This window comes from Nitrobacter sp., assembly GCF_051535235.1.
Taxonomy (GTDB): Bacteria; Pseudomonadota; Alphaproteobacteria; order Rhizobiales; family Xanthobacteraceae; genus Nitrobacter.
Window position 1 is genome coordinate 1 of record NZ_JBPPLZ010000013.1, and the last position, 56,174, is coordinate 56,174.

Genomic DNA, 56,174 nt, shown 5'->3' on the forward strand with positions numbered 1-56,174 from the left:
GAATTCATGATTTTGACAGAGTTTTCGCGTTGCCAAGGCCGCGCGATTAAGCGAGTGTCCGCCGTCCCAAAACCCCTCCTCCTGGAGATCAAGGACTTCCCATGACCACCTCAATGCCCGCAACGAAACACAGCCTGCGCGTTCGCCTGGCCTCGTCCGCCCTCGGCGGCTGCCTGGCCGTGGCCCTGCTCGCCGCTGTCCCGGCCCGCGCAGCCGATTCGAATCCCGTGCTGGCGAAGGTTAACGGCTCCGAGATCCGCCAGAGCGACGTCAATGTCGCCGAAGAGGAATTGGGTCCGAGCCTGGCGCAGATGGACCCGGCGGCCAGGCAGGACAACGTGTTGTCGTTCCTGATCGACATGAAGATCATCGCCAAGGCCGCCGAGGACAAGAAGATCGAAAACAGCGACGACTTCAAGAAACGGCTCGCCTTCGCCCGCGACCGTCTTTTGATGGACAAGCTGCTGGCGTCCGAAGGCAAGGCGGCGCTCACCCCCGACGCCATGAAGACGGTCTATGACGACGCCTCCAAGCAGATCACCAGCGAACAGGAAGTGCACGCCCGTCACATCCTGGTGCCGACAGAGGAAGAAGCCAAGAAGATCGAGGACCAGTTGAAGAAGGGCGCGGACTTCGCCGAACTGGCCAAGAAGGAATCCAAGGATCCCGGCGCATCCGACGGCGGCGACCTCGGCTTCTTCACCAAGGAGCAGATGGTGCCGGAATTTTCCAAGGTCGCCTTCGAGTTGGAGCCCGGCAAGATTTCCGATCCGGTCAAGACCCAGTTCGGCTGGCACATCATCAAGGTCGAGGAGAAGCGCGCCCGCAAGGCCCCCGACTTCGATCAGGTGAAGCCGCAGATCGAGCAGTATGTGACGCGCAAGGCGCAGGCCGACTACGTCGCCAAGCTGCGCGAGACCGCCAAGGTCGAACGGATGGACAAGCCGGCGGCTGCGGCAGGCGGAGACAAGGCCAGCGTCGCGAAGCCCGCCGACGGCAAGATGGCGCCCGCGCCCGCGAAGAAGTAGATCGACGACAGATTTCGATCATGACGGGGCGGGATGCACATCATCCCGCCCCGTTTCGTATCTGGTGTCCGCATCCGGCTCTTTTCTTCCCTCTCCCCTTGTGGGAGAGGGTGGCGTGAATGAGCGAAGCGAATTTGCGTCGGGTCGGGGGTCACCGCATCGTCGTGTCGGTGGTCGACCCCTCACCCGCTTTCGCGGCCTCGCCGCTCAGCACCCTCTCCCACAAGGGGAGAGGGGCAAACCGCCGAAGGCACGCCCGATGTCCACCGCCATTTCTCCCCTCGCCCCATCAGATGTCCCGGACATGCCTGTGATCGCGGGCGTTCGTCTCGCGACCGCCGAGGCCGGCATCCGCTACACGGGCCGCACCGACGTGCTGCTGGCGCTGCTGGACAAGGGCACCACGGTGGGCGGCGTGTTCACCAGATCGAAGTGCCCGTCGGCGCCGGTGGAGTGGTGCCGCGCCCGACTGAAAGACGGTATATCCTCCAGAGGCGGGCTGGCGCTGGTGGTGAATTCCGGCAATGCCAACGCCTTCACCGGAAAGACCGGACGCCAGTCGACCAGACTGACCGCCGACATCGCGGCGAAGGCCGCGGGCTGCAAGGCAAGCGACGTCTATCTGGCATCGACCGGCGTGATCGGCGAGCCGCTCGACGCGACGAAATTCAACGGCGTACTGGAAACGCTGGCGCGCGACGCGGCGCCCGATCGCTGGATGGACGCAGCCCGCGCCATCATGACCACCGACACCTTTCCCAAGGTCGCGACCGCGCGCGTGAAACTCGGCAAGGCCACCGTCACCATCAACGGCATCGCCAAGGGCGCAGGCATGATCGCGCCCGACATGGCGACCATGCTGTCGTTCGTGTTCACCGACGCGCCGGTTTCGGGGACGGTGTTGCAATCGCTGTTGAAGAGCGGCGTCGAGGACACCTTCAACGCCGTGACCATCGATAGCGACACATCCACCTCCGACACGCTGCTGGCCTTCGCGACCGGAGCAGCGAGCGCCCAAGGCGCGCCGAAAATTTCCCGCGCGGGCGATCCGCGCCTGAAAGCCTTCGCCAAAGCGTTCAACGGCGTGCTGGCCGATCTCGCCGAACAGGTGGCGCGCGACGGCGAAGGCGCGCGCAAGCTGGTCGAAGTCATCGTCGAGGGCGCGACCTCGAAACTGTCCGCGCGCAGAATCGCCAAGTCGATCGCCAATTCACCGCTGGTGAAGACCGCGATTGCCGGGGAGGACGCCAACTGGGGCCGTGTGGTGATGGCGGTCGGCAAGGCCGGCGAACCGGCCGACCGCGACAAGCTCTCGATTTCGTTCAACGGCATCCGCGTCGCCACCCGCGGCGCGCGCGATCCGTCCTATGATGAAGCGGAGGTCTCGGCGGCGATGAAAAGCCCGACCATCCGGATCACCGTGGCGCTCGGCCTCGGCAAGGGCCGCGATCGGGTGCTGACCTGCGATCTCACCAAGGAGTATGTCGCCATCAATGGCGATTACCGGTCGTGAGAATTCCAGTTCTCGTGGCTTCATCATGGCCGGGCAAAAGCGCGAAGCGCGTCGCCGCGCTGACGTCCCGGCCATCCACGTCTCTCTCGCTGAATTGCCGTCAAGACGTGGATGCCCGCGACAAGCGCGGGCGTAACGCCGTTATATACGGCGCCCGCTTCACCGCCAATGGAGCGCATTCGGCATGAAACTCACCCTCGTCGTCGCCTGCGCGCTGATCGACGCCGACAACCGCGTGCTGATCGCGCAGCGGCCCGAAGGCAAGCAGCTTGCCGGCCTGTGGGAATTCCCCGGCGGCAAGTTCGAGCCCGGCGAACGCCCCGAAGAGGCGCTGATTCGCGAATTGCGCGAGGAGCTGGGCATCGTGACGCAGGAAGCCTGCCTCGCGCCGCTGACCTTCGCCAGCCACGCCTACGAGAGTTTCCACCTGTTGATGCCGCTCTACGTCTGCCGGCGCTGGCAGGGCGATGTAGCGTCGAAAGAAGGACAGGCGCTGAAGTGGGTTCGCGCCAACAAATTGCGCGACTATCCGATGCCGCCGGCGGACATCCCGCTGATCCCACCGCTGATCGATCTGCTGATGTAGAAACCCTTGCCCCGGACGTCGCAGCGCGAAGCGATGGTGCGCAGAGCCGGGCCGTTGCAAGGGTAGCGTTCTCGGGCGGTCCCGGTTCTGCGGAGCGGCATCGGGAATGCCGCACCGCGCCCGGGACGCGATCATTCCGGCTTGCATTCGGTCTTGCCGCGTCTCTTCACCGCGTCCTCCAGGCTCGCCTTAGCCGATCCCGGCTGCAACGGCTTCTGCTGGCTCTCATGTGGCGCCCAGCCCGACAGCCAGACGATATCGAAGGTGGCGCGGATGCGGCCGTCCGGATCGGCGAAGCGCTCATGATAGATTTGCGCCATCCGCAACAGCGTCGCGCGGCGCAACGGCGTCCGCCGCCGCTCGGTCATGAGATTGGCCGCGCCCATGCGGCGGAGATCGTGCATCAGCGCGAAAGCATCGGCGTAGCGCACCACGACGCGATCGACGTCCGTCACAGGCAGTGCGAAGCCGGCGCGTTGCAGCAGCGCACCGGCGTCGCGCACATCGGCGAACGGCGCGACTCGCGGCGAGATGCCTCCCTCAAGCTCGGACTCGGCGGCGGCGAACGCCTGGCGCAATTCGGTCAGCGTCTCGCCGCCGACTGTGGCCGCGAGCAGAAACCCGTCCGGCCTCAGCGCGCGGCGAATCTGCGCCAAAACGCCCGGCAGATCGTCGACAAACTGAAATGCGAGTCCTGAGACGGCCAGATCGATCGATTCCGGCGCCAGCCCCAGGGCTTCGCTCTCGTCGGCGGGAAGATCGATGCTCGATAACTCCGCGACCTGCGCCGCCAGCGCGCCGCGCACCTGATCGCCCGGCGTGCCGACATCCACCCCATGCTGAAAGGTGCGCAACACGGCCCGCAAGCGCTCCGCCATATCTTCCGCGACGCGATCGAGCAGGAACGTCGCGGCTCCTATTCTGGCCGCGCGACCCCGCCGCACGCGCAGCAAGGCGCGGTCGAACAGAACAGGCGGGGATGGCGGGTTCGGGGCCATGTGGCTTGGTACGCCGTTCATCCCGTCGCTGGCAATCCGCGGCAACGCGATTGTGTCCCGGGCAAGAGGACTCGTTCTGTCCGGCTTGAGCATCGTCAAATCGCGGGCTAGCCTTTCACCCATGGACGCCTCGCCGGACAGCCAGGTTTCGCCGCCCCGAGCCGATCGGTTGCGCGGCGCGTGGCAGGCGTGTTCCGGCATATTGTCCCGTGCGGCGCGAACGGCGCTCGATATCGCGCTGCCGACGCTCTGCGTCGCCTGCCGCGAGCCGGTCGCGGGCGTCGGCGTCTGCGCGGCGTGCTGGACGCAACTGTCGTTCATCGAGCGCCCCTATTGTCCCCGCCTCGGCATCCCGTTCGTTTACGATCCGGGTTCCGGCATGCTGTCGATGGAGGCGATCGCCAATCCCCCGGCCTATCAGCGCGCCCGCGCCGCCGTGCGCTACGACGATGTCGCCAAAGTGCTGGTCCATGCGCTGAAATATCAGGACCGCACCGACCTCGCACCCGCGATGGGACGCTGGATGGCGCGCGCAGGCACCGAACTGCTCGAGGCTGCCGACGTTCTGATTCCGGTGCCGCTGCACTGGCGGCGCGGCTGGAGCCGCCGCTACAACCAGTCCGGCGCGCTGGCGCGCGTGATCGCTGCACAATCCGGCGTTCCGGTGGCGCCGGATGCGCTGAGGCGAGTCCGCCCGACCCGGCAACAGGTCGGATTGTCGCGGAATGACCGCGCCCGCAATGTGCAGGGCGCGTTCAAGGTCGCGACCGACCGCACGGACCAGATCCAGGGTCGTCGGATCGTCCTGATCGACGATGTCCTGACATCGGGCGCGACGGTGGACGCCTGCGCGCGCGTGCTGCTGCGCGCCAAAGCCGCGCAGGTGGACGTGCTGGTGTTCGCCCGGGTTGTCGACACCATGAAAGCTCCCATATAAATTGAGCTTCGAACCCGGAGCTCATTCCTGTTCGGGCGAAAGGCAACGACATGAGCACCGAGACCACGTTCGTCGCGGCGATGATCCAGATGCGTAGCGGTCTGTTGCCGAAGCCGAATCTCGAGCAGGGCGCCAGGCTGATCCGCGAGGCGGCGGCACAGGGCGCAAGCTTCATTCAGACTCCCGAAGTCAGCAACATGATGCAGACCGATCGCATTGCGCTGTTCGAAAATCTGCAAAACGAGGACGATGACCGCTCGCTGGCCGCTTACCGTGATCTGGCGCGCGAACTGAGGATCCATCTCAATGTCGGCTCGCTGGCGTTGCAGGCTACGCCCGACAGAGCCGTCAACCGCTCGTTCCTGATCGGACCGTCCGGCGATATCCTCGCACGCTACGACAAGATTCACATGTTCGATATCGATCTCGGCGGCGGCGAAAGCTACCGGGAATCCGCCAACTATCAGCCAGGTGAAACTGCCGTCCTGGCGGAACTGCCCTGGGGCAAGCTCGGCATGACGATCTGTTACGACCTCCGCTTTCCGGCGCTGTACCGCGCGCTGGCCGAAGCGGGCGCGTCGTTTCTCACAGTGCCCTCGGCTTTCACCAGAAAGACCGGCGAGGCGCACTGGCACACGCTGCTGCGTGCCCGCGCCATCGAGAACGGCTGCTTCGTGTTTGCCGCAGCGCAAGCGGGTTTGCACGAGAACAGGCGCGAAACGTTCGGCCATTCGCTGATTGTCGATCCCTGGGGCACCGTGCTGGCGGAAGGCGGCGGTGCCGAACCCGGCATCGTGCTGGCGACGATCGATCCGGCCAAGGTCGCAGCCGCGCGCAAGACCGTGCCCTCGCTGCAGCACGGGCGGCGCTTCTCCCTGATCACCCATTCCGCGACCAATCACCTGCATCTCGTGCGAGGCTCGGCATGATCCGCTATAACCTGCGCTGCGACCGCGGCCACACCTTCGAAAGCTGGTTCCAGAGTTCCGCGTCTTACGACTCGCAGGTCAAACGCAAGCTCGTGACCTGTGCGGTCTGCGGCTCGGCGAAGGTCGAGAAGGCGATCATGGCGCCGCGGCTCGGCGGCAGCAAGAAGAAGGGCCCACGACGGATCGCGGCCGCTCCCGCATTCACGATCGACCCTCCTGAGGGAGGTTCGGCATGATCCGCTACAACCTGCGCTGCGAGCGCGGTCACAGCTTCGAAAGCTGGTTCCAGAGTTCGTCGGCCTACGATTCGCAGCTCAAGCGCAAACTCGTGACCTGCGCGGTCTGCGGCTCGGCGAAGGTCGAGAAGGCGATCATGGCGCCACGGATTGTCGGCGCCAGAAAGCGCGGATCGCAAGCGCCTGCTGACCCATCCATGTCGGCAACGATGGCGGAGGAGCGCGAGCTGCGCGCCGAACTCAAGCAGTTGCACGACCATCTGGTCAAGAACGCCGACGACGTCGGCGCGCGATTTCCCAACGAAGCCCGCAAAATGCATTACGGCGATATCGAGCCTCGCCCGATCTACGGCGAGGCGTCGCCGGAGGACGCGAAATCGCTGATCGAGGAAGGCGTCGCGGTCGGATCGCTGCCGGTGCTGCGGGACGACCGGAACTGACGAGTAATGGCGCTGGATACGCTTCCGTCCTGGCTGTTCTGGGCACTGCTGTCGGCGGCATTCGCAGCGCTGACTGCCATTTTTGCCAAGGTCGGCGTCGAAGACATCAGTTCCGATCTCGCGACTTGGATCCGCACCATCGTCGTGCTGGTCAGCCTGAGCGCGATCCTGTTTGCAACGGGGCAGTTCAGCCGACCCGGCTCGATCCCGACCCGCAGTTGGATTTTCCTGGTGTTGTCCGGGCTCGGCACCGGCGCGTCGTGGATCTGCTATTTCCGCGCGCTGAAGCTCGGTCCGGCGGCACTGGTTGCGCCGATCGACAAGCTGAGCGTGGTGCTGGTGGCGTTGTTCGGCGTCGCCTTCCTTGGCGAACGGCCGTCGCTCAACGGCTGGCTCGGCATCGCGCTGATCGCCGGGGGCGCGGTGCTGATTGCATTCAAACGCTGACCAGCAGCCCAACGCCGATCACGATCAGCACGATCCCGCAAGCTTCACGTAACGTGAGCGGCTGCTTGAACGAATAATACGACACCGCCTGCGCGAACAGCACCTCGACCAGCGCCAGCGTGCGGACGTTGGCTGCGGCGGTGAGCGCGAACGCCAGGAACCAGAATTGGGAGGCGAACGCACCCATAAAGCCCGCGAACATCGATGGCCGCCACAGGCCGAGAATTCTTTTCGGCACGTCCGGCGCGCGCAGCAATAGATATGCCGTCAGCACCGCCGTCTGCACCAGCAGCCCGAGCGCCAGCGTGTAGGACGCCGCGGTGACGAACGATACACCGGGCACCGCGATGATGGCGCCACGAAAGCCGACCGCGGACAGGGCGAAGCAGGCGGCTGCGACCAATCCCAACATTGTCGGCTTGAGGTCGGCAAAGCCCCTGGAACCCGCCGGCCGCAGCGCGGTCATGACGACGCCGAGGGTTGCGATCAGAATCGCGATCACTTTCAGCAATGTGAGATGATCGCCGAGAAAAACAAATCCGAAGATCGCGGTCTGGATGGCTTCGGTCTTGAGATATGCCGTCGTCACCACGAATGAGTTGTCGTTCATCGCAAGCAGCATCAGGCCGGTGCCGACGATCTGCGTGAGCGCGCCGAGCAGCAGCCACAGCCAGAAGACCGCGGGCGGCCACGGGACCGGATCGCCGGTGAACGCGATCACCAAAGCGAAGAAAATCAGCGAGAACGGAAGACCGAACAGGAAACGGATGTTGGTCGCGCCCCAGGTGCCGAGCGGACCGGTCAGCGAGCGCTGCATCGCGTTGCGCGCGACCTGCCCGAGCGCAGCCGTGACCGTGAAAGGTATCCAGAGCGAGGCGACGGTGAACATGAAAGATAACTTCTACCCCAGGTTCGTCCCTGCGCATGCAGGGCCTATAGCCCCTGCTGGAGACGCCCCTCAGTGCGAAAAGCCGGGCCGTACGGTTCCTGCATTCGCAAGTACGACGGACAGCGTTCGATCGCCTCTTATCCCACCGCCTCCGCTACCACCATGTAGTTGACATCCATGTCCGACGACAGGCTCCACTTGTCCGCGAAGGGACTGTAGACCACGCCGCTCTGCTCGGTGATGCCGAGCCGGTTGCGCTCGAGATGACGCGCGAGTTCATCGGGAGTGACGAACTTGTCCCACTGGTGGGTGCCGCGCGGCAGCCAGCGCAGCACGTATTCCGCAGCAACGATGCCGAGCGCAAAGCTTTTCCAGTTGCGGTTGAGGGTTGAGGCCACCATCATGCCGCCCGGTTTCAGCATCGCGGCGCAACGATCGATGAACAGGCCGACGTCGGCGACATGCTCCACCACTTCCATCGCGAGGATGATGTCGAAACGCTCGCGCACATCCATGTCTTCCACGGTCGTGCAGCGATAATCGATCGACAGGTGCGCTTTCTCGGCGTGCAGCTTCGCCGCGGCGATGTTGGACGCGGACGGGTCGACCCCGATCACCTCGGCGCCGAGCCGCGTGAAGGGTTCGCAGAGAAGGCCCGCACCGCAACCGATATCGAGCAGCCTCAGGTCCGCCAGGCAGTTCAGGCTGCGCGCGCTACGCTCGAACTTGCGGCAGGCGGCGTCGCGGATGAACTGGAGCCGCAGCGGGTTGATCTTGTGCAACGGCGCCATCTTGCCGTTTGGATCCCACCACTCCTGCGACAGTTTGGAGAACTTCGCGATCTCGGCCGGATCGACTGTCGATCCCGACGCGGCCGAAGAATTCGCGGAAGGGTTGACTGGCATGGCCATGGCTGTGCGCGGCTCCTATCGTGCCGTGATGTGGCTGCGGAACGCCAGCGGCGAGGCGATCGTCCTGATCCTCTCGGCCCCTTCGCCGACCCCGCGCACCGTCACGTCTCCGTAGTTGAGAATACGGCCGAGAATGCTCTGATTGACATCGACGCTCTCGACCTTGTCCAGACTCATCTCGAAGGTACGCCGTTTGATGAAGCCGGTCTTGTGCACAACCCGCAAATTGGTCACGTCCGTCTCGGTGGTCCAGCGGTGAAACCACGCCCGCAGCATCCAGTACAGCGCCACCAGCGCTGCGATGATGGCCAGCGACAGGCACAGCAGCACCGAAGCCTGGCTCACGAACGCCTGCGACCCCGCGAAAAGGACGAGCGCCACGATCCAGGCGGCGATGGCCGGCAGATAGAAAATCCAGTGCACGTTGGTCGAATACAACACCTTCTCGCCCGGTTGCAGAATATCATCGATATAGCGTCCCATCGGCCTGCCTCGCGCGCCCTGCCTGGATCATCCGACCGCCCCTTGGGGAAGGCCGGAAGCCGGGTTGCCTGCCCGCAACCGCGCCGTTATGTATACGCGCCTTCTCGCCCGTGCGCCCGCTTTTCGCACGATATTCAACCAGCCTCTATCCGATTAACCCTCAATCCAGATCGCCTTGGGAACGCACCATCCGTCATGAGCCGGCTTGTGATGAAATTCGGCGGCACCTCCGTCGCCAATCTCGACCGCATCCGCAACGTCGCGCGGCATGTCAAACGCGAGGTCGACGCCGGTCACGACGTCGCCGTGGTGGTATCGGCGATGTCGGGCAAGACCAACGAACTGGTGGCCTGGTGCAGTGATGCGTCTGCGATGCACGATGCGCGGGAATACGATGCGGTGGTGGCGTCCGGCGAGCAGGTCACGTCGGGCCTCCTGGCCATCGCATTGCAGGCGATCGGCATTCAGGCGCGCTCCTGGCAGGGCTGGCAGATTCCGATTCACACCTCGGACGCTCACGCCTCGGCGCGCATCCTCGGCATCGACGGTGGCGAACTCGTCAACCGTTTCAGGGAGCGCAAAGAAGTCGCGGTGATCGCCGGCTTCCAGGGCATCAACCCGCAGACCGGCCGCATCACCACGCTCGGCCGCGGCGGCTCCGATACCTCAGCGGTGGCGATCGCCGCCGCCATTCGCGCCGACCGCTGCGACATCTATACCGACGTCGACGGCGTCTATACCACCGATCCGCGCGTGGTTCCAAAGGCCCGCCGGCTCGACAAGATCGCGTTCGAGGACATGCTGGAACTGGCGTCGCAGGGCGCCAAGGTGCTGCAGGTTCGTTCCGTGGAACTCGGCATGACCCAGAACATGCCGATTTTCGTACGCTCCAGTTTCGACAAGCCGGAGGACATCGACCCCCATGGCACGCCGCCGGGTACGCTGATCTGCAGCGAGGAGGAAATCATGGAAAGCCACGTCGTCACCGGCATCGCCTTTTCCAAGGACGAAGCCCAGATTTCGGTGCGTCAGATCGAGGACAAGCCGGGCGTCGCGGCCTCGATCTTCGTCCCGCTCGCAAACGCCAATATCAACGTCGACATGATCGTGCAGAACGTCTCAGAAGACGGCAAGACCACCGACCTGACGTTCACGGTGCCGGCCGCCGACCATGCCCGCGCCCGAGAGACCATCGCCCGGGCCCACGACACGATCGGTTATGCGCGCCTCGACAGCGCCACCGATGTCGCGAAGATATCGGTGATCGGCTCCGGCATGCGCAGCCACGCCGGCGTCGCTGCACAGGCGTTCAAGGCGCTGTCGGACAAGGGCATCAATATCCGCGCCATCACCACGTCCGAAATCAAGTTCTCGGTGCTGATCGATACCGCCTATACCGAACTCGCGGTGCGTACCCTGCACACGCTTTACGGTCTCGATCACGCCTAGGGCCTTTCCGCGTCCGGCGAGGGACGCAGCGGATCGTCCCCTCGCCGGGCCGGCGAAAGACGGGCCGCGGCCTCACCCGGCGCCGGCGTTGCAGATTTTCCAAACCGTCCGCCCCTTCGTGGCAGGCGTTTTGCTTGGCAAACCGGATAGCGATTGGTTATACGGCCCCATGACGCGACCGGTGCGACCGGCGCCGAGGCTTCAGACAATCATTCGGTCGTGAGCCGCGGCGCGGCGCTTTCGAACGCGTAAAAGTCATTGTTTTTCTGAGGCTTATCAAAACACGGCCTCGCAGGGAGGATACCGGGACATGCGGAGCGCGTCGAGCGGCCCCCGCGTCTTGTTGAGACGGCTCCGCGAAGTCATGGCGGAGCCGGTCAGCGCACAGGAGCGCCTCGACAAGATCGTGGTGCTGATCGCCGCCAACATGGTGGCGGAGGTGTGCTCGACCTACGTGCTGCGTGTCGACAATACCTTGGAACTCTACGCCACCGAAGGTCTCAACCGCACCGCCGTTCATCGCACTGTGCTGACCTCGCACGAGGGTCTCGTCGGCCTCGTCGCCAGCGAAGCGACGCCGCTCAATCTGTCGGACGCCCAGAGTCACCCGGCGTTCTCGTTCCGCCCGGAGACCGGCGAAGAAATCTACAATTCGTTCCTCGGCGTGCCGATCCTGCGCGCGGGCAATACGCTCGGCGTGCTCGTGGTGCAGAACCGCGCCAGGCGCACCTATGTCGAGGAAGAGGTCGAGGCGCTCCAGACCACCGCGATGGTGCTCGCCGAGATGATCGCCTCGGGCGAACTGGCGGCCCTCGCCCAGCCCGGCCTCGAGCCGGTCTCGCGCCACTCGATCCGCCAGACCGGCGCGATCCTGTCCGACGGCATCGCGCTCGGCCATGTGGTTCTGCACGAACCGCGCGTCGTCATCACCAACTATATCGCCGAGGACCTGCCCAAGGAAATCAGGCGGCTGGACACGGCGCTCGCCAAGCTGCGCGCCGACCTCGACCGCATGTTGGAGCGCGGCGACGTCGCCGACGGCGGCGAGCATCGCGACGTGCTCGAGGCCTACCGGATGTTCGCCAACGATCACGGCTGGTCGCACCGGCTGCACGAGGCGGTCGCGACCGGCCTCACCGCCGAGGCCGCCGTCGAGCGCGTGCAATCGGATACCCGCGCGCGGATGCTGCGCTCGACCGATCCCTATCTGCGCGATCGCCTGCACGACCTCGAGGATCTCGGCCATCGCCTGATGCGGCAACTGGCCGGGCAGGACCATGCGCCCTCGCGCGAGCAACTCCCCGAGAACGCGATCCTGATCGCGCGCGCGATGGGACCGGCGGCCCTGCTGGACTATGACCGCAAGCGGCTGCGCGGCCTGGTGCTGGAAGAGGGGACAGCGAACTCGCACGTATCCATCGTCGCGCGCGCGCTCGGCATCCCGGCCGTCGGCGAGGTGCCGAACGCGCCCGGGATCGCCGATCCCGGAGACGCCATCATTGTCGACGGCACCTCGGGCGCGATCTACGTGCGGCCGTCGGCGGAAATCGAATCGGCCTATGCGGAGCGCGTGCGCTTTCGCGCCCGGCGGCAGGCGCAGTACATCGCGCTGCGCGACAAGCCATGCGTCACCCGGGACGGCCAGCCGGTCGATCTCATGATCAATGCCGGCCTCCTGATCGACCTGCCTCATCTCGAAGACACCAATTGCTCGGGCATCGGCCTGTTCCGAACCGAGCTGCAATTCATGGTCGGCCAGAACCTTCCGCGCACCAGCGAACAGCTTGCGCTGTACCGCGCGGTGCTGGACGCCGCCGGCGACAAGCCGGTGACCTTCCGCACCCTCGACATCGGCGGCGACAAGGCGGTGCCCTATATGGAAACCGTGGCGGAGGAAAATCCGGCGCTGGGCTGGCGCGCGATCAGGCTCGGGCTCGATCGCCCCGGTCTGCTGCGCGGGCAGGTCCGCGCGCTGCTGCGCGCCGGCGGCGGACGCGCGCTACGCATCATGTTCCCGATGATCTCGGAAGTCGCCGAATTCGATCAGGCCAAGGCCATCGTCGAGCGCGAACTCACCTATCTGCGCCAGCACGGCCACGCGTTGCCGGAACGCGTTGACGTCGGCACCATGGTCGAGGTGCCGGCGCTGTTGTACCAGCTCGACGAATTGCTCGGGAAGGTCGATTTCGTCTCCGTCGGATCGAACGACCTGTTCCAGTTCATGTTCGCGGTCGATCGCGGCAACAGCAAGGTATCCAACCGCTTCGATACGCTGTCGGCGCCGATTCTCCGGGCGCTCCGCGATATCGCGACCAAAGCCAGGGCCGCCGGGAAAAGCGCCTCGCTGTGCGGGGAGATGGCATCGCAGCCGCTGGGCGCACTGGCGCTGATCGCACTCGGCTACCGCTCGCTGTCGCTGTCGGCCACGGCGCACGGTCCCGTCAAGGCCATGATCCTCGATCTCGATGCGCAGAAGGCCGAAGCGGCGATCATGCCTCTGCTGGACGCCCCGTCCGGCAGCCTGTCCATCCGCGACAGGCTCAAGGACTTCGCCGATGCAGAAGGGCTGGCGTTGTGAGCAACATCTTGAGTCGCGTTTCGCCTCGCCTGAGCTTACTCCCCTGTTTGACCCTTCCCCGTAAGGGGAGAGAGAACAACGAACCGTTGCGCACCTGATCATGCTGCCAGAAGCCAAACTCGATCTCCTGCTGGTCCGTCACGCCGCGCTCGAAAGCGAGCTGCTGAGCCAGGTCAGCGCCGACAGATACGTGCAGATGACGCGCGAACTGGCCGAACTCAATCCTGTCGTCGAGGCGGTGAAGAACTGGCGCGCGGTCAAGGCCGAGATCACCGGCATCGACGCCATGATCGCCGATCCCGCCACGGACGCCGAAATGCGGGCGATGGCGGAAGCCGAGCGCCCGGCGCTGGAAGCGCAAGGCGACGAACTCGCGCAGAGGATTCGAATCGCCCTTCTGCCAAAAGATGCGATGGACGAGCGTAACGTGATGCTCGAAATCCGCGCCGGCACCGGCGGCGACGAAGCCTCGCTGTTCGCGGGCGATCTGTTTCGCATGTACGAGCGTTTCGCAGGCTTGCAGGGCTGGAAGGTGGAGGTGGTGTCGGCAAGCGAAGGCACCATGGGCGGCTACAAGGAAATCGTCGCCGAGGTGAGGGGCCGCGGGGCCTACGCCAAGTTGAAGTTCGAATCCGGCGTGCACCGGGTGCAGCGCGTGCCCGATACCGAAGCGCAGGGGCGCGTTCATACGTCGGCGGCGACCGTGGCGGTGCTGCCGGAGGCCGAAGAGGTCGACGTCGAGATCAAGCCCGACGATCTTCGCATCGAAACCATGCGCGCGCAGGGCGCGGGAGGCCAGCACGTCAACAAGACGGAGTCCGCGATCCGGATCACCCACATCCCCACCGGCATCGTCGTCAACATGCAGGACAGCCGCTCCCAGCACAAGAACCGCGCTTCGGCGATGAACATCCTGCGCTCGCGCATCTACGACGCCGAGCGGCAGCGCATCAATACCGCGCGCTCCGCCGACCGCAAGGATCAGGTCGGATCGGGCGACCGGTCCGAGCGCATCCGAACCTACAATTTTCCGCAAGGCCGCGTCACCGATCACCGCATCAACCTGACGCTCTACAAGCTGCCGCAGGTGATCGCCGGCGACGCGCTGCACGAGCTGATCGATGCGCTGACCACGGAGCACCAGGCAGCGCAGCTTGCAGCCGAGAATGGCAGCGCGTGAAACGACGCGGCGTATGAGTCCCGGCGGTCGCGGGGACGACAAGGCCCCGGCCAGAAACGAAGGCATGACCGATTCATTGACCGGACAGAGCATCGAGACCGCGCGGCGATTGCTGACGGCGCGCTTCGAAGCCGCGGGGATCGACAGCGCCGCGCTTGACGCCCGAATACTGATTGGCGCGGTGCTGCAGCTCGATCTTACCGCGCTGATAGCGGCCGCTGCACGACACCTGACACCGGACCAGGCCACGCAACTGGAAGCGTTTTCAAGGCGCCGTCTCGCCGGCGAGCCGGTGGCGCGCATTCTCGGAACGAAGGAATTCTGGGGGCTGCCGTTCAAGCTGTCCGCGGAGACGCTGGTGCCGCGGCCGGATACCGAAACCGTGGTCGAGGCTGCGCTCGACATCCTCCGCGCCGAAGGCCGCGCGAAGGCACCGCTCCGCATCGCCGATCTCGGCACCGGCAGCGGTGCGATCCTGCTCGCTTTACTGACCGAACTGCCCAATGCCACCGGCATCGGCACTGATCTGAGCGCAACCGCGCTCGACACCGCGAAAGACAACGCGCAAGCCCTCGGTCTTGCGGCGCGCGCAGACTTTATGGTCGGCGACTATGCGGAAAGCCTGTCAGGCCTGTTCGACGTGATCGTCTCGAACCCGCCTTATGTCCGCACGGCCGACATCGCATCTCTCGCGCCGGAGGTACGTGATCACGATCCGCATCTCGCTCTGGATGGCGGCGGCGACGGGCTCAAAGCCTATCGCCGGATCGTGCCGCAGGCCGAAAGGCTGCTATCTCCTCACGGCCTCCTCGTCATGGAGGTGGGACAGGGTCAGGCCGGCGATGTCGCCGGGCTGATGACTACCATAGGGTTAACGGTCGCGGGACCTCCGAGGGCCGACCTCGCGGGTGTCGGCCGCGCCGTCATAGCCCGAAAATCGCCCTCGTAAAGCCCGATTGGGCCGTAAAAAACCACTTGGAATATCCCTCGGGAGCGACTACCTTCAAATCAACACGGTCCCGGGTTGCTGGCCCCGCAGCGTTCCTGCAGGTGAGCCTAGAGTTCTCGAACGAGAACCGACCCGAGTGAACGTTTCTTAAGGGCAGGTCATATCAAGCGCGTTGGCCGAGAGCTGCGTTGCTTGCGACCATGAAGCGAACGAAAGCCTGATACTGCACTTGAAGACTCACGAGAGAAAACCGGAGTTTGGCGTCTCTGGCTAAATGGTGTGGCCGTGCCGGTGCGATGCGCCTGCCGACCGACCCGGAAACGCGTGCTTGCTGAACGCGGCGATTGGCGGACCGATATGGAAAAAGTGGCGCCCTGCGCTGCGCAGGTCACGTCGGTGGCACGATAAGATAATGACAAGACAATTCCTCAAGGGTGAAACTTCAAGGCTGGTAACCGAAGGCGGGACATGAGAAACGGTCAGAATAACAACAAGCGGATGCGTAACCGAAATAACAATAATAATAACAATAACAACCGGCGCAGCCAGAACCCGATGACTCGGGTTTTCGAATCCAACGGCCCCGACATCAAGATCCGCGGTACCGCCTCTCACGTCGCCGAGAAATACGTCCAGCTCGCCCGCGACGCACGTTCATCCGGCGATCCCGTAGCCGCCGAGAACTACTATCAGCATGCCGAGCATTATTTCCGCCTGATCGCCGCGGCGCAGGAACAGTTTCGCCAGAGCCAGCCGCAGCAGCAGCCGCGGATCGACGTCGAGGCGAGCGATGATTCGGGCGACGACGAGAGCGAAAACTACTCGAACTTCGGAGCGGAGCCCGGCTTCGTTCCTGTTCAGCAGCCGCGCGACAATCATCAGCGCGACCCGCAACCCTTCCAGCGCGACCAGCAGCAACCCCGCGAACATCGTCAGCCGCAGCCGCAATATCAGCCGCAACCGGCGATGCAGCCCGCCGACAACGGCGGCGTCGATCGCCTGCCGTCGTTCATCACGGGATCGCAGCCCCAGGCGAATGGCGGCCGGTTCGAGGGCAACGGCCACCAGGGCGGCGAACGCAACGACCGCTTCCCGCCGCGCCGGCGCCGGCGCCCGCATAGTCCGCGTCAAGACAGCATGGCGCAGCCGTCCGTCTCCGGCGAGGACTTCAACCCCGGCAACGAATAGAGCGTTTTCGCAGCGAAGCATGTCCTCGGTCTTGAGCCGAGGATGGATACCGCTTCACGTTGAGAAAACGCGTCAAAACTAAATTATAAGCCTCGCTTCTGATTCCATCAGAGCGAAAAGATTCCAGCGCCGCACCTCACCCCTCCCAATGCGGAGGGATGGACGCGCCGGAAACCCCCATCGGATATCACTCGTCGGTGCTGCATGATGACGGCGCGAGCACCGGCGGCAAAACCGGGATCAGCCGGCTGTGCTCCCGCTTCGCGGCAATGGGGCGATAGACCTGCTTGGTCGCCTCAACGATATGAACGCCGGCGAATGGCAGCGACAGCGCCGCACCGACGCGCTCCCATGCCGCCGCCGAACGCAGGAACCAGCCGCCGTTGATCGGCGGAACGAACAGCGCCTCGCCCCAGGCCGACGGCGTGAACCATGTCTGGCGCAACAGTTGGGTGATCTGCGAGCGCGAATAGGGCCGGCCGTGGCCGAACGGCGTGGTATCGGTGCGGGTCCAGATACCACGGCGATTGGGAACGATCGCCATCATGCGGCCGGACGGTGAGAGAACGCGCCAAACCTCCCGCAGCAGATTTTCCGGATCGTCCGACATTTCCAGCGCATGAACCAGCAGGATGCGGTCCGCCGCCGCGTCCTGCAGCGGCAATGAAAACTCGTTGACCAGGCTTGCCAGCGCCGGCCGTGCCGTCGGCCATTTCAACACGCCCTGCGCCGCCGGCATGAAGGCGATACAGCGTTCGCAGTCCTCCCGGAACAGGCCGAGATAAGGGGTCGGATAGCCCAGGCCGACCACGCACTGACCTTCCATGTTGGGCCAGTGCGCCTGAATAGCGCGATTGATCAGCCGCCGAGCCACGATGCCGAGGCGCTGCGAATAGAAATCCCGAAGGTCAATAACGTCGATTGCCATGGCCCCTATCTACCATGTTGCAGCCGGACCGGCACCCCGGCCCGGCCCGATTTGTGTAATTATAACCCGGCGTTAACGGCATGTTTCACCGCATACAGGGGTATGCCAGGATCTCATTCAACAACGTTGAACCAAACCCGGCCTTAATTTTTTGATCGAGCACGATCTTATCCGAAAAGCGGTTTCCACTTTTGGGGATCATGCTCTAGCTTGAACGTCTCGGACTCACGGAGACGACATGACCGCCGAAATTCGCCTGTTCACCTGCCTCACTGACAATTTCGGCGTCCTGATTCATGACCCCGCCACCAAGGCGACCGCCGCGATCGATGCGCCGGAGGCCGGGCCGATCATCGTGGCCCTGGAACAGAACGGCTGGAAGCTGACCGATATTCTGGTCACCCACCATCACGCCGATCATGTCGGCGGCATCGCGGAACTGAAGCAGAAATACAACTGCCGGGTCGTGGGGCCACACGACAAGGGCGCCGCGATCGCCAATGTCGATGTGCGGGTCGGCCAGGGCGACATCGTCAAGGTCGGCACGCTGCTGGGACGCGTGCTGGAAACGCCGGGCCACACGCTGGACCACGTCAGCTACGTCTTCGACGACGAGAAGGTGGTGTTCGCCGCCGACACCCTGTTCTCGATCGGCTGCGGCCGGGTGTTCGAGGGCACCTATCCGATGATGTGGGACTCGCTTTTGAAACTGCGCGCGCTGCCGGACGATTTCCGGCTCTATTGCGGGCATGAATACACCGCATCGAACGTGAAATTCGCGCTGACCATCGAGCCGAACAATCCGGCGCTCAAGGCGAGGGCCGAGGAAGTCGCGCGGCTGCGCGCCGAGGGCAAGCCGACGGTGCCGACCCTGATGGGTGACGAGAAGAAGGCCAACGTGTTCCTGCGCGCCGACGATCCTGCCGTGGCGGCCGGTGTGCACATGAAGGGCGCCAGCGGGGTCGACGTTTTCGCCGAGCTGCGCGAACGCAAGAACAAGTCGTGAGTTTATGGCACGAGGAGGTGGTGGCGCTTTCCGCTGCCGACATCATCGCGCGGCTTGATCTCAAGCCACACCCCGAAGGCGGTCACTATCGCGAGACTTTTCGCGACACCCGGACTGACGAGCACGGCCGCGCCGCGTCAACCGCGATCTATTTCCTGCTGGCACGTGGCGAACGCTCGCGCCGGCACCGCATCGATGCGGCAGAAGTCTGGCACTACCATGCCGGCAGCCCGTTGGTGCTGGAGATCCACGAGGGCGACGTCATGCGCACGGTGCGTCTCGGCGTGAATCTTCCGGCAGGCGAAGCGCCGCAAGCAGTCGTGCCCGCTCACGCCTGGCAAACGGCGGAGAGCAGCGGCGACTGGACTTTGGTCGGATGCACGGTGGCGCCGGGGTTTGAATTCTCAGGCTTTGAGATGGGCTAGAGCTATGCCCGGCCATGACGGATAGTCGACATGCGTCCATCAAGTGTGACGCACTCTAGACTAGCCAGACTAAAACAGCGTGCGCTGCCGCATCGCGGCCGACAGCGTCCCTTCATCGAGGTAATCGAGTTCGCCGCCGACCGGAACGCCATGCGCAAGCCGCGTCACCCTCACATTGGCATCGCCAATGAGATCGGTGATGTAATGCGCGGTGGTCTGGCCGTCGACCGTCGCATTCAGCGCCAGCACGATTTCGCTCACGCGCGGATCGTGCGCACGCGACACCAGCGCATCGATGGTGAGATCCTGCGGGCCGACGCCGTCAAGCGGCGACAGCGTGCCGCCGAGAACGTGATAGAGTCCGCTTGATGCGCCTGCGCGCTCCAGCGCCCAGAGGTCGGCGACATCCGCAACCACAACGATGATGGAAGGATCGCGCCGCGCATCCGTGCACACGGTGCACGGGCTGCGGGTATCGATGTTGCCGCATGTCTCGCAGACACGGATCCTGTCGATCGCGACCTGAAGCGCGCCTGCGAGCGGCGTCATCAGCGCCTCGCGCTTCTTGATCAGATGCAGCGCCGCCCGCCGCGCCGAGCGCGGGCCGAGCCCCGGCAGCCGCGCCAGTAACTGGATCAGGCGATCGATCTCGGGGCCGGTGACGGACGACATCTTCTAGAGCCTCTCCGCTTCTGATGGAATCAGAAGCGGAGCTCTATATTTTTGATTTGACGCGTTTCCTTTACGCGAACCGGATTCCACTTCGCTTGAAAACGCTCTAGAGTCTTGATCTGACGCGTTTTCTTGACGCGAACCGGTAGCCACTTCGCTTGAAAACGCTCTAGTGGCCCCATTCCAACACGCGCACTCCGTTTCACCCATCAGGTGAAACCCAGGCCCGGCGGCAGACCAAGTCCGCCGGTCAGCGCCTGCATCTTTTCCTGCATCGCGGCCTCCGCCTTGCGGCGCGCGTCGGCAACCGCGGTCACGACAAGGTCTTCGAGGATTTCACGTTCGTCCGGCTTGATCAGCGACGGATCGATCGAGACCGCCTTGACGTCCATCTTCGCGGTCATCCGCACCCTCACAAGGCCGCCGCCGGACGTGCCCTCGACCTCGACATGCTCAAGCTCGTCCTGCATCGCCTTCATCTTGGATTGCAGTTGAGCCGCCTGTTTCATCATGCCAAGAAAGTCAGCCATCACGCGTTCCTTTTTGCTATTCGTCGCCACCGTCGAAGCCGTCGGCCGGATCGTCCGGAACGACATCGGAGTCCGGCGGCGACAAAGCGAGCTTTCGCACCTCGATCACCCTGGCGCCGGGAAAACGCGCCAGCACGTCCTTCACGCGCGGATCGGCCTCGGCCGCGCGCTCGCGCTCGTTCTTCTGCAACAGTGCCTGCGAACGCAGCGTCGGCTGCCCGGGCTCGTTGGAGACGATCACGGTCCAGCGCCGGCCTGTCCACTGTTCCAGCTTGCGCGCGAGATCGTTCACCAGCGTGCGCGCCGCGCTGCGTTCGAGCGCGACCTCGAGCCGGCCGTCTTCCATGCGGACGAGGCGCATGTCGGTCTCGAGCGCGGCCTTGACGATCAGGTCGCGCTTTTCACCCGCGAGCGCCACGAGTTCGGCAAAACTCTCAAGCCGCAGCGCCGGTGCCGCATCCGCCGGATCGGCCATCGGCGCCACCGCCGGGCGCGACACAGGCTCGGCGGCAGTGCGCGGCGCCGACACGGTGCGGGCGGCAGACGACTGGACGGAAGACACCGATGCGCCGGAGGTTCTCTGCGGCGCAGCGCTGCCGGTACCGACCGGCGTTTCGCCGCCGTTTCGGTCCAGCATCCGGATCGCTTCATCCGGTGTCGGAAGGTCCGAGACATAGGCGATGCGCACCAGCACCATCTCGGCCGCCGCCGCCGGCCGCGTCGCGCCCTGCACCTCGGTGATGCCCTTCAGCAGCATCTGCCACATCCGCGACAGCACGCGCATCGACAGTTTCGCGGCGAAATCGCGGGCGCGCAGCCGCTCGGTCTCGCCGAATGCGGCATTGTCGGCGAGCGCGGGGACAACCTTGATGCGGGTCACGAAGTTGACGAACTCGGCCAGATCGCTGAGCACCACGACCGGATCGGCGCCGGTATCGTACTGGTCGCGAAATTCGCCGAACGCGCGCGCGATATCGCCGCGCGCCAGCGATTCGAACAGATCGATCACCCGTGTGCGGTCGGCGAGCCCCAGCATCTGCCGCACCGCATCGGCCCGCACCACGCCGGCGGCGTGGGCGATGGCCTGATCGAACAGCGACAGCGAATCCCGCACCGAGCCCTCGGCGGCCCGCGCCACGATGCCGAGCGCTTCCGGTTCGACCTCGACGTTCTCTTTCGCCGCGATACTGGCGAGGTGCGACACCAGGACGTCCGCATCGACACGCCGGAGATCGAAACGCTGGCAACGCGACAGCACCGTCACCGGGACTTTGCGAATCTCGGTGGTCGCGAACACGAATTTCGCGTGCTCCGGCGGCTCCTCCAGCGTCTTCAGGAACGCGTTGAAGGCCGCCGTCGACAGCATGTGGACTTCGTCGATGATATAGACCTTGTAGCGCGCGCTGGAGGGCGCATAGCGCACGCTGTCGTTGATCTGCCTGACATCGTCGACGCCGGTATGGGAGGCGGCGTCCATTTCCAGCACGTCGATGTGGCGGCTTTCCATGATCGCCTGACAATGCACGCCGAGCGTCGGCATCCGGATGCTTGGTCCGTTCGCCGAGCCGTCAGGCAGTTCGTAGTTCAGCGCGCGGGCGAGAATGCGCGCGGTGGTGGTTTTGCCTACGCCGCGCACGCCGGTGAGGATCCAGGCCTGCGGGATTCGTCCGGTCTCGAAGGCATTGGACACGGTGCGCACCAGCGCCTCCTGTCCAATGAGATCGTCAAAGCTCGCGGGACGGTATTTCCGCGCCAGCACGCGATACTCGGCGCTGGACTCGGATGCCCGCGCGCCGAGGTCGAGGCCGGTCTGGCCGGCGGCGTCATCGGAGGGCGTTGAGGAATGGCCAGCGTCGGTCATTGAGCGATCCGCAATTTTCTCTCTGTGAGGCCGGCTTGCGGAACAACAGGCGATCTTTCGGGCCGCGCCCGATCCGGCGCCGGCAAAAGTCCCGAAAACATGGCTCGCCAAAAACAGGTAGGAGACTGACGAGCGACCCGATCCGGACCTCGTTAGGGCTGCTTCCTTCCGGACCTGACCCGGTTGGCGAGTGGCTCGTCCACCGCCAATCTCCCGGTCTCTATTTGGGGCCAAAAGGACCGGAAAGCAAGCGGCCGCGGCATTCCGTTCCGGCCCATTGACCCCGGCGGATCGTCGGGCCAGTTTGCCTCCGCACTCCTCAAAAAAAACGGCCGCAAACGATGTCCGAGGCCTGGTCGCTTCACCCGCAGCTCGACAATGACGCGGTCGGCATCGGCGACCTGGCACTCAGCCGACTCCTGCTCAGCAAGGACGCCAACTACCCCTGGCTCATTCTGGTGCCAAGACGGGCCGGAGCGATGGAGATCATCGACCTCGATCACGACGATCGCGCAAGCCTGATGACGGAGATCAGTCAGGTCTGCGAAGCGCTCAAGGACGTCACGAGTTGCGACAAGCTCAATGTGGCCGCACTCGGCAATCAGGTGCCGCAACTCCACGTCCATATCATCGCGCGCCGCAATGGAGACGCCGCATGGCCCCGCCCGGTGTGGGGGGCGGCGCCCGCGCTCGAATACGACGCGGCGGAACTTGAGGCATTCATGGGTGCGATCCGGCGGAGGACAGGATTCGGTTAGACCGTTAGAATGTCGATTGCGGAGACGACAAGGGAACCAGCGATGAACTTTCGTGACGCCGCGCCCAAGCGCCTGCCACGCATCCTGTGCGTCGGGATACCGGTGCGCGATCTGACCTTTCATATTCAGGGCCTGCCGAAACGCGGCTTCAAGATCGGTGCCGAGCGTTTCGAGGAAATCGCTGGCGGCAACGCGCTCAACGCGGCGATCGCCATTTCCCGACTCGGCGGCCACGCGGCGTTCTGCGGCCCCATGGGCGACGCCGGCGAAACCTCCAGCCGTTACATCTTCGACAAGGCGGCGGAACTCGGCATCGCGATGCAAGACATCGTTCACATGCCAGGTCTGGTGACGCCGATCTCCAGCGTCATGATCGACCCCGGCGGCGAGCGCACTATCATCACCTTCCGCGATCCCGAATTGTGGAAAGTGCGCCTGCCTGACACCGAGCGGCTGCTCACCGACTGCGACGCCATCCTTGTCGAGAGTCGCTGCGCCCCCTTCTGCACTGACCTCTGCGCGGAGGCGCGCCAGCGCGGCATTCCCGTCGTCGTCGATATCGACAGCGCCATGCCGATGCGCGGCGGCCTGCTGACCGCCTCATCGCATCTGATCTTCTCCAGCGAAGCGCTCCAGGCCACGGCCGGCGTTGCGGACGATGCGGCGGCGCTGAGGACGCTCGCGGGGCTTACCTCGGCCTTTCTTGCCGGAACGCGCGGTCCGCAGGGCACGTTGTGGCTCGATTCCAACGGCGAGCTTCGTGAGACCCCAGCCTTTCCAGTCGAGACCGTGGACACGCTGGGAGCCGGGGACGTGTTTCATGGCGCGTTCGCCCTCGCCATGACCGAAAACCAGGACCTGCGGGAAGCGCTGCGATTTGGCTCCGCTGCCGCCGCGATCAAATGCACCCGCTTCGGCGGCGCCTTCGCCTGCCCGCAACGTTCTGAAGTGGAAGCGTTTTTGAGAGAAGCGGCCCCGACCTCGGCTTAGTCCGAAGCGATCGCCCTTGCGTTGGAATATTTTTCTATATATGAGGTTGAATAACTTCCATATTGGAACAATGTTCTAATCATGAGCGATCTCGCCCTCCAGACCTCTGAGTCCAGCCGACGTCTCGACGCCATCGACCGCAAGATCCTGACCGTGCTTCAGGAGGATGCATCCCTCTCCGTGGCCGAGATCGGCGACCGGGTCGGGTTGTCCTCGACGCCCTGCTGGAAGCGGATCCAAAGGCTCGAAGCCGACGGCATTATCCTGCGCCGGGTGGCGCTGGTCGATCAGAACAAGATCGGGCTCGGCATTTCGGTGTTCGTATCGGTGGAGAGCGGCGACCATTCGGACGCCTGGCTGAGCAAGTTCGCCAGTGCAGTCAGCGCCATGCCCGAGGTGATGGAGCTTTACCGCATGGCTGGCGACGTCGACTACATGCTGCGCGTCGTGGTCGCCGACATGGCGAGCTACGATCTTTTTTACAAGAAGCTGATCAGCGCCGTGGCGCTGAAGAACGTCACCTCGCGATTCGCGATGGAGAAGATCAAATCGGTGACGGCGCTGCCGGTCCCGGCGGTGAGCGCGGTATAGCGATTTCAACCGTCATACGCGGGCTTGGCCCGCGTATCCATCGCCTGATGGAGTGCCGGATCAAGTCCGGCAATGACATCCGCGTCAAATCTTCTGATTGTATTCGCCGACTTCGGGATGGGTGCGCAGCACGCTGTCCATCGCCTCGAACATGTCGTGCATGCGCTGCTCGGAGACCGGGCTTTCCACCACCACCACCAGTTCGGGCTTGTTCGACGACGCCCGCACAAGACCCCAGCTTCCATCCTCCGCCGTCACCCGGACACCGTTGACGGTGACGAGATCACGGATCGGCTGTCCCGCCACCTTGTCGCCGTTGGCCCTGGCGGCCTCGAAATGTTTCACCACGCTGTCGACGATGCCGTATTTGGCTTCGTCGGCGCAATGCGGCGACATGGTCGGCGACGACCATGTCTTGGGCAACGCGTCCTTCAGGTCGGCCAACGATTTTCCCGGAGCGCGGTCGAGCATCTCGCAGATTGCGATCGCCGAGATCAGGCCGTCATCATAACCGCGGCCCATCGGCGCGTTGAAGAAGAAGTGGCCGGATTTCTCGAAACCGGCGAGCGCGCCGAGTTCGTTGGTGCGGCGCTTCATATAGGAATGACCGGTTTTCCAGTAGGTCACCTTGGCACCCTGTTTCTGCAAGACCGGATCGGTGACGAACAGACCCGTCGACTTCACGTCGACCACGAAATGCGCGTCCTTGTGGATCGCCGACATGTCGCGCGCCAGCATCACGCCGACCTTGTCGGCGAAGATTTCCTCGCCGGTATTGTCGACGACGCCGCAGCGATCCCCGTCGCCGTCGAAGCCCAGACCGGCATCGGCCTTGTGTTCGAGCACCGCATCGCGGATCGCGTGCAGCATCTTCATGTCTTCGGGGTTCGGATTATATTTCGGGAAGGTGTGATCGAGTTCGGTATCCAGCGGGATCACCTCGCAGCCGATCGCCTCCATCACCTTCGGCGCGAATGCGCCCGCGGTGCCGTTGCCGCAGGCAACAACGACTTTCAGCTTGCGCTTCAGCTTCGGCCGCTTCGTCAGGTCGGCGATATAGCGCGCCGGAAAATTCTCGTGAAACTGATAGGAGCCGCCGGTCCCGTCGGCGAAGGTGGCGCCCAGCACGATCTCCTTCAGCCGGTTCATCTCGTCGGGTCCGAAAGTCAGCGGCCGGTTGGCGCCCATCTTGACGCCGGTCCAGCCGTTGTCGTTGTGCGAGGCCGTCACCATGGCGACGCAGGGGACGTCGAGTTCGAACTGCGCGAAATACGCCATCGGCGTCATGCACAGTCCGATGTCGTGCACCTTGCAGCCGGACGCCAGAAGGCCCGAGATCAACGCGTATTTGATGGACGACGAATAGCTGCGGAAATCGTGCCCGGTAACGATGTCCTTGTTCTGGCCGAGCTCGCCAATCAGCGTGCCGAGCCCCATGCCCAGCGCCTGAATGCCCATCAGGTTGATTTCCTTGCCGAACAGCCAGCGCGCGTCATATTCGCGGAATCCGGTCGCCTTGACCATTGGCTCGGATTCATAGGCATAGGTATTCGGCGCCAGAACGGGTTTCGGCTTCGGAAACATGCAGATGGCCTCGTCAGGATAAGGGCAGGAACATAATAAAGTGCAGCCCGGAATGCCATGGCTGCCGGAAATGCGGGAGCGGGTTTGTGAAAGGCAATTGCGGCATAATCGCAGCGCCACGGCAGCGCGCGTCGCCTGCAACCAATATCAACGGCGGCGCCGGCCTATTGTTCCAGCACCATGCGCCCGTTGGCGAATTCGAAGCGCCTGAGTTTGGACAGAAACGACAGGCCAAGCAGGTTTTCCGACAGCGCCTCGTCGGGCAGCACCATGGCGTCGACGTCGCGCACGATCAGCCCGCCGACGTCGACCATGGCAAGCCGGGTGCGCGCCGCCTTGACCTTGCCGTTGGCCGTGGTCACCGTCGCGTCGTAGTCATTCTGCGAGGGCCGCAAGCCGATGCGCGCGGCTGAACTTTCATTGAGCGCAATCACCGACGCCCCGGTATCGACCATGAAGCCGACGCGCTGGCCGTCGATCCGGGCTTCTGTCTGGAAGTGACCGCGGCCATCGCGCGGGATGCTGACGCTGCGGCGACCGGCCTGGGCGTTGTCCTCGAACGTCGCCTGCTGCACGGGTGTCGTTGCCCGCGCCGCCGCGGTTACGGTCATCTTGTCAGCCACCTGCGCCATGTAGGTGCCCGCTCCGATCAGAAGCGCGGCAAAGATCATCAGATTACGCATGGCGCACACTCACTGACAGACGGAACGGCAGCCGCGATCTTACGCGCAGCCGTCGGCCGGCCATAACCCGCAACGGCCGTGAGGCTCTTTATTTGGGAAAAGGATGAGCGAAGCGTTAATGCGGGCCTTAGAGCATGATCCCGAAAAGTGGAAACCGGTTTTCGGAAAAGATCATACTCAAACAAAAAGATAAGCACGGGTCTGATTCAACGCAGTTGAAACAGACTCTAGCGGCCGTCTTCCGTGCTCAAGGCGAACGCCTTGATCTCATAGCTCTTGCGGATCAGCGCCAGCAGATCGGTCGGCTGTACCGATCGCTCGGCGCACCGCCACGAGACATCGAATGAACAATCGATTGACCCGTCATCACGCCGTTTCACATCGGCGAAGCGGGCGTGATAGCCAAAACCTCCGATCAGGCGCGGCAGCTCGACGATCGTTCGCATCTCTGCATCGGCTGCGACCACCACCCGGACGCGGTGCTCGCGAGGGATGACATAGTCGACCCATTTCAGCGCCCAGAGAGTCATGACCGCCAGCACGGTTGCGGCGGCGCCAAGCGCCAGTTGACCGCCGCCCAGACAGAGACCGATCACCGTGATCAGCCACAACGTCGCCGCGGTGGTGACGCCGGTGATGAGATCGCCTTTCTTGAAGATGGTCCCGGCGCCGATGAAGCCGACGCCGGTGAGGATGCCGAGCGGCAAACGCATCACATCCATCTCGGCGAAGGACGCCGGCGTTTTGCCGCTCGCCGACAGCAGGATGTTGGCCTGGATCATGGCGACCGAGGCGGCGAGTCCCACCAGAATGGTGGTGCGAAATCCGGCCGCGTGTCCGCGCGTGCTCCGGTCCAGGCCGACGATGCCGCCGGCGACCATGGTCAAGGCGAGACGGATCGCGATATCCGGCCAGGTCGGTTGCAGGGGCATGTCCATGGGAGCCTCGGATGGGAGCCTCGGGGCGAGATGTCGTGGCAACGCTGCGGCGACAGCACGGGTTCCCGGATACGCGAGCCCTTCAGGTCCCGCGCGGCTTGACCCGGCGTGTCGGCGGCGCGTTCGCCGGATCTTCCGGCCAGGGATGCCGGGGATAGCGCCCGCGCAGATCGGAGCGTACCCCAGCATAGCTGCCGCGCCAAAATCCGGGCAGGTCGCGCGTCACCTGCACCGGACGATGCGCCGGCGACAGCAATTCCAGAACCAGCGGCACCTTGCCTTGCGCGATCGTCGGGTGCGCCGTCAGGCCGAACAATTCCTGCAACCGGACGGCGATGGTCGGCCCCTGCTCCGCGCCATAATCGATCGCGAGCATCGTGCCGGTCGGGGCCTCGAAATGCGTCGGCGCCTCCCGCTCCAGCCGTGCGCGCAAACTCCACGGCAACAGCGCCATCAGCGCGTCCGAGAGATCGCTCGCGGAGAAGTCCTTCAGCGATGTCTTGTCGGGCAGCGCCGGCACCAGCCAGCTTTCGGCCTGGGCCGCAAGTCCGGCATCGGAGAGATCGGGCCACTCATCGAGTCCCTTCCGGCCTTCCGCCCTGCGCAGGAACATCACCCGGTCGCGCCATTGCTTGAGCGATTTCGACCACGGTAGCCGATCCGGTCCCGCACTCATCAGGCCTTCCGCGAGGATGCGGGCGGTCTCCGGCGAGGGAACGACCGCCAGCGGTGCCTCGGCCAGCGTGATCGCATGCAGCCGTTTCCGGCGGCGCGCCCGCAATGCCATCGCCGCGCGGTCGAACGTGACCTCATCGTCGGTCTCGATCTGGTCGGCGAAGCGCGCCTCGATGTCGGCCTGCGCGATCGGCGCAGCCAGCAGGATGCGGCCGTTGGCGGCGGCGCCGGTCAGTTCGGCGACCGTGATGAAGGGGTCTCGCGCCAGGCGGGAGGCCGGATCGACCGACGCGCCGCGGCCATTGGCGAGCACGAACGAGCCGTTGCCGCGATTGCGCGCCACGCGATCGGGGAATGCGAGAGCGAGCATGACGCCGGTGCTTGGTTCGACTTCCCCTTGTGGTGGTGAGGGAGAAGCCCTCACCTGCGACACCCATCGCTCGGCGAGTTGCCTTGCGCCTGAGGCGCGCGGCGAACGGTCGCGGCGGAAATTCTCGAGCCGGGCATCGAGATCGACGCTGTCGCCGCCGAGTCCCCGCTCGGTCAGAACAGCCGCGATATCGGCCGCCTCGCGGCCCGCGCCAAGCCGATGCGAATCGACGATCATACGCGCGAGCCGTGGCGGCAGCGCCAGCGCGCGCAGGCTTTTGCCCTCGTCGGTGATACGGCCGTCGCCATCAAGCGCGCCGAGTTCGCGCAACAGGTTGCGCGCCTCGCTCAATGCGGGGACCGGTGGGGGATCAAGAAACGTCAGCATCGCCGGATCGCGCACACCCCACTGCGCGAGATCCAGCACCAGCGACGACAGATCGGCGCTGAGAATCTCAGGCTGGGTGTGGGCGGGGAGCGAGGTGGTCTGCGGCTCGTCCCAGAGACGATAACACAGGCCGGGCTCGGTGCGGCCTGCGCGACCGCGGCGCTGATCGACTGCGGCGCGCGAGGCGCGCACGGTTCCCAGCCGCATCAGGCCGATGTCGGGCTCATAGCGCGGCACCCGCGCCAGGCCGGAATCTACCACGATGCGGACGCCTTCGATCGTCAGCGACGTCTCCGCGATGGACGTCGCCAGCACCACCTTGCGATGGCCCTTCAACGCCGGCGCGATGGCGCGGTCCTGCACCGCGGCGTCGAGCGCGCCGAACAGCGGAACGATCTCGACGGATGCGTCGTGAACCCGTTCAGCGAGCATATTTTGCGTTCGGCGGATTTCGGCCGCTCCCGGCAGAAATGCCAGCACCGAGCCGGCATCAGCGCGCAGCGCCATGGCGATCGCGTCGGCCACCTGCCGTTCGAGCGGCGCGTCGGGCCTGCGGCCGAGATAGCGCGTCTCGATCGGAAAGGCGCGGCCCTCGCTTTCGATGACTGGCGCATCGCTGAGCAGCTTTGCGACACGCGCCCCGTCGATGGTCGCGGACATCACCAGGATCCGCAGATCCTCGCGCAAGCCGGCCTGCACGTCGCGCGCCAGCGCAAGTCCCATGTCGGCATCGAGCGAGCGTTCGTGAAACTCGTCGAACAGCACCGCTGCGATGCCGGTCAGTTCCGGATCGTCGAGAATCTGCCGCGAGAAGATTCCTTCGGTCACGACTTCGATGCGGGTTGCACGCGACACTTTCGAGCCGAAGCGCACGCGGTAGCCGACAGTCTCGCCGGCGCGCTCGCCCAGCGTTTGCGCCATTCGTTCCGCGCTGGCCCGCGCCGCGATCCGGCGCGGCTCCAGCACGATGATCTTCTTGCCCGCAGCCCAGGGCGCATCGAGCAACGCCAACGGCACCCGCGTGGTCTTGCCGGCGCCGGGCGGCGCCACCAGCACGGCCGTAGTGTGCGCGGCGAGCGTTCGTCCGAGTTCGTCGAGCACAGCATCGATCGGGAGCGGCGTGGCAAACGTTTTCGTCAAGGAAAAGTCCGGGGGCGCGACATGGTTAACGAGCGGGAGGGCCAAACGATCACGATCCCATGAAACATGGCACATTATTTGATTGGTGAAAGGAGAACGCAACCGATCCTCCTGTAAAACGCGCCGGATCGCGCTGAAAAGAGACACCGATGACCGGAAACGGCACAGCAGCACTGAAGAACGAACGGGTCGACTGGGTCGACTATGCCAAAGGCATCTGCATCATCATGGTCGTGATGATGCACTCGGTGCTGGGCGTCGAGGCCGCAGCCGGACAGACCGGCTTCATGCACCTCGTGGTCGCCTTCGCCAAACCGTTCCGGATGCCGGACTTCTTCCTGATCTCCGGCCTGTTCCTGCCGCTCGTCATCAATCGCGACTGGCGCATTTATCTCGACCGCAAGGTCGTGCATTTTGCGTATTTCTACCTGCTGTGGGTGGCGATCCAGTTCGGCTTCAAGGCGCCGTCGTTCGCCGCCGAAGTGGGCTGGCCGGGCGTCGTTCATCTCTATCTGATGTCGTTCATCGAGCCGTTTGGCACGCTGTGGTTCATCTACCTGCTGCCGGTATTCTTCGTGGTCATCAAGGCCACGCGCAACGTCTCGCCATGGGCGATCTGGGGCGCCGCCGCGGTGCTCGAAATGGCGCATATCTCCACGGGGTGGACCCTGATCGACGAATTCGCCGCGCGCTTCGTGTACATCTATTCCGGTTACCTGTTCGCAAGCCACGTGTTCGCGCTGTCCAACCGCGCCCGCGCCTATCCGGCAGCGGCGCTGGCGACGCTGGCGCTGTGGGCCGTCACGAATGCCGGCCTCGTTTATACCGGCGCCAGCGAATGGCCGATCGTCTCGCTCGCGCTCGGGCTGGCCGGCGCCTGCGCCATCATCACGACGGGCACGCTGCTGGCGAAGATGCGCTGGCTGGACGCGGTGCGCTATTGCGGCGAGCATTCCATCGTCATTTATCTCGCGTTCTTCCTGCCGATGGCGGCGACGCGCACTCTGCTGCTGAAAGCCGGCATCATCCACGATATCGGGACGGTGTCGCTGATCGTCACCATCGCCGGCGTGGTTGGCGCCGTGCTGATCTGGTGGGCCTGCCGCAATACGCGGGCGAACTTCCTGTTCGAGCGTCCGGACGCCTTCTGGATCGCGCCGAGAAAGCGCGCGGCCGCACTTCAGGCGGCGGAATAACGAGGCCATCACCTACGAACCAGCCGGACCCGCCGCGATTTTGCTGGCGATGGCGGCCCGCAAGGGGGTGCCATTGCGCGCAAGAGTCCTTAAGTTGCGGCCATGCCGAAGAAGCCAGCCACTGATCCCGCCGCCGCGACACAGGACGCGGCCAAGACCACAGCCCGCACCGCCGCAGCGGCAGGCGACAACATGCAGGGCCAGCACGTCTTCCTGGTCGACGGCTCGTCCTACATCTTCCGCGCCTATCACGCGCTGCCGCCGCTGAACCGCAAATCTGACGGAATGCAAGTCAATGCGGTGCTCGGCTTCTGCAACATGCTGTGGAAGCTGCTGCGCGACATGCCGAAGGACGACAAGCCGACCCACCTCGCGATCGTTTTCGACAAGTCCGAGGTCACGTTCCGCAACACGCTCTATTCCGACTACAAGGCGCATCGCCCCCCCGCGCCCGACGACCTGATCCCGCAATTCGCGCTGATCCGCGAGGCGGTGAAGGCATTCGATCTTCCCTGCCTCGAACAGATCGGCTTTGAGGCCGACGACCTGATCGCGACTTATGTGCGGCAGGCCTGCGAGCGCGGCGCAACCGCAACCATCGTGTCCTCGGATAAAGATCTGATGCAGCTCGTCACCGACTGCGTCACCATGTACGACACCATGAAGGATCGCCGCCTTGGCGTTCCCGAGGTGATCGAGAAATTCGGCGTTCCGCCGGAAAAGGTCGTCGAGGTGCAGGCGCTGGCAGGCGACAGCGTCGATAACGTTCCGGGCGTGCCCGGCATCGGCGTCAAGACCGCGGCGCAACTCATCACCGAATATGGCGACCTCGAAACGCTGCTGGCGCGCGCAGGCGAGATCAAGCAGCCCAAGCGGCGCGAGGCGCTGATCGAGAATGCTGAGAAGGCGCGCATTTCGCGGCAACTCGTGTTGCTCGACGACCACGTTGCGCTGGACGTGCCGCTGGAAGACCTCGCCGTGCAGGAGCCGGACGCGCGCAAGCTGATCGCCTTCCTGAAGGCGATGGAGTTCACCACGCTGACGAAGCGCGTCGCGGAGTATTCGCAAGTCAATGCCGCCGAAATCGAGCCGGACAGAAAAAACGCGAGCGGGACATTGTCGGCAGCGGCCAAGGCGTCCACGGACGCGGTTACTGGCGACCTGTTCGGAAACGACAGCGGCGCGAAAGCCACTCCGGCGATCAGGGCAAAGGCGACAAGCGCCACCGAGGTCAAGACGCCGCAAGCCCTCGCTGCGGCGCGCCTTGAAGCCGTGCGCAATTTGCCGGTTCAGCCAGACAAGTATGAGATCGTCCACTCGCTGGACCGGCTGAAGAACTGGATCGCCCGCATCGACAACGACGGCAGCTTCGCGGTCGAGGCGCGGGCGCCGACGATCGATCCCATGCAGGCCGAATTGTGCGGGATCGCGCTGGCGGTCGCGCCGAACGATGCCTGTTACGTCCCGCTTGGCCATAGGCAGTCCGGAGACGGGGCCGGGCTGTTTGCCGCCGGGCTTGCGCCGGACCAGATCGCGACCTCCGATGCGTTGAAGCTCCTGAAGCCGGTTCTCGAATCCAGCGGCCATCTGAAGGTCGGTTTCAACGTCAAATTCACTGCCGTGTTGCTGGCCCGGCATGGCATCGTCATGCAGAACAATGACGACGTCGAGTTGATCTCCTATGCGCTCGATGCCGGGCGCGGCTCGCATGATCTTCAATCGCTGGCAAAGCGCTGGCTCGGCCACGTCAGTCAAAGTTACGGCGAGTTGATCGGCAGCGGCAGGAGCAAACTTGCCTACGATCAGGTGCCGATCGATCGCGCCACCACCTATGCAGCGGAATATGCCGACCTCGCCTTGCGGCTGTGGCAGGTCTTGAAGCCGCGGCTGGTTGCCGAGCGCATGAACGCCGTCTACGAGACGCTGGAGCGGCCGATGATCGCGACGCTGGCGCGCATGGAACAGCGCGGCATCACCATCGACCGCCAGGTGCTGTCGCGGCTCTCGGGCGAATTCGCGCAGACCGCCGCACGCCTGGAAGCCGAGATCCAGCAGCTTGCGGGCGAGCCGATCAATGTCGGCAGCCCGAAACAGATCGGCGACGTCATGTTCGGCAAGATGGGCTTGCCGGGCGGCAGCAAGACCAAGACCGGCGCTTGGTCGACCTCGGCGCAGATCCTCGACGAACTCGCCGAGCAGGGCCACGACTTCCCGCGCAAGATCCTCGACTGGCGGCAGGTCTCCAAGCTCAAATCAACCTATACCGACGCTTTGCCGGAACACGTCGATCCGCAGACCCACCGCGTTCACACGACCTATGCGCTCGCCGCCACCACCACGGGACGCCTGTCCTCGAACGAGCCGAACCTGCAGAATATCCCGGTGCGCAATGAAGAGGGCCGCAAAATCCGCCGCGCCTTTATCGCGACGCCGGACCACAAGCTGGTGTCGGCCGACTACTCCCAGATTGAGCTGCGGCTGCTCGCCGAGATCGCCGACATTCCGGTCCTGAAACAGGCGTTCCGCGACGGGCTCGACATTCACGCCATGACGGCGTCGGAGATGTTCGGCGTGCCCGTGCAGGGCATGCCCGGCGAAATCCGCCGCCGCGCCAAGGCGATCAACTTCGGCATCATCTATGGCATCTCGGCGTTCGGCCTCGCCAACCAGCTCGGCATCCCGCGCGAGGAAGCGGCCGCCTACATCAAGAAGTATTTCGAGCGCTTTCCCGGCATCCGCGCCTACATGGACGCGACCCGCGACTTCTGCCGCGCGCACGGCTATGTCACCACCCTGTTCGGCCGCAAATGCCACTATCCCGACATCAGGTCGCCGAACCCCTCGCACCGTGCCTTCAACGAGCGCGCCGCGATCAATGCGCGGCTGCAAGGCACCGCCGCCGACATCATCCGCCGCGCCATGGTGCGGATGGACGACGCGCTTGCCGAGAAGAAGCTGTCGGCGAAGATGCTGCTTCAGGTGCATGACGAACTGATTTTCGAAGTGCCCGACGACGAGGTGGCGGCGACGCTGCCCGTGGTGCAGCATGTGATGCAGGACGCGCCGTTCCCGGCGGTGCTGCTCTCGGTGCCGCTGCGGGTCGACGCCCGCGCGGCCGACAACTGGGACGAGGCGCATTAAAGCATGCCTGCGGCCTGACCGATGAGCGACGTTTTTTCGGGCTCGCTCGCCGCCTTCGCGCTGACCTCGCTCGTCATCGAGATGACGCCGGGGCCGAACATGGCCTATCTTGCGGCGCTGTCGCTATCGCAAGGCATCCGCGCCGGGCTCGCCGCCGTCGTCGGCGTCGCGCTCGGACTCTCCGTCTTTGGCGCGGTGGCGGCGCTCGGTCTCAGCGCGGTGATCGACAATTCACCGCTGCTCTATGAGGTTCTGCGCTGGGGCGGCGTCGTTTATCTGCTGTGGCTCGCCTGGGAGGCGTGGGCGAAGGAGGCGGAGACCGCCCCCGAAAAAGCCGGCGATCCCGACGTCCACCCCGCGCTGGCATTTCGTCGTGGCCTCATCACCAATCTGCTCAACCCCAAGGCGGCGGTGTTCTACGTCGCGGTGCTTCCGGATTTCGTCCAGCCGGACAGGGGATCGGTCGCGATGCAGACACTTGCGCTGTCGGCGCTCTATGTCGGCATCGCCACGCTGGTCCATCTCGTCATCGTGCTGCTGGCCTCGCGCCTGCACAAGGTGGTCCAGACGCCGGACAAGCGCAGGACCATCCGGCGCGTGCTGGCGGTTGCGCTTGCCGCCATAGCTGTGTGGTTCGCCTTCAGCACCGCCCGCTGATGGCGCTGCATTGAACTGTTGATGGACGCGCTGAAAAGTGGTTCACCCTGCCGACCATCGCTAGATTGCCACCTCCCGCCACCCTTTCGAGCCTGCCCGTGTCCCAATCCGCCTCCCGTATCCGCCTCGCCGAGATCATCCGCACCCGCTCGTTCGGGCGCGGCGAAATCACGCTGGCCTCAGGTCGCAAAAGCGATTTCTACTTCAACCTGAAGCCGACCATGCTCGACCCCGAAGGCGCGGCGCTGCTCGCGGAACTGAGCTTCGAGGCGCTCAAGGACGACGGACTCGATTATATCGGCGGCCTCGAGATGGGCGCGGTGCCCCTCGCCGGCGCCATCGCACAGTTGTCGTGGCTGAGGCATCAGCCGATCGCCGCGTTTTTCGTGCGCAAGAAGCCGAAAGAGCACGGAGCGCGGCTGGCGGTGGAAGGCCTTGCCAAAGACGAGAGCCTCAAGGGCAAGCGCGTCGTCATCGTCGAGGACGTCACCACCACCGGCGGCTCCGCCATCAAGGCGGTGGAGTCCGTGCGCGAAGCCGGCGGCGAGATCGTGCTGGTGTTCACCATGGTGGATCGCGAGGAGGGCGCGGCGGAAACCTTCGCGCAGGCCGGCGTGCCATTCCGCGCGCTGTACAAGGCGAGCGAATTCCTCAAGCGGTAACCGCTTTGGATTTCATCAAGAACACAACCAGAACGCACGGGCTGCGGCGCCGCGGCAGCGCGTTTACCACGTTCCCGACTCGGAACGTTTCCCGCTTCGTGATATTGAATCATATTCTGCCGTCCCCCGGCCCGTCGCGTATGGAGTTTGTCCGATGGCCCCGCGTGCGAACTGGAAAGGCTTTCTGCGCCTTTCGCTCGTGACCTGTCCGGTCGCCCTGTTTCCGGCGACGTCGGAGTCCGAGAAGGTCAGCTTCAACCAGATCAATCGCAAGACCGGCCACCGCATCAAATATCAGAAGGTCGATGCCGAGACCGGCGAGGAGGTCGACAGCGAAGACATCGTCAAGGGCTACAAGGTCGACAGCGACAGCTATCTCGAAGTCACGAAAGACGAACTCAACAACATCGCGCTGGAATCCACCCACACCATCGAGATCGACCGGTTCGTGCCGCGCGCCGAGATCGACGATCTCTATATCGTGAGGCCATATTATCTGGTGCCCGACGGCAAGGTCGGACACGACGCCTATGCGGTGATCCGCGACACCATCAAGGCGACGGGCAAGGTCGCACTGGCGCGGGTGGTGCTCACCAACCGCGAGCACGTCATCGCGCTTGAAGCGCGCGACAACGGGCTGGTCGGCCTGCTGCTGCGCTACGCTTACGAGGTGCGCGCCGCATCGGATTATTTCGACGACATCAAGGATGTGAAAATCACCAAAGACATGCTCGATCTCGCGCGGCACATCGTCGAGCAGAAATCCGGTCACTTCGAGCCGGATTCGTTCGAGGATCACTATGAGGCTGCCCTGCAGAACCTGATCGAGCAGAAGCAGGCCGGCCGGCCGATCGCGAAAGCGAAAATCAAGACCGAAGGCAACGTCATCAATCTGATGGACGCGCTACGGCAGAGTTTGAAGGGCGGCAAATCCGCGCCGGCCGCAAACGACAAGCCGGCGCCTGCGAAAGGCAGGAAGCCCAAAAAGCGCGTCGAAGGCCAGCGCGAGATGCTATTTCCGATCGAAGGCAAGAAGGGGACAAAGGAGGCCAAGCGCGAGCCTGCGAAGCGTCCGGCCAGGACGCGCGGCGCGAACAAGACGCCCGCGGCGAAACGCAAGGCCGGTTAGAGCGGGATGAGGAAAAGTGTGTAACGGTTTTCCGCCCGCATCCCGCTCCAAAATATTGGGATCGATCACGCTCATGATTTTGGTTCGATCCAAAATCATCGTGACCTAACCGCACGCGCCAATGCGCAAGCTGATCGCCTTCGACGACGAGACCATGACGGCGCTGACGCGTCTCGGCCGGGATCGCATGGCGACGATACAGGATCTGGCCGACGAGGCTTTCGCCGACCTTCTGAAGAAACATGGCGTGCCGATCGACCTGAAGGACGCGCTGCGCAAGAGCGCGGGCGCGAGACGCAAAAAATCGTAACGTCGCGGCACCCGCGAGCGTTTCCGGGCGTTGCACATCGGATGTGATTCTTGGACTCTAGATTTTGATTTGACGCGTTTTCTTCACGCGAACCGGTACCCACTTCGCTCGAAAACGCTTTCATTGGAACCGACGCCGTGCCCTCCCGAAAGCTCAGCACCTATATCAAGAAGCGCGACTTCTCGAAAACCACGGAGCCGAGCGGCAAAGCTCGCGTCGCGGCTTCAAACCAACGGCGCTTCGTGATCCAGAAGCACGCCGCCACGCGGCTGCATTACGATTTTCGTCTCGAATATGACGGCGTGTTCAAGTCCTGGGCGGTGACGCGCGGCCCCTCCCTCGATCCGGGCGAGAAGCGGCTGGCGGTGGAGGTCGAGGATCACCCCCTCGACTACGGCGATTTCGAGGGCACGATTCCGAAAGGCCAGTACGGCGGCGGCACCGTGGAGATCTGGGACCGCGGCTACTGGTACGCCGACGACCCGGCGAAGGGTCTCGCCAAGGGCGACCTCAAATTCGCGCTGATGGGCGAGAAGCTCAAGGGTGAGTGGGTGCTGGTGCGCATGAAGCACGACCGCAGCGGCGGCAAGCGCACCAACTGGCTGCTGATCAAGCACCGCGACGACTACGCCAAGCCGGGCAGCGGCGAGGACGTGCTGAAGCAGGACCGCTCGGTCGCGTCGGGCCGCACGCTCGACCAGATCGCGCAAGGCCAGGGCAAGGCGCCGGAGCCTTTCATGATGACCGCGCGGACCGCCGGTTCCGATGCGGTCTGGAATTCCAACAAAGGCATTGCAGCAGAGGCCCGCGCGACAAAGACAAGCGCCCAACCTGCTTCAACCCGCAAGCGAGCGCCGAAAAAAGCCAAGATACCCGCGGGCAAGGCACGAGCGAGCAAGGCACCAACGAGCAAGGCAGAAACAAACAAGGCCCGCGCCATCAAGGACGATATGCCCGACTTCACCGGATTTCAGCTATGCGAAATCTCGGCGCGCCCGCCGGCGGCGGACGGCTGGGTGCATGAGATCAAGTTCGACGGCTACCGCATCCAGATGCGGATCGAGAACGGCGAGGTGACACTCAAAACCCGCAAGGGGCTCGACTGGACCGACAAGTTTTCGGCGATCGCAAAAGCCGCCGCGAAATTGCCCGACGCCATCATCGACGGCGAGATCGTCGCCCTCGACAGCGAGGGCCATCCGGATTTTTCCGCGATGCAGGCCGCGCTGTCCGACGGCAAGACGGATGACCTCGTGTTCTTCGCGTTCGACCTGCCGTTCGCCGAGGGCGAGGATCTGCGCCCGCTGCCGCTGCTCGCGCGCAAGGAACGGCTTCGCAAGCTACTCGGGCGCTCGGCGCAATCGAGCCGCTCGCCGATCCGCTACGTCGAGCATTTCGACGCAGACGGTGAACAGATGCTCGCGTCGGCTTGCAAGTCCGGCTTCGAAGGCATCATCTCCAAACGCACCGACGCGCCCTATCGCGCCGGCCGCGGTGGAAGCTGGCTCAAGGTCAAGAGCCGCCCCGGCCATGAGGTCGTGATCGGCGGCTGGAAAACAACGGGCGGAAAATTCCGCTCCCTGATGGCCGGAGTCTACAAGGGCGACCGCCTCGTCTATACCGGCATCGTCGGCACCGGCTATGGCCGCGACACCGTGAAGCGCATCATGCCGGCGCTGAAGGCCGCCGCGGCCTCGAAAAGCCCGTTCTCCGGCAAGAATGCCCCTTCCGGCGGACGCGAGGTGCACTGGCTCAAGCCGGATCTCGTAGCCGAGATCGAATTCGCCGGCTGGACCAATGACGGCATGGTCCGGCAGGCGGCCTTCAAGGGTTTGCGCGCAGACAAGCCGGCCCGCGAGGTCAAGGCGGAGATGCCGGTCCGTACCGCGGTGCCCAAGCTCGATGCGAGGGCCGCGGCCGCAGCGCGCACGGAGACCACGACGTCGCGCCAGCCCCGCGCATCGTCGGCACGGGATCGCGCGACGGTCATGGGCGTTGCAATCTCGCACCCGGACAAGGCGCTATGGCCCGATGGCGGGGACAAACAGCCGGTCACCAAACGGGATCTTGCTGAATATATGGAGACCGTCGGCGATTGGATGATGCCACACATTCAGGGGCGGCCGTGTTCGATCGTGCGCGCTCCCGACGGCATCGGCGGCGAAACCTTCTTTCAGCGTCATGCCATGCCGGGAATGTCGGACCTCGTCACCCAGGCAAAAGTGTACGGCGACCGCAAGCCTTATCTTCAGATCGACCGCGTCGAAGGACTGATCGCGGTGGCGCAAATCGGGGGACTTGAGCTACATCCGTGGAATTGCGCGCCCGACCAATACGCCGTACCGGGACGACTGGTGTTCGATCTCGATCCGGCGCCCGGCATCGCATTCTCCGATGTGATCGCGACGGCAAAAGAGATGAAGCAGCGTCTTGAGGCGCTCGGACTTGAAACATTCTGCAAGACAACCGGGGGCAAGGGCCTGCACGTGGTCACGCCACTTGCTGCCGTCAGAAAGGAAACGCTAACCTGGAAACAGGCCAAGATGTTCGCGCAGGCCGTCTGCGAACAAATGGCAGCGGACGAACCCGACAAATATCTCATCAACATGTCGAAGAAGCAGCGCGAGGGCAAAATCTTTCTGGATTATCTTCGCAACGACACCAAGTCGACCGCGGTCGCGCCGCTGTCGCCGCGCGCGCGCCCCGGCGCGACCGTGTCGATGCCGCTGAACTGGTCGCAGGTGAAAGCCGGACTCGACCCCAAACGTTTCACGCTCCGCACTGCCGCTGACCTCCTGAAGAAAAGCAAGGCATGGTCGGGTTACGCCGAGGCCGCCCGCCCGCTGCAGGCCGCGATCGCAAAGCTGCTCCGATGACGGACGTCGCGGACGCGGGATTTGGAAAGGTTGCGCTGCTCGGCGTTCCCATCGACATGGGCGCCTCGCAACGCGGTACCTTGATGGGCCCGGCAGCGTTGCGCACCGCGGGCATCAAGCCGGTGCTGGAAAGCCTCGGCATTGAGGTGACCGATCACGGCGACGTCTCGGTCGCTCAGGTGGCGCCGGCGAACGACCAGATTCCCGCAAACGCCAACCACTACCGCGACATCCAGGCATGGGTCCGCGCGCTCAGCCCGCGCGCTTATGATGTGGCGAAGTCCGGAGCGATACCGATCTTTCTCGGCGGCGACCACAGCCTGTCGATGGGTTCGGTCAACGGCGTCGCGCGCTATTGGCACGAACGGGACCGCAAGTTGTTCGTGCTCTGGCTCGACGCCCACGCCGACTACAACACGCCGCTGACGACGATGACCGCGAACATGCACGGGATGTCCGCCGCCTTCCTGTGCGGCGAGCCCGGCCTCGACGGTCTGCTCGGCGACGAGCCGCGCGCGTCGATCCCATCAGCACACCTCGACCTGTTCGGCATCCATTCGATTGACCCGCTCGAGAAGAAGCTGGTGCATGACCGCCGCATCGCCATCGCCGACATGCGCGAGATCGACGAGTTCGGCGTGGCGGTGCTGATCCGCCGCGTCATCGATCGGGTCAGAGCGCGCAACGGCGTGCTGCACGTCAGCTTCGATCTCGATGTTCTTGATCCAACGGTGGCGCCCGGTGTCGGCACCACCGTTCCCGGCGGCGCGACCTATCGCGAGGCGCATCTCATCATGGAGCTGTTGCACGATTCCGGGCTGGTCCGTTCCGTCGATATCGTCGAACTCAACCCGTTTCTCGACGAACGCGGGCGAACCGCGCGGGTCGCGGTCGAATTGATCGCGAGCCTGTTCGGACAGCAGATCATCGACCGCCCTACTCCCAGCAATACGCTGGGCGGAAGCTGAAACTCACTATTTATCCATGCGCATTGTTTTCCATGCGGCGTCCGCACGCGGACGTTCATGCGAGCGCGGTCGTGACCGCGCGCCCGACGGCCGCCATGACCGCGTCCTGCCGATCTGCCGGAACAGCGGCGCCCGTGAGATAGGCTGTTATGACAAACGGAGCGCGGTCCGGCGGCCAGATCACAGCAACGTCATTCGCCGTTCCCTGCTCGCCCGTTCCGGTCTTGTCGCCGACACGCCAACCGGCCGGCAATCCGGCGCGCAGACGCTTGCCACCGGTCATGTTGGCTGCGAGCCAGCCGATGAGTTGCCCGCGCGACTTCGTCGACAACACGTTGCCCAGCGCCAGCGCGCGCAGGTCGGAGGCAATCGCATCCGGCGACGTCGTGTCGCGCGGATCGCCGGGCGCCGCCTCGTTGAGATCGGTCTCGATGCGATCGAGGCGCGTCACATCATCGCCGAGCGAGCGAACGAAGGCGGTCAGGCCCTGCGGGCCGCCGATGCTTGCAAGCAGCAGATTGCCGGCCGTGTTGTCGCTGAGCGTCATGGCGGCCTCGCACAATTCGGCGACGGTCATGCCGATCGGACCGACATGCTTCTGCGTTTCCGGCGAATACGTCACGAGATCGGCGTCGGTGAAATAAATCCGCCGCACGAGACTTTCCTTGCCTGCATCGACGCTGTGAAGAACGGCGCCCGAGACCAGCACCTTGAAGGTGCTGCACATCGGAAATCGCTCGTTCGTCCGATGGCCAACGCACTGGCCGGTGGCTGTGTCGAGCAAAGCGACACCCAGCCGTCCGCCGCTTTCATTCTCCAGCCGCTTCACTTCGTCGACAAACCTCTTCTCCAGTATCGCAGCCGCACGGGCTGCGCGACCCATGACGACGAGGCCGGCCAGACCCGTACCCGTCGCGCGCAACAACTGTCGTCTGCCGATCATCTTGAAGCATCCTTATGTGTCGCCGCACCGAGGCTGACGGAAGCCGGCGCGGCGACGGCTCCGTAGCTTAACCTCTCCCTGATCCAGCATGGCACTTTTCTTTTCGACGCCATGCTCTAATAGGAAGACTCGGGATTAAAAAAGGCGGCTGACTGAGCCACCCCTTGTTGATTTCACAAAATTGATTGGCGGGCTCTATTCAGCCGCGATCCTCACCTCGGGCGCCGCCGCCCTGACCTCCGCATCGACGTCGTTTTCGAATCTGGCGAAATTCTTTCGGAACATGCCAACCAGGGCGCGAGCGGTCTTGTCGAATTCGGACTTGTCGGCCCAGGTCTTGATCGGGTTGAGGATATGAGGCTCGACGCCCGGCACCGATGTCGGCACCGCGAACCCGAAATACCTGTCCGTACGACACTGGACGTCGCGGAGCGAGCCGTCGAGCGCCGCACTGACCAGCGCGCGCGTGACCCTGATCGGCATGCGGCGGCCGGTGCCGTATTTGCCGCCGGTCCAGCCGGTATTGACCAGCCAGCAATCGACGTCGTGCTTCGCAATCAACTCGCGCAGCATGTTGCCGTAAACGCTGGGATCGCGCGGCAAAAAAGGTGAGCCGAAGCAGGTGGAGAATTCAGGCTGCGGCTCGTCGCCGAGACCGCGCTCGGTCCCCGCCACCTTCGCGGTGTAACCGGAGAGGAAATGATACATCGCCTGCGCCGGCGTCAGCCTGGCGATCGGTGGCAGCACGCCAAAGGCGTCGGCAGCCAGCATGATCAGATTTTTCGGCTGACCCGCGCAGCCGGTCGACGACGCGTTCGGAATGAATTCCAGCGGATAGGCCGAGCGGGTGTTCTCGGTCTTCGAGCCGTCATCGAAATCAGGCACGCGGGTGAGTTCGTCGTGCACGACGTTTTCAAGCACCGCGCCGAAGCGTTTGGAGGCCGCATGAATTTCGGGCTCGGCCTCCTGCGACAGCTTGATGCATTTGGCGTAGCACCCACCCTCGAAATTGAAAATGCCATCCTTGCTCCAGCCATGCTCGTCGTCGCCGATCAGCGTGCGTTGCGGATCGGCGGAGAGCGTGGTTTTTCCGGTACCCGAGAGACCGAAGAAGATCGCGCTGTCGCCGCCCGCGCCGACATTGGCCGAACAGTGCATCGGCAGCACGCCTTTGTCCGGCAGCAGGTAATTCAGGGTGGTGAAGATGCTCTTCTTCATCTCCCCCGCATAACGAGAGCCGCCGATCAGAATGATTCCGCGAGTGAGATCGAGAGCCACGACATTCTCCGAGCGAACGCCGTGCCGTTTGGGATCGGCGCGAAAGCTCGGCAAGTCGATGACCGTCAGCCCGGGGGTAAACGCCGCAAGCTCCGACGTGCTCGGCCGACGCAACAGCGTGCGGATAAACAGCGAATGCCAGGCCAGTTCGGTGAAAACGCGGGTTTTGATGCGGAAATTCCGGTCGGCGCCGCCGTAAAGATCCTGCGCGAAAAGCGTCATGCCTTCGGCGTGTTCGAGGAAGTCGGCATGCAGCGTCGCGAATTGCTCCGGCGTGATCGACTGGTTTCCATCCCACCAGACGTTTTGCTCGGTGGCTGCGTCACGGACCGTGTATTTGTCCTTCGGACTGCGGCCGGTGAACACGCCGGTGTCCGCGCATAACGCGCCGTCCGCGTTCACCATCGCTTCGCCGTTGCGTAGCGCGTGCTCATAAAGTTGCGGCGCGCCGAAATTCCAGTACACGACCTTGACGTTCTTCAGCCCGCTTTTCCCGGCGCCGAAGGCGTCGTTACGCACGCCGATTTCTTGCACGGAGAATTCCTCCTCGAACTCCGTATCATTGGCGCGGAAAATGAAACCGCACCTCTGCCGCAACGACCTTAATATAACCCATCCCACCTTACTCCGGCGAACGGATATTGATGAACGCCGGACCCGCCAAGCCGATCCCTCGCCGACTCGATTTGTTCCGAGGCGGCTGACAGCGATCAGATCTGGTTTGCGGCGCGGGCTTTTTCCGCCAACTCCTTCAAAACGACGCGAAGCTCGGTCGGCGTGACGATCCGCCGCGGAAAATCCAGCCGCAACGCATCATGACCGTCGGCACCCATGTCCAGGCCATCGGGATCGCAGCCGGTGCAGCGCCAGTCGGCGGCCTTGGCGCCGAGCAATCGCGTCGCATAGAGATTCAGCGCATCGCGATGATCGGCGTTCATGTGATCGACCGCGCGCTGTTCGGCCTCAAGCAATTCGTCTGCGCCCTCAAGGCTGGTCAGAATTTTTTCCGGTTTGAGATCCACGATCCGCCCGAAACCGGCGACCAGATGAACATTGGTCGGCCGAATCCGGAAGAACGAGAAATCCTTGAAGTCCGCGAAAGATTCCGCAGACGGATGAGCGTTCAGATACCGCCGGCGCAGGGTTGTCCTGAGTTCCCCGTCCGCCTCCTCGGCCGTTCCGCCCACCATGATCCGGGAACCCTCCAGCGGATCACCCTCGGCGCGCTCGTCCAGCATCAGCGATACCCGGGGATCGGCGAGCAGGTTCTTGGTATGCAGCGCCAGACGCGAAATGAGAAGAATTGGCGAGCCATCGTAATGGCTTGCGACATTGACGAGCGAGCAATAGGGGTCCCCGCTGCCGGTCATCAGGGTCGCAAGCGCACCTTGCCGGCTTCGGCGCAGCAGCGATCGGGTAAGGTTGGCGGCGGTGAAATTGGCGGTCGGCTGCATGGCTTAAGTCCTCAATTCATTTGGAAAAACCACCCTTTCGGGCTAAGATAAAAGGATCGAACAGGTACGGAACGGTGGCGTCCTTCGCGCGTTTTCCGGGAACTCGGTCACACTTCAGCCCAGCTTGCATTGCTCGTTGACTGCGTTCTTAAAGCCACTCCAAGGGCCAGACGGTCGAATTGTTCGCCTCTCGCCATCCGCTTCGGAAAGCAGGCATATGCCCACAATCGCTTTGGTCGATGACGACCGCAACATTCTCACATCGGTCTCGATCGCGCTCGAAGCCGAAGGCTATCGCATCATGACCTACACCGACGGTGCGTCGGCACTCGACGGCTTCCGCACCAGTCAACCCGATCTCGCGATCCTCGACATCAAGATGCCGCGCATGGACGGAATGGAGACGCTGCGAAGGCTGCGTCAGAAATCCGACTTGCCCGTTATTTTCCTCACCTCCAAAGACGAAGAGATCGATGAATTGTTCGGTCTCAAGATGGGTGCCGACGACTTCATCCGCAAGCCGTTCTCGCAGCGGCTGCTCGTAGAACGCGTCAAGGCGGTGTTGCGCCGCGCTTGCCCGAAAGACCCGGCCGCAGCTCCCAAGGAGACCGACGCCAAGGCGCTGGACCGCGGCCTGCTGCGCATGGACCCGGAACGCCACACCTGCACCTGGAAAAACGAGCCTGTCACTTTGACCGTCACGGAATTCCTGATTCTGCAGGCGCTCGCGACGCGTCCCGGCGTCGTCAAAAGCCGCAACGCGCTGATGGACGCCGCCTATGACGATCAGGTCTATGTCGACGACCGCACCATCGACAGCCACATCAAGCGGCTGCGCAAGAAGTTCAAGGTCGTCGACGACGACTTCGAGATGATCGAAACCCTCTACGGCGTGGGTTACCGTTTCAAGGAAACCTGATAAACTGCCGTTCCGGGACGTGCAGCCCGCGAGCCGATTCATGCTCGGGGCAAGCCTTCCCGATGCGCGGTTCACATTCGAGGCAGGGCCACCGGCATGACCGCGAACATTGGTCGGCACGGGCGCATCCTCAGCGTGAACGCGAAGTGGCGGGAATGACGATAGTGAAATGTGGGACCGATAACCGGGCAGTTTCAGTCATTGCTTGATCGAACGCAGCCTGATCTCAATCCGGATACCGCCGAGGAGACCTCGCAGGTCCTCGTGACGGACGCTCCTGCCGATCATGTCGAGCCGACGCCGCACTGGCAGCGGCCGCGGGAGTGGCTGAGCCGCGCCGGGCAGTTTCTTTTCACGCTCAGTTTTTCGAGCCTGACCCGCCGTATCGTGTCGCTGAATCTCGCGGGCCTGATCGCACTGGCGGCCAGCATTCTGTATCTCTCGCAATTCCGCGCCGGACTGATCGACGCGCGCGCGCAAAGCCTGCTGGTGCAGGGCGAGATCATCGCAAGCGCCATCGCCGCTTCGGCGACGGTGGAAACCAACACCATCACCATCGACCCGGATCGCCTGCTCGATCTCAAGCCCGGCGAGAGCTACGGAGCGCCTGAGGAATTTTCCGGGCTGGATTTTCCGATCAATCCCGAGCGCGTCGCTCCCGTGCTGCGGCGGCTGATCTCGCCGACCAAGACGCGCGCGCGCATCTACGACCGCGACGGCGTGCTGATCCTCGACAGCCGTAGCCTTTTTCGTCGCGGCGACGTCATTCGTTTCGAACTGCCGCCACCGACCGAGGTCAAGCCGGGCTTCCTGGAGCGAACCACGATCGCGATCCGCACCTGGCTCAATCGCGGCGATCTTCCGCTTTACCGCGAACTCGGCCCCGAAAACGGCAACGGGTATCAGGAGGTCGCGCAATCGCTCAAGGGCGAGAAATCGAGCATGGTCCGGATCAACGATCGCGGCGAAATCATCGTCTCGGTCGCGGTGCCGGTGGAGCGGCCGCGCGCCACCATCTTCGGCTCGCTGATGCTCTCCACGCAGGGCGACGACATCGACCAGATGGTGACGGCGGAGCGGCTGGCGATTCTGAAAGTGTTCGGCGTCGCCGTGATGGTCATGATCGTGCTGTCGCTTCTGCTGGCCAGCACCATCGCGGGGCCGGTGCGGCGGCTCGCCGACAGCGCCGAGCGGGTTCGCCGCCGCATCAAGACGCGCATCGAGATCCCCGATTTTACTCGCCGCCGCGATGAAATCGGCCACCTGTCCGGCGCGCTGCGCGACATGACCGACGCGCTCTACAACCGCATCGAGGCGATCGAGACTTTCGCCGCCGACGTCTCGCACGAACTGAAAAACCCTCTCACCTCGCTGCGTTCCGCAGTGGAAACCTTGCCGCTTGCCAAAACCGAAGCCAGCCGCAGCCGTCTGCTCGAGGTGATCGAGCACGACGTGCGCCGGCTTGATCGCCTGATCTCCGACATATCCGACGCAAGCCGTCTCGACGCCGAATTGCAGCGCACGGACGTGGCCCCGGTCAATGTCCGGCGCTTGCTGACCACGCTGACATCGGTTGCAAACGAAACCAGGCTTGGTCACGACGTCGGCGTCGACGTGCGTTTCGAAGGCAATCGGGCCGAGACCTTCTCGGTGCCGGGTCACGACTCGCGGCTCGGCCAGGTCATCTCCAATCTCCTGACCAATGCGCAGTCGTTCTCGAAATCCGGCGGCCGGGTGCGCATCGTGTGCCGACGCCTGAAATCCGAGATCGAGATCGTGGTCGACGACGACGGGCCGGGCATTCGTCCCGATGCGCTGGAGCGGGTGTTCGAACGCTTCTACACCGACCGGCCGCACCAGGGTTTTGGCCAGAACTCCGGCCTCGGCCTGTCGATCTCCAAGCAGATCATCGAGGCGCATCGCGGGCGCATCTGGGCGGAAAACCGCCCTGGCCCGACCGATGCCCAGGGCGACACGCGGATCGCAGGCGCGCGCTTCGTGGTCCGCCTTCCCGCGACATGACCGCGTTGTCCGGTTCGACGATCCATGGCTCCGCAGTTCTGGTGGGAGATCGCGCCGTTCTGATCCGCGGGCCCTCCGGCGCCGGCAAGTCCCGCCTCGCCTTCGATCTCATGCTGGCCGGCCTTAGCGGCCAGATTCCGGCAGCGACACTGGTCGGTGACGACCGCCTTTGCCTGGAGGCGGTCCGCGACCGTCTTCTCGTCAGGCCGCCGCCCGAACTCGAGGGGCTGATCGAAATCCGCGGACTCGGCATTCGCCGCAGCGCTTTTGTCGCGGAGGCTCCGGTCGGCCTCGTGATCGATCTTGCCGCGTTGGATGCCGAGCGCCTGCCCCCGGCAAAGGCGCTGCAAACCACGATATCAGGGGTCGAACTGGCCCGAATTCCGGTGGCGGCTGGTTTTTCGCCACTTCCGATGACCATCGCCGCGCTGACGACCATTCCGGGTTGCAGCGACACTCGCCTTACTGCTGATTGCCGGGGGAAATCTGGTAACCATATAAATCCCACTATAGCCACGAAGTAGACCATCGCGGCTCACGGAGCGACCGGTTTTCAGCGAAAAACCTGCCGCTCCCCCTTGCGTGAGGGCTCCGGATGGTCAAAGTGGCCCGTTCGTGCGGTGCACCAAGAGCACCCGCGAGGAGTTTTCAATGATTGGTCTGGTACTTGTGACCCACGGGCGCCTCGCCGATGAGTTCAAGGCGGCGCTCGAACATGTAATGGGCCCGCAAAAGCAAATCGAAGCCATCACCATCGGCGCCGAAGACGATGCCGATCTGTGCCGGGGCGATATCATCGAAGCCGTCAACCGTGTCGACAGCGGCGACGGTGTCGCCATTCTCACCGACATGTTCGGCGGCACGCCTTCAAACCTCGCGATCTCCTGCATGAGCCGGCCCAAGGTCGAGGTGCTCGCGGGAATCAATCTTCCGATGCTCGTCAAGCTCGCCAAGGTGCGCGAGGAACGCACGCTGCCCGACGCCATCGCGATGGCGCAGGAGGCGGGGCGCAAATACGTGACGATCGCCAGCCGGGTGCTCGCCGGGAAATGACCGGGAAGCCGGACGACGCGGTCTCGTCGAACGATGCGCCGGCGACGGCAAGAGCATCTGCTGCTCCGGGCGCGGTCTCCCGCGAAATTCCGATCGTCAACAAGCGCGGCCTGCATGCGAGGGCGTCTGCGAAATTCGTTCAGATGGTCGAGCGCTTCAACGCCGACGTCAGCGTAACGCGCAACGGCGAAACGGTCGGCGGCAATTCGATCATGGGATTGATGATGCTGTCCGCGGGCATCGGAACAACGATCACGGTGTCCGCAACCGGCCCCGAAGCGAAAGCCGCGGTCGCCGCGATCGCCGAACTCATCGGCAACAAATTCAATGAGGACGAGTGACCGGCATCGCCCGCCCGGGGCCGTAGCGCGGAAACCTCCGGAATGCGCTTCTCGCGGTTGACCCTTGCTTGCCCGCTGTTCGACCGGATGCTATCCCGCGCCCCATGACGACCTCTCCCATAGCCAATATCCGCAACTTCTCCATTGTCGCCCATATCGACCATGGAAAGTCGACGCTGGCCGACCGCCTGATCCAGATGACCGGCGGCCTGAGCGATCGCGAGATGGCGGGCAAGGAGCAGGTGCTCGATTCCATGGACATCGAGCGCGAGCGCGGCATCACCATCAAGGCGCAGACCGTGCGCCTGAAATACCGCGCCAGGGACGGCAAGGACTACGTCTTCAACCTGATGGATACGCCCGGCCACGTCGACTTCGCCTACGAGGTCTCGCGCTCGCTGGCCGCCTGCGAAGGCTCACTGCTCGTGGTGGACGCGAGCCAGGGCGTCGAGGCGCAGACGCTCGCCAACGTCTATCAGGCGCTCGACAACAATCACGAGATCGTGCCCGTCCTCAACAAGGTCGATCTTCCGGCCGCCGAGCCCGACAAGGTGAAGCAGCAGATCGAGGACGTGATCGGCATCGACGCATCCGATGCGGTGATGATCTCGGCCAAGACCGGCCTCGGCGTGCCCGATGTGCTGGAGGCCATCGTCACCCGCCTGCCGCCGCCGAAGGGCGACCGCGACGCCACGCTGAAGGCGCTGCTGGTCGATAGCTGGTACGACGTCTATCTCGGCGTCGTCGTCCTCGTCCGCATCGTCGACGGCGTCATGAAGAAGGGCAGCCGCATTCGCATGATGGGCACCAACGCGGCCTATGATGTCGAGCGGGTCGGTTTCTTCACCCCGAAGATGCAGCAGGTGGACGAACTCGGCCCCGGCGAGATCGGCTTCATCACCGCGGCGATCAAGGAAGTCGCCGACACCCGTGTCGGCGACACCATCACCGACGATCGCAAGCCGGTAACGGACATGCTGCCCGGCTTCAAGCCGGCGATCCCCGTGGTGTTCTGCGGCCTGTTTCCGGTGGACGCCGACGATTTCGAGACGCTGCGCGCGGCGATGGGCAAGTTGCGCCTCAACGACGCCAGCTTTTCCTTTGAAATGGAGACCTCCGCCGCGCTCGGCTTCGGCTTCCGCTGCGGCTTCCTCGGCCTGTTGCATCTGGAGATCATCCAGGAACGCTTGAGCCGCGAGTTCGATCTCAACCTGATCGCGACCGCGCCGAGCGTCATCTACAAGATGAAGCTGACCGACGGCAGCGAGATCGAGATTCACAACCCGATCGACATGCCCGACGTGGTGAAGATCGCCGAGATCGAGGAGCCATGGATCGAGGCCACCATCCTCACCCCCGACGACTATCTCGGCAGCGTGCTGAAGCTGTGTCAGGAGCGGCGCGGCGCGCAGAAGGAACTGACGTACGTCGGCTCCCGCGCAATGGTGAAGTACGATCTGCCGCTCAACGAAGTGGTGTTCGATTTCTACGACCGGCTCAAGTCCGTCTCCAAGGGCTACGCCTCGTTCGACTATCACCTCACCGACTACAAGCCGGCCGATCTCGTGAAAATGCAGATCCTCGTCAACAACGAGCCGGTCGATGCGCTGTCGATGCTGGTACACCGGACCCGCGCCGAGGGCCGCGGCCGCGCCATGGTCGAGAAGATGAAGGAATTGATCCCGCCGCACATGTTCCAGATTCCGATCCAGGCGGCGATCGGCGGCAAGGTGATCGCGCGCGAAACGGTGCGCGCGCTGCGCAAGGACGTCACCGCGAAATGCTACGGCGGCGACGTCAGCCGCAAACGCAAACTTCTGGAGAAGCAGAAGGAAGGCAAGAAGAAGATGCGGCAGTTCGGCAAGGTCGACATTCCGCAGGAAGCCTTCATCGCCGCGCTGAAGGTCGATGGCTGATGCTCCGCGTCAGCGCATGAGTTCACCGCCGCCGCGCGCCGACTAGAGCATGATCCCGAAAAGTGGATACCGGTTTTCGGAAGAGATCATGCTCAAACAAAAGCGACGAGTCTGATTCAACGAAACAGACCCTAAAGGAACCGCCGCAACCGCGGAGCGTTTCAATTCCACTGAAACGCAACCCGGAGAGGCGTCATGCCGCGCGGCGACAAATCGAGCTACACCAACAAGCAGAAGCGCAAGGCCGAGCACATCGAGGAAGGCTACGAGAAGCGCGGCGTAAAGAAGAAGGAGGCCGAACGCCGGGCATGGGCCACGGTGAATCGTGAAAGCGGCGGCGGCAAGAAGAGCGGATCGGGGCGCGGCCGCAAGACCACGAAGGTCTCCTCCAAGCGCGGCGGCCGGATCGGCGGACCGCGCGGCGGCAAGGCTGCGGCTTCACGTTCGGCAGCCGATCGGTCGCGCTCGGCGAAGAAGGCGGCTGCAACTCGCAAACGCAATGCCGCGAAACGCTCGCCGGCAAAAGCAAGGCGCTCTCCGGCGAAGAAAACCGCGCGCAAGCGATAGGAAATCAGAATCAAGGGAAGCGCCTTTCCCCTCAATGCACCCGGCCGCTCCGGCAGGCGGCGCGGCGGAACGACCGTTCGACCATTTGTGGCCGCGGCTTCGCGAAAACGCTATAGAATCGCCGGTCATGACCATTCGCGCGATTCTCTGCCTGCTTCTGGCGTCCGCCATCGCCGTCCTGAGCGACGGCTTGCCGGTGCCCAGCGCCTTCGCGCAGGACAAGGGGACGCTGAACCCCAGACCGCTGCCGCCGTTGGCCAATCCGCACGATCCCAATCTTGCGGCCAAGCAACTGTTCGGCCGCAAATTGCTCCCCACCGCCGGGCCGCCGCACGTCATCGGTTTTTATGCGAAGGGCTGCATCGCCGGCGCCGAAGCGCTGCCGGTCACCGGACCGACATGGCAGGTGATGCGACTGTCGCGCAACCGCAACTGGGCCCATCCCGCCATGGTCGCATTGCTGGAGCGGCTGTCAGCCAAGGTGCACAGGGATGCCGGCTGGCCCGGACTTCTGATCGGCGACATGGCGCAGCCGCGCGGCGGACCGATGATCACCGGTCATGCCAGTCACCAGATCGGGTTAGATGCCGACGTCTGGCTGACGCCGATGCCGAACCGGCTGCTGTCGCGCAACGAGCGCGAGGAGATGTCGGCTGTCATGATGGTGCGTCGTGACCGTCTCGACATCGATCCCCATACCTGGACTCCGAGTCACCTCCGCGTCATTCGCGCCGCGGCCAGGGAGCCGTCGGTCGAGCGCATTTTCGTCAATGCCGCGATCAAGAAGGCGCTGTGCCGCGAGGCCAGGGGCGACCGCAGCTGGCTTTCGAAGGTCCGACCCATGTACGGCCACGACTACCACTTCCATATCCGAATCAAATGTCCGCCCGGCAATCCTCAATGTGAACCACAGACCCCGCCTGAGCCGACTGAAGGGTGCAGCGCCGGCGATCTGGCTTACTGGTTCAGCGACGCCGTGCTGCATCCCAAGCCGCCATTAGTGCCGCCGAAGCCGAAGCCGCCGATCACGCTGGCCCAACTGCCGCCAGATTGCACCGAGGTGCTGGCCGCGCCCGATGCCCGGCAATAGCAACCATGGTCGGCGCGCGGACGGTTTCGGCTGACATGGAAACCTGATCGAGCCATCTGGAGCATCTCGCTTCTCGTTGAATCGGAAGCGGCTCCAGACTGTTGTTCTGACTCGTTGTCTTGACGCGAACCGCCACCCGTCTTCGATTCAAGCCCGAGGACATGCCTGTTCGAAAATGCTACGGTGCCAAACGTCGCCGCGCCGTAAGCGCTGGCGAGACTGCAGATCAGAGCGCCTGATCCTCCTTTTCCCAACCAGCAAGCCCGCTTTCCCAACAGCAAGCCTGCGCGCGACTTTGTGACGCAGGGATCGGATCTGCGAAGGATTCAAGATGATCATCAGCGAACGCAACCCGCCAATCCCGACATCATCGACCACCACCAAAGCTGCCGACGAAACCCGTCTCAACGCCGAAAATCCGGTCGTTGTCGCGTTGCAAGTCTCCGACGTCATGGTTGCGGTGAACTGACATGAAACCGACGCTGTCGATTGCGCTGCTTCTGGTCGCGGTGACGCCGGCCCTCGCAGCCGACCCAGAAGGGTGCGACAAGTTCAAATGGCCGATGGAGAAGGAAATCGCGCTCCTCACCGCGCCTTCCCTGCCGAAGCTGGCAGCCGGCGCGGAAACGCCTGCTGCGCCGGTCGCCATTACGATGACGCTAAGTCCTATCGCCGAGGCGGTTCTGCCCAAACCGCCGGAGCGCCAGCAGAAGCCGGGCAGCTATGCCGGGTTCGTTCGTGCCAACGTGGCGTCCGCAGGACTGTACGTTGTGACGATATCGGAATACGGCTGGATCGACGCTCTTCAAAACGACTCCTATCTCAAGTCGAACTCGTTCGGCGGGGTCACCGGCTGCGCCGGGGTCAGGAAAAGCGTCCGGTATGACCTTCCCGCCGGTCCGGTGATCCTACAGGTCAGCGGCGCCGCCAAGGATACCATCAACCTCGCCATTACGCCGGCTTCCCATTAAAACCAACAGCCGCAGCCCTTTACGTATGGACTGCGGCTGTTATTGTCGGGCCAGCGATCTTTCCGGCTGGCCGTAAGCCGTCGGATTCCTGGAACGGCGCTTCCATTCGATCGTCTTGTCAATCCCTTGCACAACCTGCGCGGTCATTCGCGCCGGATCGATTTGGAGCGTCCCCATGAAGTTATTCGCCCGTTCATTGTTCTCGGCATTGCTGGTCGGTGCCTTCCTTGCCGCGCCGGCCTCCGCCAAGGATGCCAAGCCCTCGGCCATGGCGCCCGCCGCGGCGCAGGACAAGACACTGACGGTGTTCGCAGCGGCGTCGATGAAGAATGCGCTTGACGATGTCGACAATGCGTACACCGCCAAGACCGGAGTCAAGATCGTCGCGAGCTACGCGGCAAGCTCGGCGCTTGCCAAACAGATCGAACAGGGCGCGCCGGCCGACGTTTTCGTGTCCGCCGATACGGCCTGGATGGATTACGTGAAAGACAAGAAAGCCATCAACAAACCGAGCCGCGTCAACCTGCTTGGCAACAGCATCGTGCTGATCGCCCCGAAGGATTCGAAGATCGACAAGGTCACCATCGACCAGGGCTTTGATCTGGCCAAGCTCGCCGGCGACGGCAAGGTCGCGACCGGCGACGTCAAGGCCGTGCCGGTCGGCAAATATGCCAAAGCGGCGCTGGAAAAGCTCGGCGCATGGACCGCGGTCGAACCGAAAATGGCGATGGCGGAGAACGTTCGAGCGGCGCTCGCGCTGGTCGCGCGAAACGAAGCCGCACTCGGTATCGTCTATTCCACCGACGCCAAGGTCGAGCCGGGCGTGAAAATCGTCGGCACGTTCCCGGCGAACTCGCATCCGCCGATCGTCTATCCGGTGGCGGCGACCTCGACCGCTCATAAGGGCACGGATGATTACCTGGCCTTCCTGCGCAGTTCGGAAGCCAAGGCTATCTTCGAGAAGTACGGCTTCTCGTTCCTGGTCAGCCCCACGACCTGAACGGCTGCGATCATCGCGAGCCGCGGTCCGACCTCATGACCTGACGACATAGTTGGCGAAGCAATCGGCAACCTCACGGCAAGCCGCATTGCTTCGTCGCTCAGGTGGGTCGCGTGTTACTGAGCGATAGCGTTTCCGGGCGGACAGTTCTCGGACTCGCATTCGAGAACTGATGTCAGAACAGAATCCTGGAGTTCCGCTTTCCGATTTCGTCAGAAGCGAGGCTCCAGGAGCAAGATTTGGCTTCGCCAGTTTCGTCTCAATCCCGTAACGATAAAGATATTGCCGAGCGCATGTTCGAGATCTCGCCCCCCGAATGGACGGCGGTCCTGCTCTCACTCAGGGTGGGCCTGGTCGCGACACTGCTGGCGACGCCGATCGCCATCGCGCTCGCGTGGGCGCTGGCGCGTTACGAGTTCTGGGGCAAATCGATCATCGATGCCGCCGTTCATCTGCCGCTGGTGCTCCCCCCCGTCGTAACCGGTTATCTGCTGCTTCTGACCTTCGGCAAACGCGGACTGATCGGCGGCTGGCTCGCCGACCATCTCGGCATCGTTTTCGCATTTCGCTGGACCGGGGCGGCGCTCGCCTGCGGCGTGATGTCATTTCCGCTGCTGGTGCGGCCGATCCGGCTGTCGATCGAAGCCGTCGACCGGCGGCTGGAGCAGGCCGCGAGCACGCTTGGAGCATCGCCGTGGCGGGTCTTCGCCACCGTGACGCTGCCGCTGGCGTTGCCGGGCATTCTGGCCGGCATGGTTCTCGGCTTTGCCAAAGCGATCGGCGAATTCGGTGCGACCATTACATTCGTATCCAATATTCCGGGCGAGACCCAGACGATTTCCTCGGCGATCTATTCGCTGATCCAGACGCCCGACGGCGACACGGCGGCACTGCGGCTGGTGATCGTGTCGATCGTGATGTCGATGGCGGCGCTGGTCGCCTCCGAGGTGTTCGCGCGACGCGCGACCCGGCGTCTGCACGGAAACTGACCATGCTGCATGTCGAGGTATCGAAACAGCTTGGCGATTTCTCGGTCGAGGTCGCGTTTACGAGCGAAGGGCGCGTCACCGGGCTGTTCGGGGCTTCGGGCGCCGGCAAGACATCGCTCGTCAGCATGATCGCAGGGTTGCAGAAGCCCGACCGTGGCGTGATCTCCGTCGACGGCGAAGCGCTCGACGACACGACGAAACCTCTCCATATCGCCGTGCATCGGCGCCGCATCGGCTATGTCTTCCAGGATGCGCGGCTGTTTCCGCATCTCGATGTGCGTCGGAACCTGGATTACGGCCGGCGGATGAACCGTCTGACCCGCGATGCCGCGCAGGAAACCCGACTCAACGACATGCTCAATATCGGTCATCTGCTGGATCGTCGCCCCGGCCAGCTTTCAGGCGGCGAGCGG

53 protein-coding genes, 1 other RNA gene and 1 pseudogene (1 of these 55 running past the window's edge) are annotated in these 56,174 nt (G+C 64.0%); 39 read left to right on the top strand and 16 right to left on the bottom strand.

The features are described from left to right. Positions 1 to 101: 101 nt before the first annotated feature. The 3 genes from ACS3WA_RS14050 (at position 102) to mutT (ending at position 3,127) form a co-directional block, all read left to right on the top strand. Positions 102 to 1,028 (top strand): peptidylprolyl isomerase, encoded by a 927-nt coding sequence (locus ACS3WA_RS14050; protein ID WP_438279136.1) that lies wholly within the window; start codon positions 102 to 104, stop codon positions 1,026 to 1,028. A 259-nt stretch (positions 1,029 to 1,287) separates the two neighbouring features. After that, on the top strand, positions 1,288 to 2,541 hold the full coding sequence (gene argJ, locus ACS3WA_RS14055) for a bifunctional glutamate N-acetyltransferase/amino-acid acetyltransferase ArgJ (protein WP_438279137.1): 1,254 nt from the start codon (positions 1,288 to 1,290) through the stop codon (positions 2,539 to 2,541). A 184-nt stretch (positions 2,542 to 2,725) separates the two neighbouring features. Beyond that, the gene (mutT, locus tag ACS3WA_RS14060; protein ID WP_438279138.1) at positions 2,726 to 3,127 is read left to right on the top strand and encodes an 8-oxo-dGTP diphosphatase MutT; all 402 of its coding nucleotides are present in this window, start codon (positions 2,726 to 2,728) and stop codon (positions 3,125 to 3,127) included. Positions 3,128 to 3,258: 131 nt separating this feature from the next. On the opposite strand, the gene ACS3WA_RS14065 is transcribed toward mutT, so the two are convergent. Beyond that, positions 3,259 to 4,146: a methyltransferase domain-containing protein gene (locus tag ACS3WA_RS14065; RefSeq protein WP_438279139.1), complete on the bottom strand. Its 888-nt coding sequence runs from the start codon at positions 4,144 to 4,146 to the stop codon at positions 3,259 to 3,261. 100 nt (positions 4,147 to 4,246) lie between these two features. Between ACS3WA_RS14065 and ACS3WA_RS14070 the strand changes: the two genes are divergently transcribed. From ACS3WA_RS14070 to ACS3WA_RS14090, 5 genes and pseudogenes are all read left to right on the top strand, one after another. Further along, complete coding sequence (locus ACS3WA_RS14070; RefSeq protein ID WP_438279187.1) at positions 4,247 to 5,062, top strand: ComF family protein; 816 nt, start codon at positions 4,247 to 4,249, stop codon at positions 5,060 to 5,062. Positions 5,063 to 5,112: 50 nt separating this feature from the next. Beyond that, complete coding sequence (locus ACS3WA_RS14075; RefSeq protein ID WP_438279140.1) at positions 5,113 to 5,991, top strand: carbon-nitrogen hydrolase family protein; 879 nt, start codon at positions 5,113 to 5,115, stop codon at positions 5,989 to 5,991. After that, positions 5,988 to 6,191 (top strand): annotated as a pseudogene (locus tag ACS3WA_RS14080) (DUF1178 family protein); the annotation flags it as partial. The gene ACS3WA_RS14075 and the pseudogene ACS3WA_RS14080, both read left to right, overlap by 4 nt. Positions 6,192 to 6,223: 32 nt before the next feature. Further along, on the top strand, positions 6,224 to 6,667 hold the full coding sequence (locus ACS3WA_RS14085) for a DUF1178 family protein (RefSeq protein ID WP_438279141.1): 444 nt from the start codon (positions 6,224 to 6,226) through the stop codon (positions 6,665 to 6,667). Between the two features lie 6 nt (positions 6,668 to 6,673). Continuing rightward, positions 6,674 to 7,114: an EamA family transporter gene (locus tag ACS3WA_RS14090; protein ID WP_438279142.1), complete on the top strand. Its 441-nt coding sequence runs from the start codon at positions 6,674 to 6,676 to the stop codon at positions 7,112 to 7,114. Here the strand turns inward: ACS3WA_RS14090 and ACS3WA_RS14095 are convergent. The 3 genes from ACS3WA_RS14095 to ACS3WA_RS14105 form a co-directional block, all read right to left on the bottom strand. Continuing rightward, positions 7,104 to 8,003, bottom strand: coding sequence for an EamA family transporter (locus ACS3WA_RS14095; protein WP_438279143.1), 900 nt, complete (start codon positions 8,001 to 8,003; stop codon positions 7,104 to 7,106). The two genes, ACS3WA_RS14090 and ACS3WA_RS14095, sit on opposite strands and share 11 nt — an antisense overlap. 137 nt (positions 8,004 to 8,140) lie before the next feature. Next, a complete protein-coding gene (gene ubiG, locus ACS3WA_RS14100; protein WP_438279144.1) occupies positions 8,141 to 8,914 on the bottom strand; it encodes a bifunctional 2-polyprenyl-6-hydroxyphenol methylase/3-demethylubiquinol 3-O-methyltransferase UbiG in 774 nt (257 codons plus the stop codon). A 15-nt stretch (positions 8,915 to 8,929) separates the two neighbouring features. Next, positions 8,930 to 9,397: a PH domain-containing protein gene (locus ACS3WA_RS14105; protein ID WP_438279145.1), complete on the bottom strand. Its 468-nt coding sequence runs from the start codon at positions 9,395 to 9,397 to the stop codon at positions 8,930 to 8,932. Positions 9,398 to 9,592: 195 nt separating this feature from the next. Here ACS3WA_RS14105 and ACS3WA_RS14110 point away from each other — a divergent pair, with 195 nt between their 5' ends. The 5 genes from ACS3WA_RS14110 to ACS3WA_RS14130 all read left to right on the top strand — a co-directional run bounded on the left by ACS3WA_RS14110 (position 9,593) and on the right by ACS3WA_RS14130 (position 16,741). Further along, complete coding sequence (locus ACS3WA_RS14110; RefSeq protein ID WP_438279146.1) at positions 9,593 to 10,846, top strand: aspartate kinase; 1,254 nt, start codon at positions 9,593 to 9,595, stop codon at positions 10,844 to 10,846. 310 nt (positions 10,847 to 11,156) lie between these two features. Further along, a complete protein-coding gene (gene ptsP / locus ACS3WA_RS14115; RefSeq protein ID WP_438279147.1) occupies positions 11,157 to 13,424 on the top strand; it encodes a phosphoenolpyruvate--protein phosphotransferase in 2,268 nt (755 codons plus the stop codon). Positions 13,425 to 13,518: 94 nt separating this feature from the next. Beyond that, complete coding sequence (prfA, locus tag ACS3WA_RS14120; RefSeq protein WP_438279188.1) at positions 13,519 to 14,604, top strand: peptide chain release factor 1; 1,086 nt, start codon at positions 13,519 to 13,521, stop codon at positions 14,602 to 14,604. A 64-nt stretch (positions 14,605 to 14,668) separates the two neighbouring features. After that, entirely contained in the window at positions 14,669 to 15,553 is an 885-nt protein-coding gene (gene prmC / locus ACS3WA_RS14125) for a peptide chain release factor N(5)-glutamine methyltransferase (RefSeq protein ID WP_438279148.1), read from the top strand. Positions 15,554 to 16,021: 468 nt separating this feature from the next. Next, positions 16,022 to 16,741 (top strand): DUF4167 domain-containing protein, encoded by a 720-nt coding sequence (locus ACS3WA_RS14130; RefSeq protein WP_438279149.1) that lies wholly within the window; start codon positions 16,022 to 16,024, stop codon positions 16,739 to 16,741. Positions 16,742 to 16,928: 187 nt separating this feature from the next. Here the strand turns inward: ACS3WA_RS14130 and ACS3WA_RS14135 are convergent, their stop codons facing one another. Beyond that, the gene (locus ACS3WA_RS14135) at positions 16,929 to 17,669 is read right to left on the bottom strand and encodes a methyltransferase domain-containing protein (protein ID WP_438279150.1); all 741 of its coding nucleotides are present in this window, start codon (positions 17,667 to 17,669) and stop codon (positions 16,929 to 16,931) included. Positions 17,670 to 17,907: 238 nt separating this feature from the next. On the opposite strand from ACS3WA_RS14135, the gene gloB reads away from it, so the two are divergent. Next, the gene (gene gloB, locus ACS3WA_RS14140) at positions 17,908 to 18,675 is read left to right on the top strand and encodes a hydroxyacylglutathione hydrolase (protein WP_438279151.1); all 768 of its coding nucleotides are present in this window, start codon (positions 17,908 to 17,910) and stop codon (positions 18,673 to 18,675) included. After that, positions 18,672 to 19,100, top strand: a complete 429-nt coding sequence (locus ACS3WA_RS14145) for a cupin domain-containing protein (protein WP_438279152.1) — start codon at positions 18,672 to 18,674, stop codon at positions 19,098 to 19,100. Before gloB ends, ACS3WA_RS14145 begins: the two co-directional genes overlap by 4 nt. 69 nt (positions 19,101 to 19,169) lie before the next feature. Here the strand turns inward: ACS3WA_RS14145 and recR are convergent, their stop codons facing one another. The 4 genes from recR to ffs all read right to left on the bottom strand — a co-directional run bounded on the left by recR (position 19,170) and on the right by ffs (position 22,377). Beyond that, on the bottom strand, positions 19,170 to 19,772 hold the full coding sequence (recR, locus tag ACS3WA_RS14150; RefSeq protein ID WP_438279153.1) for a recombination mediator RecR: 603 nt from the start codon (positions 19,770 to 19,772) through the stop codon (positions 19,170 to 19,172). A gap of 209 nt (positions 19,773 to 19,981) precedes the next feature. Further along, entirely contained in the window at positions 19,982 to 20,302 is a 321-nt protein-coding gene (locus tag ACS3WA_RS14155; RefSeq protein WP_438279154.1) for a YbaB/EbfC family nucleoid-associated protein, read from the bottom strand. Positions 20,303 to 20,318: 16 nt separating this feature from the next. Next, complete coding sequence (locus ACS3WA_RS14160) at positions 20,319 to 22,163, bottom strand: DNA polymerase III subunit gamma/tau (RefSeq protein ID WP_438279155.1); 1,845 nt, start codon at positions 22,161 to 22,163, stop codon at positions 20,319 to 20,321. Positions 22,164 to 22,280: 117 nt separating this feature from the next. Beyond that, positions 22,281 to 22,377, bottom strand: an RNA gene (gene ffs, locus ACS3WA_RS14165) — signal recognition particle sRNA small type. A gap of 127 nt (positions 22,378 to 22,504) precedes the next feature. Between ffs and ACS3WA_RS14170 the strand changes: the two genes are divergently transcribed. The 3 genes from ACS3WA_RS14170 (at position 22,505) to ACS3WA_RS14180 (ending at position 24,502) form a co-directional block, all read left to right on the top strand. After that, entirely contained in the window at positions 22,505 to 22,921 is a 417-nt protein-coding gene (locus ACS3WA_RS14170) for an HIT domain-containing protein (protein WP_438279156.1), read from the top strand. A 42-nt stretch (positions 22,922 to 22,963) separates the two neighbouring features. Then, the gene (locus ACS3WA_RS14175) at positions 22,964 to 23,911 is read left to right on the top strand and encodes a sugar kinase (protein ID WP_438279157.1); all 948 of its coding nucleotides are present in this window, start codon (positions 22,964 to 22,966) and stop codon (positions 23,909 to 23,911) included. An 81-nt stretch (positions 23,912 to 23,992) separates the two neighbouring features. Then, a complete protein-coding gene (locus tag ACS3WA_RS14180) occupies positions 23,993 to 24,502 on the top strand; it encodes an Lrp/AsnC family transcriptional regulator (protein WP_438279158.1) in 510 nt (169 codons plus the stop codon). Positions 24,503 to 24,586: 84 nt separating this feature from the next. Here ACS3WA_RS14180 and ACS3WA_RS14185 read toward each other — a convergent pair whose 3' ends face one another. The 4 genes from ACS3WA_RS14185 to hrpB all read right to left on the bottom strand — a co-directional run bounded on the left by ACS3WA_RS14185 (position 24,587) and on the right by hrpB (position 30,279). Continuing rightward, the gene (locus ACS3WA_RS14185; RefSeq protein ID WP_438279159.1) at positions 24,587 to 26,086 is read right to left on the bottom strand and encodes a phosphomannomutase/phosphoglucomutase; all 1,500 of its coding nucleotides are present in this window, start codon (positions 26,084 to 26,086) and stop codon (positions 24,587 to 24,589) included. Between the two features lie 164 nt (positions 26,087 to 26,250). Next, complete coding sequence (locus tag ACS3WA_RS14190; RefSeq protein WP_438279160.1) at positions 26,251 to 26,769, bottom strand: TIGR02281 family clan AA aspartic protease; 519 nt, start codon at positions 26,767 to 26,769, stop codon at positions 26,251 to 26,253. Between the two features lie 227 nt (positions 26,770 to 26,996). Beyond that, positions 26,997 to 27,707 carry an MgtC/SapB family protein gene (locus ACS3WA_RS14195; RefSeq protein WP_438279161.1) on the bottom strand — a complete coding sequence of 237 codons (711 nt, stop codon included), beginning with the start codon at positions 27,705 to 27,707 and terminating at the stop codon, positions 26,997 to 26,999. Positions 27,708 to 27,789: 82 nt separating this feature from the next. Then, complete coding sequence (hrpB, locus tag ACS3WA_RS14200) at positions 27,790 to 30,279, bottom strand: ATP-dependent helicase HrpB (protein ID WP_438279162.1); 2,490 nt, start codon at positions 30,277 to 30,279, stop codon at positions 27,790 to 27,792. Between the two features lie 149 nt (positions 30,280 to 30,428). Here hrpB and ACS3WA_RS14205 point away from each other — a divergent pair, with 149 nt between their 5' ends. The 8 genes from ACS3WA_RS14205 (at position 30,429) to rocF (ending at position 41,218) form a co-directional block, all read left to right on the top strand. Then, the gene (locus ACS3WA_RS14205) at positions 30,429 to 31,475 is read left to right on the top strand and encodes an acyltransferase family protein (protein WP_438279163.1); all 1,047 of its coding nucleotides are present in this window, start codon (positions 30,429 to 30,431) and stop codon (positions 31,473 to 31,475) included. Positions 31,476 to 31,577: 102 nt separating this feature from the next. Beyond that, a complete protein-coding gene (gene polA, locus ACS3WA_RS14210) occupies positions 31,578 to 34,616 on the top strand; it encodes a DNA polymerase I (protein WP_438279164.1) in 3,039 nt (1,012 codons plus the stop codon). 21 nt (positions 34,617 to 34,637) lie between these two features. Then, positions 34,638 to 35,273, top strand: coding sequence for a LysE family translocator (locus ACS3WA_RS14215; protein ID WP_438279165.1), 636 nt, complete (start codon positions 34,638 to 34,640; stop codon positions 35,271 to 35,273). Between the two features lie 98 nt (positions 35,274 to 35,371). After that, positions 35,372 to 35,935 (top strand): orotate phosphoribosyltransferase, encoded by a 564-nt coding sequence (pyrE, locus tag ACS3WA_RS14220; protein ID WP_438279166.1) that lies wholly within the window; start codon positions 35,372 to 35,374, stop codon positions 35,933 to 35,935. A gap of 154 nt (positions 35,936 to 36,089) precedes the next feature. Beyond that, positions 36,090 to 37,064 (top strand): Ku protein, encoded by a 975-nt coding sequence (locus ACS3WA_RS14225; protein ID WP_438279167.1) that lies wholly within the window; start codon positions 36,090 to 36,092, stop codon positions 37,062 to 37,064. Positions 37,065 to 37,185: 121 nt separating this feature from the next. Continuing rightward, positions 37,186 to 37,374: a hypothetical protein gene (locus ACS3WA_RS14230; protein ID WP_438279168.1), complete on the top strand. Its 189-nt coding sequence runs from the start codon at positions 37,186 to 37,188 to the stop codon at positions 37,372 to 37,374. A gap of 137 nt (positions 37,375 to 37,511) precedes the next feature. Further along, positions 37,512 to 40,250 carry a DNA ligase D gene (ligD, locus tag ACS3WA_RS14235; protein ID WP_438279169.1) on the top strand — a complete coding sequence of 913 codons (2,739 nt, stop codon included), beginning with the start codon at positions 37,512 to 37,514 and terminating at the stop codon, positions 40,248 to 40,250. Further along, positions 40,247 to 41,218 (top strand): arginase, encoded by a 972-nt coding sequence (gene rocF / locus ACS3WA_RS14240; protein WP_438279170.1) that lies wholly within the window; start codon positions 40,247 to 40,249, stop codon positions 41,216 to 41,218. Before ligD ends, rocF begins: the two co-directional genes overlap by 4 nt. Before the next feature lie 55 nt (positions 41,219 to 41,273). Here rocF and bla read toward each other — a convergent pair whose 3' ends face one another. From bla to ACS3WA_RS14255, 3 genes are all read right to left on the bottom strand, one after another. Continuing rightward, positions 41,274 to 42,161 (bottom strand): class A beta-lactamase, encoded by an 888-nt coding sequence (bla, locus tag ACS3WA_RS14245; RefSeq protein ID WP_438279171.1) that lies wholly within the window; start codon positions 42,159 to 42,161, stop codon positions 41,274 to 41,276. Positions 42,162 to 42,356: 195 nt separating this feature from the next. Continuing rightward, a complete protein-coding gene (locus ACS3WA_RS14250; protein WP_438279172.1) occupies positions 42,357 to 43,973 on the bottom strand; it encodes a phosphoenolpyruvate carboxykinase in 1,617 nt (538 codons plus the stop codon). 176 nt (positions 43,974 to 44,149) lie between these two features. Continuing rightward, complete coding sequence (locus tag ACS3WA_RS14255) at positions 44,150 to 44,893, bottom strand: HugZ family protein (protein ID WP_438279173.1); 744 nt, start codon at positions 44,891 to 44,893, stop codon at positions 44,150 to 44,152. Positions 44,894 to 45,110: 217 nt separating this feature from the next. Between ACS3WA_RS14255 and ACS3WA_RS14260 the strand changes: the two genes are divergently transcribed. From ACS3WA_RS14260 to modC, 13 genes are all read left to right on the top strand, one after another. Next, entirely contained in the window at positions 45,111 to 45,812 is a 702-nt protein-coding gene (locus ACS3WA_RS14260) for a response regulator transcription factor (RefSeq protein ID WP_292611076.1), read from the top strand. Between the two features lie 201 nt (positions 45,813 to 46,013). Beyond that, a complete protein-coding gene (locus ACS3WA_RS14265) occupies positions 46,014 to 47,834 on the top strand; it encodes a stimulus-sensing domain-containing protein (protein WP_438279174.1) in 1,821 nt (606 codons plus the stop codon). After that, entirely contained in the window at positions 47,831 to 48,358 is a 528-nt protein-coding gene (locus ACS3WA_RS14270) for an HPr kinase/phosphorylase (RefSeq protein WP_438279175.1), read from the top strand. Before ACS3WA_RS14265 ends, ACS3WA_RS14270 begins: the two co-directional genes overlap by 4 nt. Positions 48,359 to 48,485: 127 nt before the next feature. Beyond that, positions 48,486 to 48,887: a PTS sugar transporter subunit IIA gene (locus tag ACS3WA_RS14275; protein WP_292611080.1), complete on the top strand. Its 402-nt coding sequence runs from the start codon at positions 48,486 to 48,488 to the stop codon at positions 48,885 to 48,887. Continuing rightward, positions 48,884 to 49,228 (top strand): HPr family phosphocarrier protein, encoded by a 345-nt coding sequence (locus ACS3WA_RS14280; RefSeq protein WP_438279176.1) that lies wholly within the window; start codon positions 48,884 to 48,886, stop codon positions 49,226 to 49,228. Before ACS3WA_RS14275 ends, ACS3WA_RS14280 begins: the two co-directional genes overlap by 4 nt. Positions 49,229 to 49,332: 104 nt before the next feature. Continuing rightward, positions 49,333 to 51,144, top strand: a complete 1,812-nt coding sequence (gene lepA / locus ACS3WA_RS14285; protein ID WP_438279177.1) for a translation elongation factor 4 — start codon at positions 49,333 to 49,335, stop codon at positions 51,142 to 51,144. A 195-nt stretch (positions 51,145 to 51,339) separates the two neighbouring features. Next, on the top strand, positions 51,340 to 51,711 hold the full coding sequence (locus tag ACS3WA_RS14290; protein WP_438279178.1) for a plasmid stabilization protein: 372 nt from the start codon (positions 51,340 to 51,342) through the stop codon (positions 51,709 to 51,711). Positions 51,712 to 51,838: 127 nt separating this feature from the next. Continuing rightward, entirely contained in the window at positions 51,839 to 52,801 is a 963-nt protein-coding gene (gene mepA, locus ACS3WA_RS14295; protein WP_438279179.1) for a penicillin-insensitive murein endopeptidase, read from the top strand. 331 nt (positions 52,802 to 53,132) lie between these two features. After that, positions 53,133 to 53,270 (top strand): hypothetical protein, encoded by a 138-nt coding sequence (locus ACS3WA_RS14300; RefSeq protein WP_438279180.1) that lies wholly within the window; start codon positions 53,133 to 53,135, stop codon positions 53,268 to 53,270. Position 53,271: 1 nt separating this feature from the next. Then, positions 53,272 to 53,772 (top strand): hypothetical protein, encoded by a 501-nt coding sequence (locus ACS3WA_RS14305; RefSeq protein WP_438279181.1) that lies wholly within the window; start codon positions 53,272 to 53,274, stop codon positions 53,770 to 53,772. A 175-nt stretch (positions 53,773 to 53,947) separates the two neighbouring features. Then, the gene (gene modA, locus ACS3WA_RS14310) at positions 53,948 to 54,772 is read left to right on the top strand and encodes a molybdate ABC transporter substrate-binding protein (RefSeq protein WP_438279182.1); all 825 of its coding nucleotides are present in this window, start codon (positions 53,948 to 53,950) and stop codon (positions 54,770 to 54,772) included. 293 nt (positions 54,773 to 55,065) lie between these two features. Next, positions 55,066 to 55,761 (top strand): molybdate ABC transporter permease subunit, encoded by a 696-nt coding sequence (gene modB, locus ACS3WA_RS14315; protein WP_438279189.1) that lies wholly within the window; start codon positions 55,066 to 55,068, stop codon positions 55,759 to 55,761. 2 nt (positions 55,762 to 55,763) lie between these two features. Further along, positions 55,764 to 56,174, top strand: partial view of a molybdenum ABC transporter ATP-binding protein gene (gene modC / locus ACS3WA_RS14320; RefSeq protein WP_438279183.1) — the 5' portion only. It continues 255 nt past the right edge of the window; only the first 411 of its 666 coding nucleotides appear in the window; the start codon lies at positions 55,764 to 55,766; its stop codon lies off the right edge, out of view.

What these genes read in the sequence shown, in the direction of transcription:
- ACS3WA_RS14050 (WP_438279136.1), top strand. Translation starts at nt 102, where the DNA reads ATGACCACCTCAATGCCCGCAACGAAACACAGCCTGCGCGTTCGCCTG.
- argJ (WP_438279137.1), top strand. Translation starts at nt 1,288, where the DNA reads ATGTCCACCGCCATTTCTCCCCTCGCCCCATCAGATGTCCCGGACATG.
- mutT (WP_438279138.1), top strand. Translation starts at nt 2,726, where the DNA reads ATGAAACTCACCCTCGTCGTCGCCTGCGCGCTGATCGACGCCGACAAC.
- ACS3WA_RS14065 (WP_438279139.1), bottom strand. Translation starts at nt 4,146, where the DNA reads ATGAACGGCGTACCAAGCCACATGGCCCCGAACCCGCCATCCCCGCCT.
- ACS3WA_RS14070 (WP_438279187.1), top strand. Translation starts at nt 4,247, where the DNA reads ATGGACGCCTCGCCGGACAGCCAGGTTTCGCCGCCCCGAGCCGATCGG.
- ACS3WA_RS14075 (WP_438279140.1), top strand. Translation starts at nt 5,113, where the DNA reads ATGAGCACCGAGACCACGTTCGTCGCGGCGATGATCCAGATGCGTAGC.
- ACS3WA_RS14085 (WP_438279141.1), top strand. Translation starts at nt 6,224, where the DNA reads ATGATCCGCTACAACCTGCGCTGCGAGCGCGGTCACAGCTTCGAAAGC.
- ACS3WA_RS14090 (WP_438279142.1), top strand. Translation starts at nt 6,674, where the DNA reads ATGGCGCTGGATACGCTTCCGTCCTGGCTGTTCTGGGCACTGCTGTCG.
- ACS3WA_RS14095 (WP_438279143.1), bottom strand. Translation starts at nt 8,003, where the DNA reads ATGTTCACCGTCGCCTCGCTCTGGATACCTTTCACGGTCACGGCTGCG.
- ubiG (WP_438279144.1), bottom strand. Translation starts at nt 8,914, where the DNA reads ATGGCCATGCCAGTCAACCCTTCCGCGAATTCTTCGGCCGCGTCGGGA.
- ACS3WA_RS14105 (WP_438279145.1), bottom strand. Translation starts at nt 9,397, where the DNA reads ATGGGACGCTATATCGATGATATTCTGCAACCGGGCGAGAAGGTGTTG.
- ACS3WA_RS14110 (WP_438279146.1), top strand. Translation starts at nt 9,593, where the DNA reads ATGAGCCGGCTTGTGATGAAATTCGGCGGCACCTCCGTCGCCAATCTC.
- ptsP (WP_438279147.1), top strand. Translation starts at nt 11,157, where the DNA reads ATGCGGAGCGCGTCGAGCGGCCCCCGCGTCTTGTTGAGACGGCTCCGC.
- prmC (WP_438279148.1), top strand. Translation starts at nt 14,669, where the DNA reads ATGACCGATTCATTGACCGGACAGAGCATCGAGACCGCGCGGCGATTG.
- ACS3WA_RS14130 (WP_438279149.1), top strand. Translation starts at nt 16,022, where the DNA reads ATGAGAAACGGTCAGAATAACAACAAGCGGATGCGTAACCGAAATAAC.
- ACS3WA_RS14135 (WP_438279150.1), bottom strand. Translation starts at nt 17,669, where the DNA reads ATGGCAATCGACGTTATTGACCTTCGGGATTTCTATTCGCAGCGCCTC.
- gloB (WP_438279151.1), top strand. Translation starts at nt 17,908, where the DNA reads ATGACCGCCGAAATTCGCCTGTTCACCTGCCTCACTGACAATTTCGGC.
- recR (WP_438279153.1), bottom strand. Translation starts at nt 19,772, where the DNA reads ATGTCGTCCGTCACCGGCCCCGAGATCGATCGCCTGATCCAGTTACTG.
- ACS3WA_RS14155 (WP_438279154.1), bottom strand. Translation starts at nt 20,302, where the DNA reads ATGGCTGACTTTCTTGGCATGATGAAACAGGCGGCTCAACTGCAATCC.
- ACS3WA_RS14160 (WP_438279155.1), bottom strand. Translation starts at nt 22,163, where the DNA reads ATGACCGACGCTGGCCATTCCTCAACGCCCTCCGATGACGCCGCCGGC.
- ACS3WA_RS14170 (WP_438279156.1), top strand. Translation starts at nt 22,505, where the DNA reads ATGTCCGAGGCCTGGTCGCTTCACCCGCAGCTCGACAATGACGCGGTC.
- ACS3WA_RS14175 (WP_438279157.1), top strand. Translation starts at nt 22,964, where the DNA reads ATGAACTTTCGTGACGCCGCGCCCAAGCGCCTGCCACGCATCCTGTGC.
- ACS3WA_RS14180 (WP_438279158.1), top strand. Translation starts at nt 23,993, where the DNA reads ATGAGCGATCTCGCCCTCCAGACCTCTGAGTCCAGCCGACGTCTCGAC.
- ACS3WA_RS14185 (WP_438279159.1), bottom strand. Translation starts at nt 26,086, where the DNA reads ATGTTTCCGAAGCCGAAACCCGTTCTGGCGCCGAATACCTATGCCTAT.
- ACS3WA_RS14190 (WP_438279160.1), bottom strand. Translation starts at nt 26,769, where the DNA reads ATGCGTAATCTGATGATCTTTGCCGCGCTTCTGATCGGAGCGGGCACC.
- ACS3WA_RS14195 (WP_438279161.1), bottom strand. Translation starts at nt 27,707, where the DNA reads ATGGACATGCCCCTGCAACCGACCTGGCCGGATATCGCGATCCGTCTC.
- ACS3WA_RS14205 (WP_438279163.1), top strand. Translation starts at nt 30,429, where the DNA reads ATGACCGGAAACGGCACAGCAGCACTGAAGAACGAACGGGTCGACTGG.
- polA (WP_438279164.1), top strand. Translation starts at nt 31,578, where the DNA reads ATGCCGAAGAAGCCAGCCACTGATCCCGCCGCCGCGACACAGGACGCG.
- ACS3WA_RS14215 (WP_438279165.1), top strand. Translation starts at nt 34,638, where the DNA reads ATGAGCGACGTTTTTTCGGGCTCGCTCGCCGCCTTCGCGCTGACCTCG.
- ACS3WA_RS14225 (WP_438279167.1), top strand. Translation starts at nt 36,090, where the DNA reads ATGGCCCCGCGTGCGAACTGGAAAGGCTTTCTGCGCCTTTCGCTCGTG.
- ACS3WA_RS14230 (WP_438279168.1), top strand. Translation starts at nt 37,186, where the DNA reads ATGCGCAAGCTGATCGCCTTCGACGACGAGACCATGACGGCGCTGACG.
- rocF (WP_438279170.1), top strand. Translation starts at nt 40,247, where the DNA reads ATGACGGACGTCGCGGACGCGGGATTTGGAAAGGTTGCGCTGCTCGGC.
- bla (WP_438279171.1), bottom strand. Translation starts at nt 42,161, where the DNA reads ATGATCGGCAGACGACAGTTGTTGCGCGCGACGGGTACGGGTCTGGCC.
- ACS3WA_RS14255 (WP_438279173.1), bottom strand. Translation starts at nt 44,893, where the DNA reads ATGCAGCCGACCGCCAATTTCACCGCCGCCAACCTTACCCGATCGCTG.
- ACS3WA_RS14260 (WP_292611076.1), top strand. Translation starts at nt 45,111, where the DNA reads ATGCCCACAATCGCTTTGGTCGATGACGACCGCAACATTCTCACATCG.
- ACS3WA_RS14270 (WP_438279175.1), top strand. Translation starts at nt 47,831, where the DNA reads ATGACCGCGTTGTCCGGTTCGACGATCCATGGCTCCGCAGTTCTGGTG.
- ACS3WA_RS14275 (WP_292611080.1), top strand. Translation starts at nt 48,486, where the DNA reads ATGATTGGTCTGGTACTTGTGACCCACGGGCGCCTCGCCGATGAGTTC.
- ACS3WA_RS14280 (WP_438279176.1), top strand. Translation starts at nt 48,884, where the DNA reads ATGACCGGGAAGCCGGACGACGCGGTCTCGTCGAACGATGCGCCGGCG.
- lepA (WP_438279177.1), top strand. Translation starts at nt 49,333, where the DNA reads ATGACGACCTCTCCCATAGCCAATATCCGCAACTTCTCCATTGTCGCC.
- ACS3WA_RS14290 (WP_438279178.1), top strand. Translation starts at nt 51,340, where the DNA reads ATGCCGCGCGGCGACAAATCGAGCTACACCAACAAGCAGAAGCGCAAG.
- mepA (WP_438279179.1), top strand. Translation starts at nt 51,839, where the DNA reads ATGACCATTCGCGCGATTCTCTGCCTGCTTCTGGCGTCCGCCATCGCC.
- ACS3WA_RS14300 (WP_438279180.1), top strand. Translation starts at nt 53,133, where the DNA reads ATGATCATCAGCGAACGCAACCCGCCAATCCCGACATCATCGACCACC.
- ACS3WA_RS14305 (WP_438279181.1), top strand. Translation starts at nt 53,272, where the DNA reads ATGAAACCGACGCTGTCGATTGCGCTGCTTCTGGTCGCGGTGACGCCG.
- modA (WP_438279182.1), top strand. Translation starts at nt 53,948, where the DNA reads ATGAAGTTATTCGCCCGTTCATTGTTCTCGGCATTGCTGGTCGGTGCC.
- modB (WP_438279189.1), top strand. Translation starts at nt 55,066, where the DNA reads ATGTTCGAGATCTCGCCCCCCGAATGGACGGCGGTCCTGCTCTCACTC.